This window comes from Enterococcus sp. JM9B (genome assembly GCF_009933265.1).
In the GTDB taxonomy this organism is placed as follows: Bacteria; Bacillota; Bacilli; order Lactobacillales; family Enterococcaceae; genus Enterococcus_C; species Enterococcus_C songbeiensis.
The window spans coordinates 57,672-115,342 of record NZ_MAEK01000003.1 but is presented as its reverse complement, the minus strand read 5'-3'; the positions used below and the strand labels follow the sequence as shown (position 1 = coordinate 115,342).

The 57,671-nt window shown below is 40.4% G+C and carries 51 protein-coding genes, 1 tRNA gene and 2 riboswitches (2 of these 54 cut by a window edge); of the genes, 43 read left to right on the top strand and 9 right to left on the bottom strand.

Annotation, left to right across the window (positions count from 1 at the left end; all coding sequences use genetic code 11):
- The 3 genes from BAU16_RS00905 to BAU16_RS00895 form a co-directional block, all read right to left on the bottom strand.
- A protein-coding gene (locus tag BAU16_RS00905) for a hypothetical protein (protein ID WP_161526199.1) crosses the window boundary here: on the bottom strand, window positions 1-109 show its 5' portion. The gene continues 176 nt to the left of window position 1, outside the view; the window shows 109 of its 285 coding nt (coding positions 1-109); it begins with the start codon at window positions 107-109; its stop codon lies off the left edge, out of view.
- 16 nt (window positions 110-125) lie between these two features.
- Complete coding sequence (locus BAU16_RS00900; RefSeq protein ID WP_161526198.1) at window positions 126-659, bottom strand: methyltransferase family protein; 534 nt, start codon at window positions 657-659, stop codon at window positions 126-128.
- Between the two features lie 386 nt (window positions 660-1,045).
- A tRNA-Leu gene (locus BAU16_RS00895) sits at window positions 1,046-1,128 on the bottom strand.
- Between the two features lie 105 nt (window positions 1,129-1,233).
- On the opposite strand from BAU16_RS00895, the gene BAU16_RS13505 reads away from it, so the two are divergent.
- Complete coding sequence (locus BAU16_RS13505; RefSeq protein WP_171000801.1) at window positions 1,234-1,404, top strand: hypothetical protein; 171 nt, start codon at window positions 1,234-1,236, stop codon at window positions 1,402-1,404.
- Window positions 1,405-1,505: 101 nt separating this feature from the next.
- The gene (locus BAU16_RS00890) at window positions 1,506-2,723 is read left to right on the top strand and encodes a pyridoxal phosphate-dependent aminotransferase (RefSeq protein ID WP_137605273.1); all 1,218 of its coding nucleotides are present in this window, start codon (window positions 1,506-1,508) and stop codon (window positions 2,721-2,723) included.
- Window positions 2,724-2,920: 197 nt separating this feature from the next.
- Here the strand turns inward: BAU16_RS00890 and BAU16_RS00885 are convergent, their stop codons facing one another.
- Window positions 2,921-3,106, bottom strand: a complete 186-nt coding sequence (locus tag BAU16_RS00885; RefSeq protein WP_048605058.1) for a hypothetical protein — start codon at window positions 3,104-3,106, stop codon at window positions 2,921-2,923.
- 134 nt (window positions 3,107-3,240) lie between these two features.
- Between BAU16_RS00885 and BAU16_RS00880 the strand changes: the two genes are divergently transcribed.
- The 4 genes from BAU16_RS00880 (at window position 3,241) to BAU16_RS00865 (ending at window position 9,570) form a co-directional block, all read left to right on the top strand.
- Entirely contained in the window at window positions 3,241-4,071 is an 831-nt protein-coding gene (locus tag BAU16_RS00880; protein WP_161526197.1) for a helix-turn-helix domain-containing protein, read from the top strand.
- Window positions 4,072-4,147: 76 nt separating this feature from the next.
- Window positions 4,148-5,296: an N-acetylglucosamine-6-phosphate deacetylase gene (nagA, locus tag BAU16_RS00875; RefSeq protein WP_137605274.1), complete on the top strand. Its 1,149-nt coding sequence runs from the start codon at window positions 4,148-4,150 to the stop codon at window positions 5,294-5,296.
- Window positions 5,297-5,450: 154 nt separating this feature from the next.
- Window positions 5,451-6,152 (top strand): ABC transporter ATP-binding protein, encoded by a 702-nt coding sequence (locus BAU16_RS00870; protein ID WP_048605061.1) that lies wholly within the window; start codon window positions 5,451-5,453, stop codon window positions 6,150-6,152.
- Between the two features lie 7 nt (window positions 6,153-6,159).
- Entirely contained in the window at window positions 6,160-9,570 is a 3,411-nt protein-coding gene (locus BAU16_RS00865) for an FtsX-like permease family protein (RefSeq protein ID WP_161526196.1), read from the top strand.
- Window positions 9,571-9,640: 70 nt separating this feature from the next.
- Here BAU16_RS00865 and BAU16_RS00860 read toward each other — a convergent pair whose 3' ends face one another.
- Window positions 9,641-10,240, bottom strand: coding sequence for an FUSC family protein (locus BAU16_RS00860; protein ID WP_048605063.1), 600 nt, complete (start codon window positions 10,238-10,240; stop codon window positions 9,641-9,643).
- A 112-nt stretch (window positions 10,241-10,352) separates the two neighbouring features.
- Here BAU16_RS00860 and BAU16_RS00855 point away from each other — a divergent pair, with 112 nt between their 5' ends.
- A complete protein-coding gene (locus tag BAU16_RS00855) occupies window positions 10,353-11,306 on the top strand; it encodes an aromatic acid exporter family protein (RefSeq protein WP_161526293.1) in 954 nt (317 codons plus the stop codon).
- A gap of 108 nt (window positions 11,307-11,414) precedes the next feature.
- Here the strand turns inward: BAU16_RS00855 and BAU16_RS00850 are convergent, their stop codons facing one another.
- Window positions 11,415-12,368, bottom strand: a complete 954-nt coding sequence (locus BAU16_RS00850; RefSeq protein WP_161526195.1) for a Gfo/Idh/MocA family protein — start codon at window positions 12,366-12,368, stop codon at window positions 11,415-11,417.
- 145 nt (window positions 12,369-12,513) lie between these two features.
- On the opposite strand from BAU16_RS00850, the gene BAU16_RS00845 reads away from it, so the two are divergent.
- From BAU16_RS00845 to purB, 9 genes are all read left to right on the top strand, one after another.
- Window positions 12,514-13,032, top strand: coding sequence for a hypothetical protein (locus BAU16_RS00845; RefSeq protein ID WP_048605066.1), 519 nt, complete (start codon window positions 12,514-12,516; stop codon window positions 13,030-13,032).
- Window positions 13,033-13,123: 91 nt separating this feature from the next.
- Window positions 13,124-13,831 carry a M15 family metallopeptidase gene (locus BAU16_RS00840; protein ID WP_161526194.1) on the top strand — a complete coding sequence of 236 codons (708 nt, stop codon included), beginning with the start codon at window positions 13,124-13,126 and terminating at the stop codon, window positions 13,829-13,831.
- A 7-nt stretch (window positions 13,832-13,838) separates the two neighbouring features.
- A complete protein-coding gene (locus BAU16_RS00835; RefSeq protein ID WP_048605067.1) occupies window positions 13,839-14,462 on the top strand; it encodes a glycoside hydrolase family 73 protein in 624 nt (207 codons plus the stop codon).
- Between the two features lie 18 nt (window positions 14,463-14,480).
- A complete protein-coding gene (locus tag BAU16_RS00830; protein WP_048605068.1) occupies window positions 14,481-15,164 on the top strand; it encodes a hydrolase in 684 nt (227 codons plus the stop codon).
- A gap of 91 nt (window positions 15,165-15,255) precedes the next feature.
- Window positions 15,256-15,352: riboswitch (purine riboswitch) on the top strand.
- A 65-nt stretch (window positions 15,353-15,417) separates the two neighbouring features.
- The gene (locus BAU16_RS00825; RefSeq protein ID WP_048605069.1) at window positions 15,418-15,999 is read left to right on the top strand and encodes a xanthine phosphoribosyltransferase; all 582 of its coding nucleotides are present in this window, start codon (window positions 15,418-15,420) and stop codon (window positions 15,997-15,999) included.
- Complete coding sequence (locus BAU16_RS00820; protein ID WP_082147282.1) at window positions 16,000-17,310, top strand: nucleobase:cation symporter-2 family protein; 1,311 nt, start codon at window positions 16,000-16,002, stop codon at window positions 17,308-17,310.
- 159 nt (window positions 17,311-17,469) lie between these two features.
- Window positions 17,470-17,958, top strand: a complete 489-nt coding sequence (purE, locus tag BAU16_RS00815; protein WP_137605278.1) for a 5-(carboxyamino)imidazole ribonucleotide mutase — start codon at window positions 17,470-17,472, stop codon at window positions 17,956-17,958.
- Window positions 17,951-19,072, top strand: a complete 1,122-nt coding sequence (purK, locus tag BAU16_RS00810; RefSeq protein ID WP_171000802.1) for a 5-(carboxyamino)imidazole ribonucleotide synthase — start codon at window positions 17,951-17,953, stop codon at window positions 19,070-19,072. Before purE ends, purK begins: the two co-directional genes overlap by 8 nt.
- Window positions 19,073-19,086: 14 nt before the next feature.
- A complete protein-coding gene (gene purB / locus BAU16_RS00805) occupies window positions 19,087-20,382 on the top strand; it encodes an adenylosuccinate lyase (protein ID WP_048605072.1) in 1,296 nt (431 codons plus the stop codon).
- A 100-nt stretch (window positions 20,383-20,482) separates the two neighbouring features.
- Here purB and pbp4 read toward each other — a convergent pair whose 3' ends face one another.
- Together pbp4 and BAU16_RS00795 are read right to left on the bottom strand one after the other, a co-directional pair.
- Window positions 20,483-22,519 carry a penicillin-binding protein PBP4(5) gene (gene pbp4, locus BAU16_RS00800; RefSeq protein ID WP_161526193.1) on the bottom strand — a complete coding sequence of 679 codons (2,037 nt, stop codon included), beginning with the start codon at window positions 22,517-22,519 and terminating at the stop codon, window positions 20,483-20,485.
- Between the two features lie 117 nt (window positions 22,520-22,636).
- A complete protein-coding gene (locus tag BAU16_RS00795) occupies window positions 22,637-23,020 on the bottom strand; it encodes a hypothetical protein (protein WP_048605074.1) in 384 nt (127 codons plus the stop codon).
- 267 nt (window positions 23,021-23,287) lie between these two features.
- Between BAU16_RS00795 and purC the strand changes: the two genes are divergently transcribed.
- The 12 genes from purC (at window position 23,288) to wecB (ending at window position 36,549) form a co-directional block, all read left to right on the top strand.
- Complete coding sequence (purC, locus tag BAU16_RS00790; RefSeq protein WP_048605075.1) at window positions 23,288-24,022, top strand: phosphoribosylaminoimidazolesuccinocarboxamide synthase; 735 nt, start codon at window positions 23,288-23,290, stop codon at window positions 24,020-24,022.
- Window positions 24,013-24,267 carry a phosphoribosylformylglycinamidine synthase subunit PurS gene (gene purS / locus BAU16_RS00785; RefSeq protein ID WP_048605076.1) on the top strand — a complete coding sequence of 85 codons (255 nt, stop codon included), beginning with the start codon at window positions 24,013-24,015 and terminating at the stop codon, window positions 24,265-24,267. Before purC ends, purS begins: the two co-directional genes overlap by 10 nt.
- Window position 24,268: 1 nt before the next feature.
- Window positions 24,269-24,949 carry a phosphoribosylformylglycinamidine synthase subunit PurQ gene (gene purQ, locus BAU16_RS00780; RefSeq protein ID WP_161526192.1) on the top strand — a complete coding sequence of 227 codons (681 nt, stop codon included), beginning with the start codon at window positions 24,269-24,271 and terminating at the stop codon, window positions 24,947-24,949.
- On the top strand, window positions 24,946-27,165 hold the full coding sequence (gene purL / locus BAU16_RS00775) for a phosphoribosylformylglycinamidine synthase subunit PurL (RefSeq protein ID WP_161526191.1): 2,220 nt from the start codon (window positions 24,946-24,948) through the stop codon (window positions 27,163-27,165). The genes purQ and purL overlap by 4 nt, the downstream gene beginning before the upstream one ends.
- On the top strand, window positions 27,150-28,589 hold the full coding sequence (gene purF / locus BAU16_RS00770) for an amidophosphoribosyltransferase (protein ID WP_161526190.1): 1,440 nt from the start codon (window positions 27,150-27,152) through the stop codon (window positions 28,587-28,589). The genes purL and purF overlap by 16 nt, the downstream gene beginning before the upstream one ends.
- A gap of 12 nt (window positions 28,590-28,601) precedes the next feature.
- Window positions 28,602-29,648 carry a phosphoribosylformylglycinamidine cyclo-ligase gene (purM, locus tag BAU16_RS00765; RefSeq protein WP_161526189.1) on the top strand — a complete coding sequence of 349 codons (1,047 nt, stop codon included), beginning with the start codon at window positions 28,602-28,604 and terminating at the stop codon, window positions 29,646-29,648.
- The gene (gene purN, locus BAU16_RS00760) at window positions 29,645-30,238 is read left to right on the top strand and encodes a phosphoribosylglycinamide formyltransferase (RefSeq protein ID WP_161526188.1); all 594 of its coding nucleotides are present in this window, start codon (window positions 29,645-29,647) and stop codon (window positions 30,236-30,238) included. The genes purM and purN overlap by 4 nt, the downstream gene beginning before the upstream one ends.
- On the top strand, window positions 30,219-31,754 hold the full coding sequence (gene purH / locus BAU16_RS00755; protein ID WP_161526187.1) for a bifunctional phosphoribosylaminoimidazolecarboxamide formyltransferase/IMP cyclohydrolase: 1,536 nt from the start codon (window positions 30,219-30,221) through the stop codon (window positions 31,752-31,754). Before purN ends, purH begins: the two co-directional genes overlap by 20 nt.
- Before the next feature lie 22 nt (window positions 31,755-31,776).
- On the top strand, window positions 31,777-33,033 hold the full coding sequence (gene purD, locus BAU16_RS00750) for a phosphoribosylamine--glycine ligase (RefSeq protein ID WP_161526186.1): 1,257 nt from the start codon (window positions 31,777-31,779) through the stop codon (window positions 33,031-33,033).
- Window positions 33,034-33,214: 181 nt separating this feature from the next.
- Window positions 33,215-34,129, top strand: a complete 915-nt coding sequence (locus BAU16_RS00745; protein ID WP_161526185.1) for an aldo/keto reductase — start codon at window positions 33,215-33,217, stop codon at window positions 34,127-34,129.
- Between the two features lie 203 nt (window positions 34,130-34,332).
- On the top strand, window positions 34,333-35,310 hold the full coding sequence (gene guaC / locus BAU16_RS00740) for a GMP reductase (RefSeq protein WP_137605304.1): 978 nt from the start codon (window positions 34,333-34,335) through the stop codon (window positions 35,308-35,310).
- A 141-nt stretch (window positions 35,311-35,451) separates the two neighbouring features.
- Window positions 35,452-36,549 carry a non-hydrolyzing UDP-N-acetylglucosamine 2-epimerase gene (wecB, locus tag BAU16_RS00735; RefSeq protein WP_048605086.1) on the top strand — a complete coding sequence of 366 codons (1,098 nt, stop codon included), beginning with the start codon at window positions 35,452-35,454 and terminating at the stop codon, window positions 36,547-36,549.
- Between the two features lie 51 nt (window positions 36,550-36,600).
- Here wecB and BAU16_RS00730 read toward each other — a convergent pair whose 3' ends face one another.
- Complete coding sequence (locus tag BAU16_RS00730; protein WP_161526184.1) at window positions 36,601-38,082, bottom strand: helix-turn-helix domain-containing protein; 1,482 nt, start codon at window positions 38,080-38,082, stop codon at window positions 36,601-36,603.
- 104 nt (window positions 38,083-38,186) lie between these two features.
- Window positions 38,187-38,362, top strand: a riboswitch (M-box (ykoK) riboswitch).
- 288 nt (window positions 38,363-38,650) lie between these two features.
- Here BAU16_RS00730 and mgtA point away from each other — a divergent pair.
- The 15 genes from mgtA to rsmD form a co-directional block, all read left to right on the top strand.
- Window positions 38,651-41,245, top strand: a complete 2,595-nt coding sequence (mgtA, locus tag BAU16_RS00725; RefSeq protein ID WP_161526183.1) for a magnesium-translocating P-type ATPase — start codon at window positions 38,651-38,653, stop codon at window positions 41,243-41,245.
- 383 nt (window positions 41,246-41,628) lie between these two features.
- Entirely contained in the window at window positions 41,629-42,738 is a 1,110-nt protein-coding gene (gene pdhA / locus BAU16_RS00720) for a pyruvate dehydrogenase (acetyl-transferring) E1 component subunit alpha (protein WP_048605089.1), read from the top strand.
- Window positions 42,739-42,740: 2 nt separating this feature from the next.
- Window positions 42,741-43,718 (top strand): alpha-ketoacid dehydrogenase subunit beta, encoded by a 978-nt coding sequence (locus BAU16_RS00715; protein ID WP_048605090.1) that lies wholly within the window; start codon window positions 42,741-42,743, stop codon window positions 43,716-43,718.
- Window positions 43,719-43,753: 35 nt separating this feature from the next.
- Window positions 43,754-45,361, top strand: coding sequence for a dihydrolipoyllysine-residue acetyltransferase (locus BAU16_RS00710; RefSeq protein WP_161526182.1), 1,608 nt, complete (start codon window positions 43,754-43,756; stop codon window positions 45,359-45,361).
- Between the two features lie 7 nt (window positions 45,362-45,368).
- Window positions 45,369-46,775 carry a dihydrolipoyl dehydrogenase gene (gene lpdA / locus BAU16_RS00705; protein WP_048605092.1) on the top strand — a complete coding sequence of 469 codons (1,407 nt, stop codon included), beginning with the start codon at window positions 45,369-45,371 and terminating at the stop codon, window positions 46,773-46,775.
- Between the two features lie 107 nt (window positions 46,776-46,882).
- A complete protein-coding gene (locus BAU16_RS00700; RefSeq protein ID WP_048605093.1) occupies window positions 46,883-47,158 on the top strand; it encodes a UPF0223 family protein in 276 nt (91 codons plus the stop codon).
- A 7-nt stretch (window positions 47,159-47,165) separates the two neighbouring features.
- On the top strand, window positions 47,166-47,936 hold the full coding sequence (locus BAU16_RS00695; RefSeq protein WP_048605094.1) for an inositol monophosphatase family protein: 771 nt from the start codon (window positions 47,166-47,168) through the stop codon (window positions 47,934-47,936).
- A 134-nt stretch (window positions 47,937-48,070) separates the two neighbouring features.
- Entirely contained in the window at window positions 48,071-49,912 is a 1,842-nt protein-coding gene (gene typA / locus BAU16_RS00690; RefSeq protein WP_048605095.1) for a translational GTPase TypA, read from the top strand.
- A 325-nt stretch (window positions 49,913-50,237) separates the two neighbouring features.
- Window positions 50,238-50,540 carry a YlaN family protein gene (locus tag BAU16_RS00685; RefSeq protein ID WP_048605096.1) on the top strand — a complete coding sequence of 101 codons (303 nt, stop codon included), beginning with the start codon at window positions 50,238-50,240 and terminating at the stop codon, window positions 50,538-50,540.
- A 3-nt stretch (window positions 50,541-50,543) separates the two neighbouring features.
- Window positions 50,544-51,713: an FtsW/RodA/SpoVE family cell cycle protein gene (locus BAU16_RS00680; RefSeq protein WP_137605293.1), complete on the top strand. Its 1,170-nt coding sequence runs from the start codon at window positions 50,544-50,546 to the stop codon at window positions 51,711-51,713.
- A 21-nt stretch (window positions 51,714-51,734) separates the two neighbouring features.
- On the top strand, window positions 51,735-55,157 hold the full coding sequence (locus tag BAU16_RS00675) for a pyruvate carboxylase (RefSeq protein WP_137605294.1): 3,423 nt from the start codon (window positions 51,735-51,737) through the stop codon (window positions 55,155-55,157).
- A gap of 18 nt (window positions 55,158-55,175) precedes the next feature.
- Window positions 55,176-56,294, top strand: a complete 1,119-nt coding sequence (locus BAU16_RS00670; RefSeq protein ID WP_137605295.1) for a CAP-associated domain-containing protein — start codon at window positions 55,176-55,178, stop codon at window positions 56,292-56,294.
- Complete coding sequence (locus tag BAU16_RS00665) at window positions 56,291-56,722, top strand: YlbF family regulator (RefSeq protein ID WP_137605296.1); 432 nt, start codon at window positions 56,291-56,293, stop codon at window positions 56,720-56,722. Before BAU16_RS00670 ends, BAU16_RS00665 begins: the two co-directional genes overlap by 4 nt.
- Window positions 56,712-57,050 (top strand): YlbG family protein, encoded by a 339-nt coding sequence (locus BAU16_RS00660; RefSeq protein ID WP_048605101.1) that lies wholly within the window; start codon window positions 56,712-56,714, stop codon window positions 57,048-57,050. The genes BAU16_RS00665 and BAU16_RS00660 overlap by 11 nt, the downstream gene beginning before the upstream one ends.
- 84 nt (window positions 57,051-57,134) lie before the next feature.
- Window positions 57,135-57,671: the 5' portion of a 16S rRNA (guanine(966)-N(2))-methyltransferase RsmD gene (gene rsmD, locus BAU16_RS00655; RefSeq protein WP_137605297.1), read on the top strand. The gene runs 18 nt beyond the window's last position; 537 of the gene's 555 nt are visible here — the first part of the coding sequence; its start codon is at window positions 57,135-57,137; its stop codon lies off the right edge, out of view.

The window sequence follows — 57,671 nt, the reverse complement described above, 5'->3', positions numbered from 1 at the left end:
TTTTGATCGTGGTAAAGGGAATCACGTTTTTTTTCATAAAATAAATCCCAATGTAATCCTCATTTTTGGAATTTAAAGACAGTGTCGTCAATAATTCACTGGCTCGCATAAGCGCCTCCTGCTAGTTAATTTTTTGCTTTTCCATATAAAAAATAGCGGGGAACCTTCTTTTTGTAGGTGAGGTAATCTAAGCCAAAGGTCTCTTCACACCAACGTTCTTCCGATAAGATAATCCAGTGGGCGGCAAATTGAAAGAGAAGTAACGAAAAAAACAAAACCCACGAACGAGTGAGAAAAACACAGCCAAGAAAATAAATAAAGTACCCAAGATACATTGGATTACGGGAAAGACGAAACAACCCGGTTTTTATTAACTGCTTTTTTTCTGCAAAGGTGATTGTTGCCATGAGTAATAAGAGGCAGCCTAATACATAAGTAGATAATCCAACAAAACTGACCCAGTCATCCAAATGAATGGTTAAAAAGAAGAGGTAAATAAAAATAAAGAGCGTAGCCAGCTGATAAAGAAGATAAAAGATTTCTTCAAGTCCCTTCATCGGAGGAAAGAAAGCCGCTCGCTTTAAGGCATCTTTGTTCAATAAGCCCAAGAGTATAAACCGAATAAATAAAAGTGGTATCAGTAGAAGTCCCGCATTCATCGTCATTCCTCCCAATCTTTCTTTTATCTTATCATAGCTTGCTGCGGAATGCAGATATCCAAGCTGCAAGAGAAAGCCGGTACTCTAGGAAAAGAAACGAGTTTTAATGAAAATCATCTCAAAAAACAATGGTTATTGCTTGCAATAATCGAACAACTTTTATACTATTGAGTAGTCAATAGACATCACTTTTAAAAAGAGTAACAGATAGCGAAGTCTTGGGGAAGAATCTTCTGCTTAAATCTGTTACTCTTACTTTGTTATTTTATCATTTTTTTATTTTGGTGGAAAGCAAAAAGGGATAGATGTGCTGTTATCAAATTAGTTATTTTCTACTGTATGAATGAAAACATAAAGAGAAAGAAATGTTCTACTTTAAAAAAGTATGCGGTCGATGGGATTCGAACCCACACGAGCTACTGCTCACATGCCCCTCAAGCATGCGTGTCTGCCATTCCACCACAACCGCAGGAGTACTAACTAATACTTGCCTGTCTGCCATTCCGCCACGACCGCAAGTTTTGCAACAATAGTATCATATCAAGATTATTTTTTTTGTCAAGAGGTGTTTTTTTTGGATGGAAAAAAATTTGACGGCACGTTTGCCGGGTTAGGAATAGTTGTTGGAATCTTAATTGGTCTGGCAAAAGAAAATTTGATGTTTGGCTTGTTTTTAGGGGTAATTATCGGGATTGCCATGGACTGGCTAGCTAATCTGATAACGATGTATCAAAAGGATGAATAAAAGTAAAACTTTTTTGAAAAGAAGAATCGAAGGATTGTAATTTTGGCTTTCTTCAATTACTGTTATAAGAAATACCATTGCTGAAGGAGATAACCGATAAGATGAAAAATTTTGCAAAATCAAATAAGCTTGAAGGCGTCAGCTATGATGTTCGAGGACCGGTTTTGGAAGAAGCAGAACGAATGCAGGAGGAAGGAATCAGTATTTTAAAGCTGAATACTGGAAATCCGGCTCCTTTTGGGTTTGAGGCACCGAATGAAATCATTCGGGACTTGATTATGAATGTTCGTGATTCAGAAGGCTATTCAGATTCGAAAGGAATTTTTGCTGCTCGCAAAGCAATCGAGCAATATTGTCAGTTAAAGAAATTTCCTAATGTCACTATCAATGATATTTATACTGGAAACGGCGTCAGTGAATTGATTACCCTGTGTATGCAGGGGTTGTGTAACAACGGCGATGAAATTCTTGTACCTGCTCCAGATTACCCATTGTGGACCGCTTCTGTTTCTTTAGCTGGAGGAAAACCGGTTCATTATATTTGTGATGAACAAAGTGAATGGTATCCAGATCTTGCCGATATTCGTTCGAAGGTCACGGATAAAACGAAAGCAATCATTATTATCAATCCTAATAATCCTACAGGAGCATTGTATCCAAAAGAAATTTTGGAAGGCATCGTGGAGATTGCCAGAGAAAATGATTTGATTATTTTTTCTGATGAAATCTATGATCGATTGGTGATGGATGGACGTCAACATATCCCAATTGCTACGTTAGCACCTGATCGTTTTGTCGTTACTTTGAATGGATTATCTAAATCTCATCGTGTAGCCGGTTTTCGAGTTGGCTGGATGGTGTTGAGCGGAAACAAAGCCCACGCAAAAGATTATATTGAAGGTTTGAATATGCTGTCTTCAATGCGCTTATGCTCGAATGTTCTTTCCCAACAAATCATTCAAACGGCTCTAGGTGGGTATCAAAGTGTGGATGACTTGCTGTTGCCCGGGGGACGTATTTATGAGCAAAGGGAATATATTTACAAAGCAATCAATGATATTCCTGGTTTATCCGCAGTGAAACCGAAAGCAGCCTTTTATATTTTCCCGAAAATCGATACCAAAAGGTTTAATATTACGAATGATGAACAATTTGTTCTGGATTTCTTGCATCAGCATAAAATTTTGCTGGTTCATGGCGGCGGCTTCAACTGGGAAGCACCGGATCATTTTCGTCTCGTTTATTTACCAAAAATGGACGACTTAAAATGGACGACGGCTAAAATGCGAGAATTTTTGGCTACCTATCAACAAAAATAAGCAAAACAGCATTTTCCAACTGAGGACTTCTTTCGGCCCCTGTGTTGGAGAATGCTGTTTTTTTATGTTAAATGATAAATTAATGAAATAAAAATCGTATTAGTAGACAAAAATAGGTCCCGTTTGTTATTTTGACAAATAAGAATACGAGAAAAAATAGCTACAAGAAGCAACCAGAAGAAGCAACTATCGTTTTGTTAAGGTAATATCGGGGAAGGTTCACAATCTTTTTTGCTGACAATCAGCCGATTTGCAAATTTTTCTGTGATTTCTTCACAGGAAGGTTCAGCAACATTGATTAAAAAAGAATTTTCATATTCCTTTTCGATCCGGCCTTTAAATAATCGGTGTTTCCATTTAAACGTAACCAGCGCTTCACTCATGTAATCAACTCCTACTATATATTAATCGAAAAAAATCATGATTTCTTGAGAGGGTAGTTAGTGTTCTTTTTGTATTATGTGATAAACTAAACAATAATGATAATGCGAATTAGCATATAAAAAAGGTGAGTTTTATGGCGGAAAAATTTTCATTTGGCGGGGTCATTCGGGAAATTCGCAAAGAGCGGCAGTTATCACAAAAAATGCTTAGTCAGGATATCTGTTCTCAAAGTGTTTTGAGTCGTATCGAAAATAATGAAGAATTACCTAATGTTTTGGTGATGCAACAATTATGTGAACGTTTGAACGTGACTATTGATCAGGTTATGTTGTTTCATCGCTATGATATTCAAAAAAGCCAACAAATTTTAGAACAGATGGAATATCATTTTTTTCATAATGAGTATGAAAAATTAGAAGAGTTGTTGGAGCAGACCCATGTATTGAATCAACTGTATCTCGATACAGACCTGCAATTGTATTACTACTATGAAGGTAGTTGCAAATTTTATCTGCATCAGGATTATAATGGTGCCTTGCTGAGTCTTAAGCAGGGACTTTCATATACTTTTCAAGTGAATAAAATCCATATGTCAGCCAATGAGATCCAGTTGCTTAGTTGTATCGGTCGAGTGTACTCAGCTTTAGGGGATACAGCACAAGCACAAGCCCATCTGGAAAAAAGCATGACTCTTTATGGAGGGTTGCCAGCGCAACGCCGCAATAATCGGTTGACAAAGATTTTCTTCAACTATGGTAGTTTTTTACTGGAACAAAAAGACTATCAGCAGGCGTTAACTTTTGTCAGTCAGGGAATCGAGCTGGCTCATGCGAAAAAAAGTTATTACTATCTGGGAGAACTCTTTCAGTTAAAAGCACAACTTTTAGAAGCCTCTCAGAATAGAGAAGCCGCAGCACAGTATTTTACTCGTTACCGACAAATGGAAGAAATAAATAAAATTTAAAATGGTGTAGACCTTTTCTTGACTTCTTTTGGCAATAGGAGTAGTTTTAAATTAGAAAATTAAAGGAGCGAGTGCAATGAAAACATTTATTTTTGCTGACAAGTTTTTCTTGAAATCTGGTGTAAAAGGACCCGGCTATTTAGAAATCACAGAAGGAAAATTTGGTGATTTTACTTCTGAATTGTCTGACAAGGACGCAAAAGTAATCGATCAAAGCGGAAAATGGATTGCCCCCGGCTTAGTGGATACACATATTCACGGTTTTATGAATCATGACGTGATGGATAACGATGCAGAAGGAATCAAAGCAATGAGTGAAGGCTTGCTTTCTTGTGGTGTAACTTCCTTCTTGCCTACAACTTTGACTTCCAGCAAGGAACGTTTGCGGGATGTAGCAGAAACTGTCGGCAAGGTGCATCAAGAGGTAACCGGAGCTAAAATTCAAGGTATTTATTTTGAAGGACCTTTCTTTACAGAAGAACATAAAGGTGCGCAAAATCCTTCTTATTTTGGCGATCCTGATTTGGCAACTTTCCATGAATGGCAAGAAGCTTCAGGCGGAATCATCAAAAAAATTGCTTTAGCACCTGAACGTAAGGGTGTGGCAGAGTTTGTGGAACAAGTGACCAGCGAAGGTGTGGTGGTTTCTTTAGGACACAGTAATGCAACCTTAGAAGAAGCACAACACGCTGTTGAAGCGGGAGCGAGCGTTTTCGTTCATGCCTACAATGGAATGCGGGGATTGAATCACCGTGAACCAGGTATGGTTGGGGCATTATTGTCATTGGAACATGTTTTTTCTGAATTGATTTGTGATGGTCATCATGTTCATCCTCAAGCGGCAGAAATTTTGATGGAAAAAGCTGGACATGATCATGTAGCATTGATTACCGACTGTATGATGGCCGGAGGAATGCCTGATGGCCATTATATGTTGGGAGAATTTCCGGTGGTAGTAAAAGACGGTACCGCCCGTTTGGAATCTGGAAATCTTGCCGGAAGTATCTTGAGATTGAAGGAAGCTATCAAAAATGTTGTTGACTGGGGAATTGCAACACCAGAACAAGCAGTGATGATGGGCTCATTAGTACCAGCTATCAGTTGTAAAATTGACGATGCCTGTGGATCAATCGCAAAAAATCGTGCTGCAGACTTTATCGTTTTAAATCCAGATATGACGTTAGCCGCAACATATCTTGACGGAGTAGAACGTTACCACGCATAAAAACAAATCAGACCGAACCGACTAGCTTCTGTTTTACGACAGAAATTAGTCGGTTTTTTTTTGAAGAAATCCTTTTCTTTCCTAAAAGATAGCCGCGGTTTTCTTTCTGAATTATGGTACACTAGAAGGGAAATAACTAAAGGAGCAGGATACGATGAGCTATATTGATGTCATTAATGAAGTAAAAAAATATCAAATGGGCGACACAACGATTATGGCAAATGATGGAATCACTTTTCCCGTTGAAAAAGGAGAAATCGCAGTTATCTTAGGTCCGAGTGGGGCGGGGAAATCCACCGTCTTAAATATACTTGGCGGCATGGACACCTGTGACAGTGGTCAAGTGGTGATCGATGGAGTGGATATTGCTGGATTTAACGCAAAACAATTGACGGAATATCGCCGTTACGATGTCGGTTTTGTTTTTCAATTTTATAATTTGGTTCCGAATTTGACTGCGAAAGAAAATGTAGAGTTAGCGTCACAAATTGTGAACGATGCCATGGATGCGGAAGAAGTTTTACTACAGGTCGGTCTAGGTAAACGGATGAATAATTTTCCGGCCCAGCTTTCTGGTGGAGAACAACAACGGGTGACGATTGCCCGGGCTTTAGCAAAAAAACCGAAACTTTTGTTGTGTGACGAACCGACAGGAGCGCTGGATTATGAAACAGGGAAACAAATTTTACAGATTTTGCAGGACACGGCTCGGAATATGGGAACGACGGTCTTAATCATTACCCATAATTCTCAGATTGCACCGATGGCTGACCGAGTGATCCGCATTAATGATGCAAAAGTTCGCAGCATTGAGGTCAATGAACAGCCGACACCGGTAGATGAAATAGAATGGTAGGAAGAGAATGAAGAAATCAGCGTTACTTAAAACAAGTCTCCGAGAAATCAAAAACTCTCCGGCACGCTTTTTTTCAATCTTAGGGATTATTTTTTTAGGCGTTGCTTTTTTTTCCGGCATCGGGGCAACAGGTCCGGATATGATTCAATCTGCAGAAGATTATTATCAGAAACAACGTTTGGCAGATGGGTCAGTCGCATCTACGTTGGGGGTTACTCAAAAAGATCTGGATCTGATTAAAGCTGATCCACAAGTTAAAAAAGCAGTACCGCAATATATGCTGGATTTAAATTTGACAAAAGCAAATCAGGTGGTTCGTTTATTTGGGTTGTCGGATACATTGAATGACTACCTCCTGACGAAGGGGCGTTTGCCAGAAAAATCTGGAGAAATTGCGCTGGACGCAATCACTGATTTACAAGGGGAATACAAAATCGGTGATACCTTTGAAATTGCTAAAGAGGATGATCCGCAAAATCAAGTGAACACCCACAAATTGAAAGTGGTTGGTTTTGTCCGTTCACCAGAATTTATTGAAAATGTGAAGCGGGGAAACACCAATGTTGGAACAGGCTCCGTTGATTATTTTGGTGTAGTCTCAGAAAAAGATCTGGCTTTAGATGTATATTCGCGCATTCTGGTTACTTTCAATAGCACGAAGGATGAGACAGCGTACACGAAAAGTTATGAAGAAAAAGTTGATAAGGCGTTTGAAAAACTGGAAACTATGTTGGATGACCGACCAGAGGAACGATTAGCCGAGGTCAAAGAAACAGCGGCAGTGGAACTGGACAAGGTAAAAAAACAAATCACTGACGGGGAACAGGCGTTAGATGCTGCGGAAGAAAAATTGGTCCAAGCAAAAAAAGAACTGGATCAGGGAAAACAGACATTAGCAGAAAATGAAACCCTATTGGCAAATGAAACCGCCCAAGCTGAACAAACCTTAGACACCAATGAAAAAGAACTTCTAGAAAAAGAAGCAGAATTAAATCAGCAGGCGCAGCAAATTGCCAGCCAGAAAGAACAATTGACCGCCGCAGAAGAAAAATTGGCAGAAGGACAGGCACAAACAGCAGAGGCAGAAAAGCAACAACAAGCATTGCAAAAAACAATCAGTGAAACGACCACTGGGGTGACGCAATACGAAACATTGTTAAACCAACTGCAACAAGCGGTCACGTTAAGCAAAGAAGAACTGGCAGCAACAATCGATGCCCAACAAGCCAATTGGTTATCCGTCTTGCGAAGCATTAAAAGCGACGCTGCAGTGATTGCACAGGCGGCCGCTTTAACACCGGAAACGGATGCGGCACAATTCCAAGAATTTGTTGCAGCAGTCAATAGTGAGAAGCAAAAAATAACCGCTCAACTTTCAACATTGCAAGCAGAAGCAGCCAAAATTGAACAAGCCCTCCAAGAAGCAACAACAGCGGCACAAACGTTGCAACAGCAAAAGCAACAAATTCAGCAGGCGGAAGCGCAGATCCAAGCTGGTCGCAATCAGATTGACGCAGGAAAAACAGCGATTGCTGCTGGTCGTCAGGAGCTGGCAGAGCAGAAAGCTGCTGGAGAAGCGGAACTGGCAGAAGCTGATGATAAATTAACAGAAGCTGAAACACAGTATCAGGATGGATTGGCAGAATTTCAAAAACAAACCAGCGAAAAAATGCCAAAACTTCAAGATGCAAAGTTACAATTAAAGAATGAGACTGCTCGCTTAGATAAGTTAGAACCAGCAGAATATCTTTTCTCTGACAGAGAGGACAATCCGGGGTATACGGAATATAAGCAAAATGCCGATCGAATTTCTTCTCTAGCAACTGTCTTTCCGATTATTTTCTTTTTGATCGCGGCGTTGGTCAGTTTGACAACCATGACCCGAATGATCGAGGAAAAACGATCAGAAATTGGGACTTTCAAAGCATTGGGCTATAAGAACCATGAAATTGCACTGAAATTTCTCTTTTATTCCTTGAGTGCAGGTCTGATTGGTTCCGTTCTTGGTTTAGCCTTAGGTTTTTATTTATTTCCAAGTATCATTATTAGTGCTTATGGACAACTCTATAATATAGAAAAATTTGTTACACCGTGGTATCTGAATTATTCACTGATCGGTATCGGAGTCGGCTTAGTTTGTACAGTAGGCGTTGCACTGTTGACGTTGCGGATCGACTTGTTGAGTGAGCCAGCCAGCTTATTGCGTCCTAAAGCTCCTAAAGCGGGGAAACGGGTATGGTTGGAAGCCATTCGTCCTCTTTGGAGACGGTTGAGTTTTACACAAAAAGTAACGATGCGTAATTTGTTCCGTTATAAACTGCGGATGTTAATGACGATTTTTGGCATTGCCGGCTGTACGTCGATGATTTTGACCGGTTTTGGTTTGAGAGATTCCATCAGCGACATCGTTCCGATTCAGTTTGAAAAAATTTGGCATTATCAAGGAATCGTCACCTTCAATGAAAATGTGACACCGACACAGCGGGAAAAGTATGAAAAAACCGTGGTGACGTTACCTGATTTCGATGATCGGTTGCCGATTTCTTCTGAGGTACTGACGCTTTCTGGAGAAGGTCAAACGCCACAAGATGTAACAGTTTATGTTCCTAAAAATCCTGATTCGGTAACGGATTTTATTTTATTCAACGATCGTAAAACGAATAAAAACCTGTCTTTGACTGACGACGGGGCAATCATTAATGAAAAATTAGCCAATTTATTCAATTTACAGATTGGAGACACCATCGATTTAAAATCAACAGATCATACGTATTCGATGAAGGTAGCGGCGATTGCTGAAAATTATACCGGACATTTCGCTTATGTAACACCAACCTATTATCAAAAAATATTTGAAGAAGCACCAACCTACAATACTGAATTTCTGACCTTCTCAACAACAGTTTCAACAAAGCAGGAGGAAAAAATTGCTGAAACCTTGATGGAAAATGATGGAATTATCAATGTTTCCTTCTTGTCGGATTCTTCCCATGCTTTGGACGATACTACCGAAACATTGAACATTGTTGTATGGGTGCTGATTATTTCTGCCGGGTTGTTGGCATTCATCGTCTTGTATAATTTGAACAATATCAATATCTCGGAACGAATCAGAGAATTATCCACCATCAAGGTACTAGGTTTTTATGACAAAGAAGTGACCATGTACATTTATCGCGAAAATATTATTTTGACGATTTTAGGAATCTTGGCGGGATTATTCTTAGGAAAAATCGAACACGATTATGTTTTGAAGACAGTGGAACTGGATATGTTGATGTTTCCACCAACGATTCATTCTATCAGCTATCTTTATTCGAGTTTAATTACGATTTTCTTTACGGTTGTGGTAGGGATCGTTATCTACTTTAAACTCAAGAAGGTTGATATGATTGAGGCATTGAAATCAAATGAATGAGGACTAAAAAATTGGAAACAAACAAAGCCCCGAAAAAACGACCAACCGTTTTTTCGGGGCTTTATGTTAATTAGTGTTTATGATTTTTTGAACGTTCGATTTCTTTTTGAGTTTCTACCAGCATGATTTGCAATTTTTCTTCCTTACGTTTTAAAACCGCCAAATCTTCTGTGATTGCCTGTGCGGTTTCTGTTTCAGGGGGACGGATAACGAAATTAAGCGTAATGGCGATGAAGGTACCAATAAAGGTATCAATCACCCGCTGAATCGCAAACAGGGAGGATTCTCCTTGGGGAACACTCAACGAGATCAACAGCATGGTCGCAATGGCAGAAATAATGCCGGAATTGTTTTTGATGCCGTCAGATACAATAATCACCACTGCCACAAAGAGGGGTAATACAAAAAGTTCTACAAGAAAATCATTGTGGAAATATTGCTTGATAAAAAAGAAAATAATCGCCATTATGCCGCCAATTGTATTGCCAAGAACGCGAGAACGTCCGAAAGAAACGGTGGTGGTTAAGTCTTGGCGTAAAGAGAAAACAGCAGAGAGCGCGGCAATCAAAGGTTGTCCTCGATCAAGAAAACGAAAAAGCAGAATACAGATCATGACGGATAGGGCGGTTTTCATGGTGCGCATACCAATTCTGAATCGTCCGAAGTACATAAAATTCTCCTTTTCCTTTATCATATCGAACTATCAAAATGATTGCCAGTTATAACTGTTTTCGTTACTATAGAAACAGTCGGAAAATCATCACGAATCAGGAGGGCTCGTTATAAAAATTGGATTAAGAACTATAAAAACAGCGGCAGCCGCTGCACTTGCAATGATTGTTGCTAACAGCCTTCACCTGCTTTACGCACCGGCAGCGGGGATCATCGCTGTTTTAAGTGTGGGCAATAGCAAACGGACATCCTTGATGACAGGACTCAATCGTCTCTTGTCTTTGCTGTTGGCAACAGCCATCGCCTTTATTTGTTTTCATGTAATTGGTTTCAATCCAGTTGCTTTTGGCATTTATTTGCTGCTGTTTATCAGTCTGTCAGTAAAATTTGGACTGGAAGACGGAATCGTCGTCAATTCTGTTTTGGTAACGCATTATCTCATTGAAGTCTCCTTTGCGCCACAGCTTTTATTGAATGAATTTTTGCTGATGACAATTGGTGTGGGCTTTGCCTTGCTGTTTAATTTAGCAATGCCGGACCTTCAAAAAAAATTAAAAGAAGATCAACTGGTCATCGAAGAACTGTTCCGCAAGCTTTTGCGACAAATGGCTCTCCAATTAAATCAACAGGGAGAAACGAATTTGATTGAAAAGTGCCAAGGGCTGTTGGGCTTCATTTATGAGGCGCAAAAACGAGCAAAAATTGATCAGGAGAATCAATGGATCGATCCAGATGCGTATTTCAAAGAGTATTTTGCAATGCGGCGTACACAGTTGCGGGTATTAGGGGATATGATTGATTTATTGGATAAGATTTTTGTGGAGGAAGAATTTGTGGAAGATATCCGCCATTTATTGGAGCTGACAGCAAATGAATTTGCCGAAGCCAATGACGGTAAACAAATTTTGGCGGAAATCATGCAGGTCTATGAAAATTATCGAAAAAAACCATTGCCTCAAAGCAGAGAAGAATTTGAAAATCGGGCGAGGCTGTTTCAATTTTTGCAATCCTTCACTAGTTTCATCGAAATAAAAGCTGAATTTGCTAAACAAGATGAAGGTTAAATTTCATTGAATAAAATCCGAACGCTACGTAAAAAAGGTCTCCTCGCAGAGTTTTGAGGAGTACTCTTTTTGTAGCGTTCGGATTTTTTTATTTAGATGGAAAAGGTGCTATTTGCTCCGCCATATTGTTTGCATCTGATCTAGAACTTGGATCACGTCTTGTGTCAAATGCAACGAATGGTTCGGTTGTCCTTCAATGGTTTGGATCATTGTATCGACTTCATAATTTAATGCGTTTTGTGAATTGCCGGATTCAATAAATTCTTTTGTACCATCTACATAAAAAATTTCTGCTTGGTCAGCACGAGGATAATCAGCAACCGTAATATAGCCGTTCTCAAAGGCTGCAACGCCGATTTTAGGCATTTTTGCTTGAAAGGTCAGTGTGACAGCCGCCATTTCATTGTGTTCGTTTCGTAAAATGGTGACAGATTGTTCGTCAACGCCGGTTTTAAATGGCAGCATGTCACTCGCAACTACGGTTGGAGGTGCGGTCATAAATTGGCGGACAAAGGAGACAGCATAGGTCCCAATATCTAGCAATGCGCCACCCGCCAATTGAGGATTGAAAAAGCGATTTGTCGGATCTGGTTCTTTGTAACTGCCAAAAGGAGCTTGGATCATTTTTAGTTTTCCAAGTTTTCCGGTTTGGATAATACGATTCAGTTCTTTGAAAAGAGGCATATTAAAAATTGTCATTGCTTCTTGTAAAATTACCTGATTATCTTTTGCAGTTTGAACCGCTTCTTCCAATTCTGCTTGATTTAACGTGATCGCCTTTTCGCAGAGAACGTGCTTGCCGGCTTTCAGTGCTTGCAGGATATGGGCATGGTGAAATTGATTTGGTACAGCAACATAAACACAGTCGATTGCCGGATCAGCCAGCATGGCTTCATACGAATCATAGGCCTGCTGAATAGTGTATTCTTTCGCAAACTCTTTTGCTTTTGACAAAGAACGAGAAGCAACGCCATATAAAACACTTTGTTCCTGTGAAAAACCTGATGCAAATTGATGGGCGATTTCACCTAGTCCGATGATTCCCCAGTTGTATTTTTTCATTTCGTTTCCCTCCTTTTTTAAGATAAGTATAGCAGAAGTCGTGACAGACATAGATGGATTTGTTTAAAAAAAGAGAAATATCCGAGTTTTTCAGGTGATTTTCTTCGGTAAATTCAGTAGAATTGACTTTGAGGAGGCGTTTTTTATGCATGAAGTTTATATCCAAATATTAATGAATACTATCCATGAACAATATGCGACGGAAAGAAATTTCTTTGAGGGCATTCTAGGGAGCGAAGAAGAGCAATGGGTAGCTTGGAAGGCGGGAAAAGCCAGCCTTAGCGCAGAACAAAATCAGAAAATAAAGAATCTTTTCAGTGATTACGAATGGATGCTGCTACAAAAGATTTTACGGCAAACCATTATTTTTCCTGAAAAAAGAAACAGCGCCATTAGTGAATACAAAAAAATGAAAACAAAAATCGCTCAAAAGTGGTTGCAGTCAGAGTTGGCTTCTGCGGAGATGATTCCCCATAGTGAAGAAAACAAAAACCAGCACTATCTTGATTTAAAGGTGACCCTCACGTATGATGAGTGGGGTTTTGATGACATATTGAATTTCCGTCTGCCTGCAGTTATTCAACAGCAGATTGAAAACGAGAAAGTCGCATTATTGGACTGGGTCAATCAAAATCTTGAAGACACCTACATGAGTGAGGAGTAACAGAAACAAAAGTGAGAGGATTTTTATTATTAAAAAAGTAGGAATAACTATACTATTCATTGCGGGAATCGTGGGAGCGACCGCTCTTTTCATGAGTCATGATGCCCCAGCGCCGAAAGCGAAGGTATCGCAAACGACTTCAGAAACAACTCCCGCAAAACAGACAACAGAAAGTTCAGCGGAGGCCTTGCCAGACGTTTCACCTACAGATTGGCAATTGGTTTTAGTCAGTCCAGAGCATAAAATCAGCAAAGAAGTTTCTGCCAATCAATTAGTAACTGTCGATGGCGGACAACAGATTGATCGGCGCATCCAGCAACCCTATGAAGAACTGGTAGCGGCGGCAAAAAAAGCCGGTATTCAGTTAAAACTGATTTCAGCTTTTCGCTCTGTCAGTGATCAGACTTCGGTTTTCAATACCCGAGTAGCACAATTGATGAGTCGAGAAAATTTATCTGAAGAGGCAGCGAAAAAAAGAGCAATGCAGACAATGACGGAGCCGGGATACAGTGAGCATCACACTGGTTTGGCCATCGATGTAGTAGATCAAGAGTGGTTGGCAAGTAATCCCAGCATGATTTTGGACGAAAGTTACAGTGAACACACCGGTGCGAAATGGTTACAGGAAAATGCAAGGAGATTTGGATTTATCGTGCGTTATCCTGATGGTAAGGAAACAATCACCAAAATTACTTATGAACCATGGCATTTGCGGTATGTGGGAGAAGAAAGTGCGGAATATATTGAGGCACACCATATAACTTTCGAAGAATTTATTCAAGAATTAATGGAAAAGTAGGGGGAAAATGGCAGTAAGAAAATACAAATCAAGAAAGAAACAGAAAGTACGCTTACCTGCTATTTTAGCGGGTTTTCTGCTCATTGGACTGGCATTTGTTTTTTCAGTGAAGAGCTTAAGTAGTCCGTTGCAACCATTGCAGCAGTTGATAGATCAGCCGGAAGAAATGGACCGCCAAACTTTTATCGACACGCTGGCCCCACATGCGCAAGAACTGCAAAAAGGGTATGGCATTTTACCGAGTATTATTTTGGGACAGGCGGGCTTGGAATCGAATTTTGGTGAAAGCACTTTGGCAAGCAAGTACAAAAATTTATTTGGTATCAAGGCATTTGGAGATCAAAAAAAGGTCAAATTGGAAACGAAAGAATTTGTTAATGAGCAGTGGATTACCATTAAAGGGGAATTCAAGGTCTATTCTTCTTGGGAGGAATCCATGGATGATCATACGATGCTTTTTGTTAATGGCGTGGATTGGGATCCTAAAAAATATGAGCCAGTTTTAGCGGCGAAAGATTACAAAGAAGCGGCGCAAGCCTTGCAGGAAGCAGGATATGCGACAGATCCAACATATGCTGATAAAATCATAAGTGTCATTGAAGAATATCAGTTGAACACGTACGACCAGTAGGAGAAAGGGAGTGGCACTATGACTGAGCAATTTGTTCCAAATATTACCACCGAACTGCGCAAGGACATCGTCAGAGTTCCTGATGTGATTCGCAAAGCCAGCGGAATTCATTTTTTTGGTAAGAAAATTCGTTCGATTATTTTTACAACAGATATTGCGATTATCCGCAATACGAATGCCGATGCTGTAATTGCGGTGTATCCCTTCACTCCTCATCCGGCAATCACGAAGAGCATTATCGAAGCGGCTGATATACCGGTTTTTTCTGGTGTTGGTGGTGGACTAACTCAGGGGCAGCGTTCTCAATATATGAGTATGTTTGCTGAAGCCCAAGGATCGATTGGTGTCGTTTTGAATGCACCTACACCAGTGGAAACAGTAGAACAAGTTTGTCAAATTGTAGATATTCCGGTGATTAGTACAGTCACGTCAAAATATACGCCCATTGATGAAAAAATTGCGGTAGGAATTAAGGTCATCAATATTAGTGCTGGAAAAGAAACTGCCGAAACAGTCCGACATTTTCGGAAACATTATCCAGAATTACCAATCATTGCCACTGGTGGTCCTACGGCAGAAAGTATTTTAGAGACGATTCAAGCGGGGGCGAATGCAATCACTTATACACCACCGTCAAATGGCGAACTATTCAGCCGAAAAATGGAACATTATCGAGATTTGGAAAAAAACGACAACGAATAAGAGAAAACTTTTTTAAAGATTAGGATTTTTTTATCTAGAAAAGGTTTTCATCCCTTGCGTTTTTAATTGTAGACAGGCATACTTTAGCCTATATTTAGATAAAAATTTAACTTATATATCGTCGTAATTGGTCGACAGTCTCTACCCGATACCGGAAATATCGGACTATAAGTAAAAAAAGTGCATTTAGCACCTTTTTTGCTTACCCGCAAAAAAGGTGTTTTTCTGTATTTAAAAAGAAGGAGCGAAAAAAATGAGAGAACTTATAGAACGAATTGAAAAAGATGGCCGGGTATTGGGAGAAGGCGTATTGAAAGTGGACAGCTTCGTGACCCATCAGGTTGATCCCGAACTAATGGAAAAAATCGGACACCGTTTTGCTGAAGTTTTTAGTGAAGCTGGGATTACAAAAGTTGTAACCATCGAGGCTTCTGGGATTGCTCCTGCGCTTTATGCAGCACAAGCGTTGAAGGTACCGATGGTTTTCGCTCGCAAATCTAAAAGCTTAACGATGGATGAAGAGCTGTTGACTTCTTCTGTGTACTCTTTTACCAAACAAGTGACCAGCACGATTTCGATTTCAAGAAAATTTTTATCAGATAAGGACAATGTTTTGATTATTGACGACTTTCTTGCAAATGGTCAGGCGGCAAAGGGATTGATTGAATTATGCCAACAAGCCGGTGCAAAAGTTGAAGGAATTGGTATTGTCATTGAAAAATCCTTCCAAGATGGACGCAAACTTTTAGAGGAAATGGGTTTAACTGTTGTTTCTCTAGCAAGAATTGCTTCATTATCAGAAGGAAAGGTGGAATTTATCAAGGAGGATGCTTAATTGAAACAAACACAAACAAAAGCAGCAGTATTGGGATTACAGCATTTATTGGCGATGTATGCCGGAGCAGTTGCCGTACCATTGTTGATCGGCACAGGATTGGGATTTAATGAATCACAAATGACCTATCTGATTTCCATTGATATTTTTATGTGTGGTATAGCTACTTTGCTGCAATTGACGGTGACGAAGTTTTTCGGTATTGGTTTGCCCGTCGTGTTGGGCTGTGCGATTCAAGCTGTTGCACCATTGATTTTGATTGGTACCAAAGCAGGTGTTGGAGCGATTTACGGCTCGATTATCGCTTCAGGAATTTTTGTTGTTTTGATTGCTGGATTTTTTTCAAAAATAAAGAAGCTCTTCCCACCATTAGTTACAGGAACCGTGATTACCGTTATTGGATTGACATTGATTCCGGTTGCCATCACTAAAATGGGGGGCGGGGATGCAACTGCAGAAACGTTTGGTTCTCGCAATAATTTGTTATTGGCTTTTGTGACGATCGTATTGATTATTGGTATCCAGATTTTTGCTAAAGGGTTTCTTCGTTCGATTTCTGTCTTGATTGGTCTGGTTGGTGGAACATTGCTTGCGTACATAATGGGTCTGGTTGACTTTTCAGCCATCGGACATGCACCGATTTTTCATATTCCGCAACCTTTCTATTTTGGCAAACCGACATTTGATATCTGGTCGATTTTACTAATGATTATTATTTCAATCGTGAGCATGGTGGAGTCGACAGGTGTTTACTTTGCGCTTGGAGATATCACTGGCAAAAGCATCAAAGAGGATGATTTAAAACGAGGATACCGCGCTGAAGGGTTGGCAGTGATTCTCGGTGGAATTTTTAATACATTTCCTTATACCGGTTTTTCACAAAATGTCGGTTTGGTTCAACTTTCGGGAATCAAAACGAAAAAGCCAATTTATTTCTCGGCGTTTTTCTTGATTGTTTTAGGACTGTTTCCAAAAATCGGTGCTCTTGCTCAAATTATCCCTGAAGCAGTTTTAGGCGGCGGCATGCTGGTGATGTTTGGTATGGTAGCCGTTCAGGGAATGCGTATGCTGTCGAAGGTTGATTTTGCCAATGATAAAAATTTACTGATCATTGCAGTGTCCTTAGGCTTTGGTTTGGGTTTCAACATGATGCCGCAATTATTCAGTGAGCTGCCAGAAACGGTTCAAATGTTTACTGGTAACGGCATTGTCATGAGTAGTTTGACAGCAATTCTTCTGAACTTGCTTTTCAATGGTCTAAAAACAGAGGAACCTGTTGAAGAATCATTGAAAGAAATCGAAGGTGTATAAGTTTTTAATGCAGAACGGGAAAGTTTTCGTTCTGTTTTTTATTTTATTAATAATCCGAACGATTATCAATATTATTTAGATATTATTCGATTTTATTTTGACAGACAGTAGATACCCCGATACAATAAATGAGAAGTCTAAAGAAGGAGAAGGGACAATATGCAATCTTTAGTATCTGTTATTATGGGAAGTACCTCCGATTGGGAAACAATGCAACATGCCTGTGAACAACTGGAACTTTTAGAGATTCCATTTGAAAAAAAAGTTGTTTCCGCCCATCGCACACCAGATGAAATGTTTCGTTTTTCAGAAGAAGCCCGCCAACGAGGCATCAAAGTAATTATTGCTGGTGCAGGAGGGGCAGCTCATCTGCCGGGGATGGTCGCAGCAAAAACAACGCTGCCTGTAATTGGCGTTCCAGTCCAATCACGAACATTAAATGGTTTGGATTCTTTATTATCCATTGTTCAAATGCCTGCCGGTGTTCCCGTTGCGACCACTGCCATCGGAAAAGCTGGTGCAATCAACGCTGGACTACTTGCGGCGCAAATGCTTTCCATGTATGATTTAGAAGTAGCTGAAAAGCTGGCAACATTGCGCAAAGAAATGCGTGAATCTGTAATGGAAAGTAGTGATCAACTTGGTTAAGCCGCTTATGCCTGGTGCCACGATTGGAATCGTTGGCGGAGGACAATTAGGGCGCATGATGACCCTAAGCGCAAAAAAAATGGGATTTCGGGTGGGGGTTTTAGATCCCACAGAAGATTGTCCAACAGCACAAGTCGCTGATTGGCATATCGTTGCTTCCTATGAGGATGTATTTGCGTTGGAGGAATTAGCAAGACGCTGTGATGTCATCACCTATGAATTTGAAAATGTCAGTGTGGATGCGTTAAATGCCATTTTGCCATTAGCCTATGTCCCCCAAGGAACGGATCTTTTAGCAATCACTCAAGACCGATTATTGGAAAAATCTTTTTTGGAGTCAAATAATATTGTTATTGCCCCTTATGCAACGATTATCAGCCCCACAGATATCCAAGATGCAATCGACAGTATTGGCTATCCCTGTGTGCTAAAAACAACTCGGGGAGGATATGATGGCAAAGGGCAATACGTTCTTTACAGTACAGCCGATTTGGCCCCATCAATGAATTTATTAAGAGAAGGAACCTGTGAATTAGAAGCGTGGATTCCATTTGAAAAAGAACTGTCGGTTATGATTGCAGGTAATGGCAATGGACAATTCACCACATTTCCGGTAGTAGAAAATATCCATCGAAACAATATTCTACATGAAACCATTGCTCCGGCGCGTATTCAGCCGGAAGTTGCAGAAGAAGCCCAACGAATCGCCAAAGTTGTAGCGCAAGCATTGGATCTTCGTGGTGTATTGGCAATTGAAATGTTTTTGACGAAGTCTGGCGGCTTGTATGTAAATGAACTTGCTCCTCGTCCTCATAATTCGGGACATTATTCTATTGAGGCGTGCAACCTCAGCCAATTTGATGCCCATATCCGTGGAATTTGCGGTTGGCCATTGGGAGAAGCACGTTTGTTGACGGATGCGGTGATGATCAATGTGTTAGGAGAAGAATTAACGGATACCTATGATTTGATTGCAATGAAACCAGATTGGCAATTTCATTATTACGGAAAAAATGAAGCAAAGACTGGTCGAAAAATGGGACATATAACGATTCCCACGACAGATATTTATCAAACGCTAGAAGAAATTTATCAAACCAATATTTGGGATTAAAAAGGAGCAGGTTGATGTTAGAACGATATACAAGACCCGAAATGGGGAAAATTTGGACGGAAGAGAATCGTTTTCAAGCATGGTTGGAAGTAGAAATTTTAGCCGATGAAGCTTGGGCGGAATTAGGAGAAATTCCTAAAGAGGACGTCAAAAAGATTCGCGAAAAAGCTTCTTTCGACCCGCAGCGAATCGCAGAAATTGAACAGGAGACTCGCCATGATGTGGTCGCATTTACTCGCGCTGTCTCAGAGTCTTTGGGTGAAGAACGAAAATGGGTTCACTACGGATTGACTAGTACCGATGTTGTGGATACAGCTTATGGCTATTTAATTAAACAAGCCAATGATCTATTGAGAGCAGATCTGCAACGGTTTACTGCGATTATTGCTGAAAAAGCGAAAGAACATAAATATACTGTGATGATGGGTCGGACTCATGGTGTACATGCAGAGCCAACAACATTTGGGTTGAAATTAGCAACTTGGTACTCAGAAATGAAACGCAATATCGAACGTTTTGAACATGCGGCTAAGGGAGTCGAAGCCGGGAAAATTTCCGGTGCAGTCGGAACTTTCGCTAATATTCCGCCATTTATCGAAAATTATGTGTGTGAACATTTGGGTATTCGACCACAGGAAGTTTCAACCCAAATTTTACCACGGGATCTTCATGCGGAATATTTTGCTGCAATGTCTTTGATTGCTACGAGTATTGAGCGTTTTGCGACCGAAATCCGTGGACTGCAAAAATCAGAAACTCGGGAAGTGGAAGAATTTTTTGCAAAAGGTCAAAAGGGTTCCTCCGCGATGCCTCACAAACGAAATCCAATCGGCTCAGAAAACATGAGCGGGCTTGCACGGGTCATTCGCGGGCATATGCTGACGGCTTATGAAGATGTCCCATTATGGCATGAACGGGATATTTCCCATTCTTCTGCTGAGCGGATTATTTTACCGGATACTACGATTTTACTGGATTATATGCTGCAACGCTTTGGAAATATCGTAAAAAATCTGACGGTTTTTCCAGAAAATATGAAACGAAATATGGATGCAACTTTTGGATTGATTTATAGCCAGCGAGTAATGCTTAAATTGATTGACAATGGCATGACTCGAGAAGAAGCCTATGATTTGGTACAACCTAAAACGGCCTATGCGTGGGATCATCAAACGGCTTTTCGTCCACTTTTAGAAGAAGATGAAGCTGTCACTTCAATTCTAAGCAAAGAAGATTTAGACGACGCCTTCGATTATCACTACCATTTGAGAAATGTTGCTACCATTTTTGAACGAGTAGGTTTGGATTAGCAGACCATGATTTAAAAATAAACCTAAAACAGCCCGAACAATTGAGAATATTCCAGTCACGTTTTCGTGAGGAGGACTTCTTGATTGTTCGGGCTGTTTTTTACTCTTGATTAGCCAGTTGTGTTAAAACATCGGCTGCAAGAGCCGTTGCAGATTCATTTTCTTGTCGGTCTTCAAGCATAGAAACCATCAAGTAATTGCTGTTTTCTGCATCAAAGGCTAGTAAGAAACTATTTTCCTGTCCTTTTTCGTCTTGTTTTTCTTTGATTTCTGCTGTTCCAGTTTTAGCAGCAAGAGGGAAACCAAGGGAAGAAAGACTGTGGGCTGTCCCATTTGGATCATTTACTACCGCCTGTAAATCGGTGACGATTGTAGTGACGGCATCCTTAGAAAGAGATTCCTTCGTTTTTGATTCTGCATTCAGTAGAAGACGAGGATAAACCAAAGTTCCCTGATTTGCAAAAACGGAATACATCGCAGCTTGCTGGATAGGTGTGATCAATAGTTGCCCTTGGCCATATCCTGTATCTGCTAAAAGAATTTCTGAATCAAACGATTTTTCATTAGAAATTTGCGGCGTTTCCATGGCAATCGGCAGATCCAATTCTTCGCCGAAAATAAATTTATCTAAACCAGCTCGAAATTTTGTTTCACCCATTGCTAGCGTTTGCTGTGCCATATAAATATTGTCAGAATACACTAATGCGGTTTCTAAATCAACTTGTGGAACATCAGAGACTCTCGTTACCTGATAGTCTCCCCACGAATGATTTTTTTGCCATTTTAACCCATCGATTGCAACTGTTTTTTGCGGATCAATCGTGCCGTTTTCTAAGCCGATTCCGGCAGTAATCGTTTTGAAAGTAGACCCCGGTGCATACCTGGTAGCAAAACGAGATAAAAAGGGTTTTGCTGTATTTTTTTCATAGGCATCGTATTCTGATTGCGAAATACCGTGCGTCATTTTGTTTGGATCAAAGCTTGGAGAACTGACCGTAGCCAGTAAATCACCTGTTTTGGGTTGTGTGATGACTGTCGAACCGGCTTTATTGTCTAGTGCTTGGAATGCTGTTTTTTGGAGATCGGCATCGATGGTGAGCTGAATGGTTTCCCCATCTTTTTTAGTTTGTTCCAATAGAATGTCTTTTTCTGTACCGTCCTCTTTGGTAATTGCAATTTTTCCACCATTTTGGCCCCGTAGCTCTTGGTCGTAAGCCGCTTCCAGTCCTGAGCGGCCAATTTCTCCAGAACTGCTTAACTCTGGATTTTTTTCAATGTCTTCTGCTGTGACCGTGCCTAAATATCCAATCAATTGGGCAGCCGCTTCGCCTAGTGGGTAATTTCTCCCGGTGGTTTCTTGAATACTGGCACCGGTTGGTAAATCATCTGTTGCACCATCGATAATTTTAAGAGGGACGAAGTAATCTGGTTGGACCCAGGCTTGTTCGATCGCCTGAGTAATTGTGTCATTTTCAAGAGAAAACTTATCTGCGATAGCTTGAATGTTTTTTTCTTTCTCGGTTCCTTCACCTAACTGATTGGGAACAACACCTAATTGCTTTAACGTGGCATTGACAGCTAGGGGTTGGTTGTTTCGATCGACGATTTCGCCGCGCGTGGCATCAGTAACCGAGACGTTGATTTTATCTTTTCCAGACATTCCCGGAAAAATCAAACTCGGACTCCATTCCAGTTTTGGTTCTTTTTCACTGATATCGATTATCCCTTGATAATTCAAGTCTTTTAACTCACCTAAAGAGGTAGTCATAGTTAAGGAATAGGAAAATGTATAGGTATCAGCGCTTTTTTCGTTGACTTTGATTTTTTTTGCGACGAGATTGTCGGCACCAATTCCGGGATAAATCGCTTGGTATTTCTCAACGATTTCTTTTGTAGAAAAGTCATTTCGTTTAGTGGCATCTTTTGTCAAAAGGGAAGGCAAAGTATCAAAATCTTGTTTTTTGAGAGCGGTTAGGTACTTATTTACTAGTTTTTTACTGGCTGTCATTGTTTGATTTTTAGTAAATGCCTGATAAGCAATAAAGCCACCGCCACCAAGCACAAGGAGAAGAGGGACTATCAACAGGGGCAGCAGGTTTTTCTTTCTTTTTTGTTCAGAACGTGTCTTTTTTTCCATAATTGACCTCCAAGTTGGTATGGTATCTATGATAAGGGAAAAGTTCGTAAAGTTGATAAGAAATAAAAAAGAAATCCATAAGAAAATGGATTTCAGCAACGTTATTTTATAAGTAGATTATGCAAGAGCGACCCGCTGATGTGTGTACTGAGAAACTCGCTCTTCCCGCAATGCCTCTAAAAGTAATTCAATGAAAGAAAAATTTTGTTCTTCCAAATTATAAAAAACTTGGAAGCGATAGTGATTTTTGAAAATATGTTGCTCGTGAATTTGATGAATAACGAGTTCATCATTTTTTTGATTTTTGAATTGAATTGTACGTTTGCGGCATTCGCAATGTCGCTGAGAAGCCCGCTTTAATTTACGAAAGGTATAAAACGATGTGTCTTTATTCAGATGGTAGACTTCATCGACCGCGAGCAAATCATTGAATAATTGAAGTTTATCTTCTACTGACAATGTGGCCAAAAAATACTCAACGTTACTTCGTTGACAATCCATGAAACATCCTCCTCAAAAACTTACCCTGAAATTACACTCTCACTATAGCATTTCAATCCTTATTTGTAAACGTTTTATCAAAAAAATAAATAATAACGAAGAAATCTAACAAGTAAATTACGCAAAAGACGAACGATTTTAATAAAATAATAATTAATATTCACAGTAATATTGACCACCTTTTGCTAAGTTGTTAAAATAATCACGAGTCAAACACGAACGATTAACTGCATCGTGTGCGAAAATATAAACAAAAGAGGCGTAGGAATGGAAAAAGCGAGTTTAGTTTATGAAGGAAAGGCGAAAAAGCTTTTCTACACGGATCAACCAGATGTTTTATGGGTAGAATACTTAGATCAGGCAACTGCATTGAATGGGGCAAAAAAAGACATCGTCGTGGGAAAAGGAACCTTGAACAATCAGATTACGGGTTTGGTTTTTCAATGGCTGAAGGAGGAAGGAATTCCTTCGCATTTTGTTGGCAATTTATCTAAAACCGAACAATTAGTGAAAAAAGTCGAGATTATTCCACTTGAAATTGTCGTTCGTAATTATGCTGCAGGAAGTTTCACCAAACGATTTGCCATTTCAGAAGGAACTCCTTTAGACTTTCCAATTGTTGAGTTTTATTACAAGAATGATGGGTTGGATGATCCGTTTATCAATGACGAGCATGTTCGGTTACTGAAATTGGCAACCGGAAAAGAAATCAATGATATTAAACATTTGGCACAGAAATTAAATCATGCATTGCAAAAATTATTTTCTGAAATCAATATTCAATTGATTGATTTTAAAATTGAAGTCGGTCGAACAGCAAACGGAAAGATTTTATTGGCAGATGAAATCACCCCGGATACCTGTCGTCTTTGGGATTTACAAACACAAAATCATTTAGATAAAGATATCTATCGTCGAGAATTAGGGGATTTGGTTCCAGTTTATCAAGAAGTATTAAATCGTTTAGAAAAATTCAGTGAAGGAGTGTCACCATGTATTTAGTGAAAGTCTATGTTACTTACAAAGATTCCGTTTTGGATCCTCAAGGAGAAGCCGTAAAAGGAGCCGTTCATCGTTTGGGGTACGAAGAAATTACCGAAATACGAATGGGAAAATATTTTGAAATCAAAGTCGCTTCGTCCAATCGACCTGTGGAAATCGCTATTGAAGAAATCTGCGATAAATTATTAGCGAATGTCACGATGGAAAGCTATCGGTTTGAAATCATCACATTGGAGGAAAAGTAAAATGAGATTTGCAGTCATTGTTTTTCCCGGTTCAAATTGCGACAAGGATCTTCTTTGGGCGGTACAAGACATCATGGGACAAGAAGCTGCTTATGTTCGTCATGATGCCGAATCACTGGTTGGCTTTGATGGTGTGCTGCTACCGGGAGGATTTTCTTATGGTGATTATTTACGCTGTGGCGCCATTGCCCGGTTTGCACCGATTATGCAGGAAGTTATTCGTTTTGCTGAAGAAGGAAAACCGGTCTTTGGTACTTGCAATGGGTTTCAATTGTTGACAGAAGCTGGACTTTTACCAGGAGCTTTACGAAAAAATGATTCCTTACATTTTATTTGCAAGACCGTTTCTTTAGAAGTGAATCCCAATACACCATTTACTTCAGAATATGAAGAGAAAACAGAGATTCATTTGCCAGTAGCCCATGGGGAAGGCAATTACTATTGTGATGCGGAAACCTTGCAACAATTACAAGACAACAATCAAATCGTCTTTACTTACAAAAATGAAAACATCAACGGCAGCGTAGCGAATATTGCCGGAATTTGTAATGAGGCGGGAAATGTTTTGGGCATGATGCCTCACCCTGAACGAGCCGTGGAGGACCTTTTAGGTTCTGAGGATGGCAAAAATTTCTTTGCTTCAATTATTAAAAACTTTGGAAAGGTGCCGATGAATCAATGATAACTATGACTGAACCAACACCTGAATGGATCAAAGAAGAAAAGACCTATCTCAACTGGGGATTGTCGGAAGAAGAATACCAGTTGATTGAGAAAATTTTGGGTCGTTTACCAAATTACACAGAAACTGGTTTATTTTCTGTCATGTGGAGTGAGCATTGTTCCTACAAAAATTCAAAACCAGTTTTGAGAAAATTTCCCACGGATGGTCCACAAGTATTGCAAGGTCCTGGAGAAGGTGCAGGCATCGTTGATATCGGTGATGGTCAGGCAGTTGTTTTTAAAGCGGAAAGTCATAATCATCCATCTGCTGTTGAACCATACGAAGGAGCGGCAACAGGTGTTGGCGGGATTATTCGGGATATTTTCAGCATGGGCGCCCGACCAATTGCTATTTTGGATTCTCTGCGGTTTGGGGAATTGACCAACTCACGAACAAAGTATTTATTGGAAGAAATCGTTGCCGGAATCAGCGGGTATGGCAATTGTATTGGTATTCCGACAGTTGGCGGCGAAATCAGTTTTGATTCTTGTTATGAAGGCAATCCGCTGGTCAATGCCATGTGTGTTGGATTGATTGAGCACAAAGATATTCAAAAGGGTCAGGCAAAAGGTGTTGGAAATACTATTATGTACGTCGGGGCAAAAACTGGTCGTGATGGGATTCATGGTGCGACATTTGCTTCGGAAGAATTTGTTGAAGGGGAAGAACAGCAACGTTCTGCCGTTCAAGTCGGTGACCCCTTCATGGAAAAACTATTGCTGGAAGCCTGTTTGGAATTGATTTTAGATCATGCGGATATTTTAGTGGGAATTCAAGACATGGGAGCAGCAGGATTGGTTTCATCTAGTTCTGAAATGGCATCGAAAGCCGGTTCCGGGTTAAAACTATTTTTAGATGATGTTCCTCAACGGGAAAGCGAAATGACACCATATGAAATGATGCTCTCTGAATCGCAAGAACGTATGTTGATTTGTGTCAAACAAGGACATGAAGAAGAAGTCGTTGCCTTATTTCGCAAGTACGATTTAGAGGCGGTATCGATTGGTGAAGTAACTGATGACGGTATGTATCGTCTTTATCATAAAGGGCATCTAGTCGCTGATCTTCCGGTTGATGCCTTAGCAGAGGATGCACCGGTTTATCAGAAGGAACGAAAAGAACCTGCCCGTATCAGCGCTTTTCAAAAAATTCCCGATTTTTATCCAGTAATTTCTGATGGAGCTGCTACTTATTTAGAATTGCTTCGTCAACCAACCATCGCATCAAAAAAATCAATTTATGAAATGTATGATAGTCAAGTTTTGACTAATACCGTTGTGGCACCGGGAAGTGATGGTGCAGTATTACGAATTCGTGGAACAAATAAAGCGCTGGCGATGACCACCGACTGCAATGGTCGGTATCTCTATTTGAATCCTGAAATCGGCGGACAGATGGCTGTAGCGGAAGCTGCTAGAAATATTGTTGCCAGCGGTGGAAAACCATTAGCAATCACTGACTGCCTAAATTACGGGTCCCCAGATAAACCAGAAGGCTTTTGGGAGTTGTGGACTTCGGCCGATGGTATTGCAAAAGCCTGTGAAGTTTTAGAAACTCCAGTGATTTCGGGAAATGTTTCTTTATACAATGAAACAAATGGCCGCAGTATTTACCCAACTCCTGTAATCGGAATGGTCGGACTGATTGAAAATGTAGCCGACATTACAACGCAGGAATTTAAGGAAGTCGGAGATTTGATTTACGTTCTTGGCGATACACAAGCTGATTTTAATGGGTCAGAAATTCAAAAATTGCAAATCGGGAAAATTGAGGGGAAATTGATGGCCTTTGATTTAGCCGTTGAAAAGAAAAATCAAGAAATTCTTTTAGCTGCTATTCAGGCAGGATTGATTGCAAGTGCCCACGATTGTTCAGAGGGGGGTCTAGCTGTTGCACTTGCAGAAGCTGCTTTTCCAAATGAATTTGGGATTGATGTAACCTTGACTTTCCCTAAAGAATGGTTATTTTCTGAAACTCAATCTCGCTTCGTTCTTTCAGTAAAACCAGAAAGACAACAAGCCTTTGAAAAAATGGTCGGTTCATTCGCAACAGCAATCGGTGTCGTGACAGATGATGCCATCTTGAAGGTTCAATTAAGGGACGACAAAATTCAGTTACCAACGAAAATGGCAAAAGAAGCCTGGGAGGAAGCCATTCCATGTCTTATGAAGTAAAAAGCTTAAATGAGGAGTGCGGAATCTTTGGTGTGTGGGGGCATGCCGATGCAGCTCGGGTGACATATTTTGGTTTGCACAGTTTACAACATCGTGGGCAAGAAGGCGCAGGAATTGTTGCGAATAAAAACGGCAAGCTGAAAGGGCATCGAGACTTAGGTCTGCTATCCGAAGTTTTCAGAGATGACCGACAACTGGCTTGTCTGGAGGGAGAAGGAGCCATCGGACATGTGCGCTATGCTACTGTGGGAAATGGGAGTGTAGACAACATCCAGCCTTTTCTTTTCAAATTTTATGATTGCCAAATTGGTTTAGCCCACAATGGTAATCTGACGAATGCACGGAGTTTGCGGACTGATTTAGAAGCAAACGGTGCGATTTTCCATTCTAATTCAGATACAGAATTATTGATGCATTTACTTCGACGCAGCAAGCAAACCACTTTTTTAGAACAATTGAAAGAAGCTCTAAACCAAGTGAAGGGCGGTTTTGCTTATCTTTTAATAAAAGAAGACTGTCTGATCGCAGCGTTAGATCCTAATGGCTTTCGTCCTTTAGCAATTGGTCAAATGAAAAATGGAGCGTACGTGGTTGCTTCTGAAACCTGTGCATTAGAAGTGATTGGTGCGTCCTTTGTACGGGATGTCCAACCAGGAGAAATCGTGACGATTAATGATCAAGGTATTCACATCACCACTTATACAACAGAAACGCAACCAGCAATCTGTGCGATGGAGTATATCTATTTTGCTCGTCCGGATTCAAATATCGCGGGTGTCAATGTTCATACTGCTAGAAAAAACATGGGTAGACGTTTAGCAAAAGAAGCCCCGGTGGAAGCTGACATGGTGATTGGTGTTCCCAATTCCTCTTTATCGGCAGCAAGCGGCTATGCAGAAGCGTCGGGAATTCCCTATGAGCTTGGTTTGGTAAAAAATCAATACATTGCCCGAACGTTTATTCAACCTACACAGGAATTGCGAGAACAAGGAGTGCGCATGAAACTTTCTGCTGTACGGGGAGTCGTTGAGGGAAAAAGGGTAATCATGGTAGATGATTCCATTGTCAGAGGAACCACAAGTCGTCGAATCGTGCAACTGCTAAAAGAGGCTGGAGCAAAAGAAGTTCACGTGCGAATTGCTTCTCCGCCATTGAAATATCCTTGTTTTTACGGAATCGACATTCAAACCCGCAAAGAATTGATTGCGGCCAATTATTCCATTACTGAGATTCAGCAATGTATTGGGGCAGATTCATTGAGCTTTTTAAGTGAACAGGGCTTGATTGACGCCATCGGCTTGAACTTTGATGCTCCTTATACCGGCTTGTGTATGGCCTATTTTAACGGGGATTACCCAACGCCGTTGTACGATTATGAAGAAAAATATCTTGCATCGCTGAAAGAACAGACATCATTTTTTTAAAGGAGAGATTACGTGACAAACGCATACGCGAAAGCTGGGGTAGATGTGGAAGCCGGCTATGAAGTGGTTGAACGAATCAAAAAACATGTAGAAAAAACAAAAAGACTCGGTGTGATGGGAAGTCTGGGTGGCTTTGGCGGTTGTTTTGATCTTTCCGCACTTTCTGTGAAAGAACCGGTATTGGTTTCTGGAACGGATGGCGTCGGAACGAAATTGCTGGTTGCCATTCAAGAAGGTAAACATGATACGATTGGCATTGATTGTGTTGCCATGTGTGTGAATGATATCGTGGCACAAGGAGCAGAACCATTGTATTTTCTAGACTATATTGCTACCGGAAAAAATCAGCCCGCTCGATTGGAACAAGTGGTAGCGGGGGTTGCTGAGGGCTGTCTACAGGCTGGCGCAGCTTTGATTGGCGGTGAAACAGCAGAAATGCCTGGAATGTATGGTGAGGGAGAATACGATTTGGCTGGTTTTGCTGTTGGTATCGCTGAAAAAAGTCAGTTGATTACTGGGGAAACCATCCAAGCCGGTGATTATTTAGTTGGACTACCCTCATCGGGAATCCATTCCAACGGCTATTCACTGGTTCGGAAAATCTTTTTTGACAACCATCATTTTTCAGGAAGCCAGCAGTTACCAGAATTAGGAAATGAATCACTGGGGACTGTTTTATTGACGCCAACAAAAATTTATGTGAAGGCGTTATTGCCATTAATTAAAGAACAACTGGTGGCCGGTGTCGCCCATATTACTGGGGGCGGTTTTGTTGAAAATATTCCTCGAATGCTGCCGGAAAATTTATCAGCTGAAATGGAAAAAGGAACTTGGCCGGTATTACCGATTTTTCATGCCCTAAAAAAATACGGTGAATTGTCAGAAGCGGAAATGTATGAAATTTTTAATATGGGTATCGGAATGGTTTTAGCTGTTACGCCAGAAAACCTTGCGAAAGTTCAAGCGTCCTTGCTGAAATCAGGGGAAGAAAGTTTTGTCATCGGAAAAGTTGTTCCTAAGAAAAAGGACGCAGTAGTGGTGAAAGGATCAACAGAATGAGGATCGCTGTGTTGGCATCAGGAAATGGCAGTAACTTTGAGGCAATTGTGAAAAGTTATCAACGACGAGAGATTCCCGGAGAACTTGTTTTGCTTTTTTCAGATAAAAAAGAGTCCTACGCAATGAAACGGGCAGAAATGCATGGAATTCCAGCATTCACTTTTTCGCCAAAAGATTTTCCTTCAAAAGACTGCTATGAAGAAGCCCTTTTTGATTTATTTGCGGACCACCGGATTGATTACTTGATTTTGGCCGGTTATTTACGAATTATCGGTAAAAAATTATTACAGGCTTTTCCTAACCGGATTATTAATATTCATCCTTCTTTGTTGCCGGCATTTCCGGGACTTCACGGAATCGAAGACGCTTTTTCATACGGAGTGAAAATGACCGGAGTCACCGTTCATTTTGTGGATGACGGCGTTGATACTGGACCAATTGTTGCACAAAAAGGTGTATCGATCTTACCGGAGGATACTCTCGAAACTTTGACAGAAAAAATTCATCGGGTGGAACATCAGTTGTATCCCAAAACGATTGCAGAACTATTCAAACAGGAGGAAGCAAGAAATGAAACGAGCATTGATTAGCGTATCGGATAAAACAGGCATTCTTGAATTGGCAAAAGGGTTATTGGCAGCCGGATTTGAAATCATCTCCACCGGAGGGACGCAAAAAGTTTTAGCTGACGCAAATATCGAGACGATTACGATTGAGTCAGTCACCGGTTTCCCGGAGATGATGGACGGACGGGTAAAAACACTCCATCCGGCAATTCATGGCGGATTGTTGGCGCGGCGAGATTTACCAGCGCATCTTGCGGCAATGGAAGCCCATCAGATTTCGCCAATTGATTTAGTTGTAGTCAATCTTTATCCCTTTAAAGAAACGATTCAGCAGCCAGATGTCACCGTTGCTGAGGCAATTGAACAAATTGATATCGGTGGTCCCAGCATGTTGCGTTCAGCAGCAAAAAACCATGCTTCAGTTACCGTACTCGTTGATCCAGCCGATTATTCCGTTGTATTACAGGAGTTAGCTGAGGAGGGCGTAACCCTTGCTACGAGACAACGGCTTGCTGCAAAAGTTTTTCGCCACACGGCTGCCTATGATGCATTGATTGCAGAGTTTTTGACAGAGAAGTTTGAAAAAGAAACTCCCGAAAAAGTAACTGTCACTTATGAGTTGAAACAGCCGTTGCGTTATGGGGAAAATAGTCACCAAAGAGCAACGTTTTATCAATCAGCATTGCCGGTTGCCTATTCCATTGCTAGCGGAACACAGTTGCATGGGAAAGAATTATCTTACAATAATATCAAGGATGCTGATGCTGCTTTGCGGATTGCCAGAGAATTTTCTGAACCGACAGTTGTTGCTTTGAAGCACATGAATCCTTGTGGCATTGGTAGAGGAGCAACGATTGAGGAAGCCTATGATTTTGCCTATGAAGCTGATCCGATTTCGATTTTTGGTGGAGTAGTGGTGTTGAATCGGGAAGTTGATTTATCAATCGCTGAAAAAATGCATCGTTTATTTTTAGAAATCATTCTGGCACCCTCGTTTACGCCGGAAGCTTTTGAGGTGTTAGCTAGCAAGAAAAATTTGCGATTAATGACGGTCGATTTTGATTCAACAGCAACGAAAGAAACAGAAATGGTTTCGGTTTTAGGTGGTGTGTTGATTCAAGAACAAGATATTCTTCAAGAGGATGAAAGCCAGTGGCAAGTGGTCACGAAACGGCAGCCAACCGAAGCAGAAAAACAAGCGTTGCAATTTGCATGGAAAGCAGTCAAGCATGTGAAATCAAATGCGATTCTTCTTGCAAACCAATACCAAACTGTGGGAATCGGTGCCGGTCAAATGAATCGAGTGGGTTCGATGAAAATTGCAATCCAGCAGGCAGAAGAAAACAATAAGTTAACCGATGCTGTAGTGGCAAGTGATGCATTTTTTCCAATGAGTGACAGTGTGGAATTTGCAGCCCAGCATGGAATCCGGGCAATCATTCAACCTGGTGGCAGCATCAAGGATCAAGAATCCATTGACATGGCAAATAAATACAATATTGCCATGATTTTTACCGGTGTACGTCATTTTAGACATTAACCTAAGTTTCTAGGAGGAAGCCATGAAAATATTAGTAATCGGCAGCGGTGGGAGAGAACATGCCATTGCGAGAAAATTATTGGCAGAAAAACAGGTCACTGCGGTTTATTGTGCTAAAGGAAATCCGGGAATGACCAAAGATGGGATTTGTTTAGTGAATATTCCAGAAGACGACCATGAGGCATTGATCGATTTTGTTAAAAAAGAAAATATTGCTTGGACTTTCGTAGGACCAGAAATTCCTTTATTGAATGGCATTGTTGATGATTTCCAACGGGCAGGTTGTAAAATTTTTGGCCCCACTAAAGCAGCAGCCGAGATTGAAGGATCGAAGGATTTTGCGAAAAAATTGATGCAAGACAATGGCATTCCAACGGCGGCGTATCAAACCTTTATAGAACTTGCTCCTGCTGTGGAATATGTGAAAGAGCAAGGGGTACCGATTGTTATCAAAGCAGACGGATTAGCGGCAGGAAAAGGGGTAGTAGTGGCAGAAACATTGCCCCAAGCGATCCATGCGTTAGAGGATATGCTGGCACGTCATAAATTTGGCAAAAGTGGAGCAAAGGTCGTAATCGAAGAATTTCTTGATGGTGAGGAATTTTCATTAATGGCATTTGTCAAAGGCAGCGAAGTTTATCCAATGGTCATCGCACAAGACCATAAGCGGGCGTACGATGGTGATCATGGCCCCAACACTGGTGGAATGGGGGCGTATTCTCCAGTTCCGCAAATTTCGGATGCGTTGGTAGCCGAAGCAGTAGAAAAAGTTTTGAAACCGGCTGCCATAGGGATGATTGAAAAAAACATTCCCTTTCAAGGAATTTTGTATGCGGGTTTGATTGCTACAGAAAAAGGCCCCAAAGTGATTGAATTTAATGCCCGGTTTGGTGACCCGGAAACACAAGTCGTTTTACCACGACTATCTTCAAGCTTGTTTCAAATCATTGATAATTTGCTGAATGATAAAGTACCGACAATTATGTGGTCACCACAGACTTCCCTTGGGGTTGTTGTCGCCGCAGAAGGCTATCCAGAAAAATACCAACAGGGAATGCCGATTCCATCCATTCTTTCATCGAAAGTTCGTGTGTCTTATGCCGGGGTTGCAGAATCAGAAAACGGAACCTTACAGGCAAATGGAGGCCGGGTTTTCTTGGTAGAAGCGACCGGCAGTACTTTGGATGAAGCAAAAAGGAAAGTGTATCAGACGCTAGATGAATTACCTCTGTCCAAAATGTTTTATCGCCACGATATTGGAGAAAAAGCAGGAAGCTAATCTTCAAAATTTATCATAGAAAATGAAGCCTTTTCATGAATGGTTGTGGTACAATTTGACATGAAAGCAACATATGCCGATTCTTTGGCGGGTCTCATTCGTGGATGGGAATACGGCATGAAAATAGGTTAAAGTTTTGACAGAAATTTTAACTCATAATGTGAATAAGGAGGAATTTTTTATGAAACAGGTAAAGTTTGGTTCAGAAGATTTAGCAGTTTCCAGCGTGATTCTGGGTTGTATGCGGATCAACAATGCAAAAGATCCGGTAAAAGTGATTGAAACAGCAGTTGAAAATGGGATTACTTTCTTTGACCATGCAGATATTTATGGGCAAGGAAGTTGTGAGTCGATTTTTGCGGATGCTTTAGCAAAAACCAATTACAAACGCGAAGATTTATTTATTCAAACAAAATGCGGCATTGTTCCAGGTGTGATGTATGATTTCTCGAAAAAACACATCATTGAAGCAGTGGAAGGCAGTCTGACTCGATTGAGAGTTGATTATGTGGATGCGTTATTGCTTCACCGTCCAGATACGTTGTTTGAACCTGAGGAAGTAGCAGCAGCATTCGATCAACTAGCAGCAGATGGCAAGGTGAAATATTTTGGTGTCAGCAATCAAAATCCCGGACAAATTGATTTGTTGAAAAAATATGTTCGGCAACCATTGCTTGCAAACCAATTACAATTTGGAATTAAGCATTCAGAAATGATTGATCGTGGATTGCACGTCAATATGACGGATGCTGGCAGTTTTGATCACGATGGCGGTATTTTAGAATATTCCCGCTTGCATGATATGACGATCCAAGCCTGGTCTCCTTATCAATACGGTTTCTTTGATGGCGTTTTTATTGATAACGAAAAATTCCCAGAATTGAATCAAAAATTACAGGAAATGGCAGAAAAATACAAAACGACACCAACTGGAATTGCCTCTGCTTGGATTTTACGCCATCCAGCCAATATGCAAGTGATTGCCGGAACGATGACGCCGCATCGAATCGAAGAAATCGCCAAAGCTTCTGAAATCGAAATGACCAGAGAAGATTGGTACAGTGTGTATTTGGCAGCAGGCAATATTTTGCCATAAAAACAGATTGCTATTTCAGTCTATTTAAATAGAATAAACGAAAATCGTTCGTGATTTACGAACGATTTTTCTTTTTTATAAAAAACATTTCGATAAATCATTGATTTCCCCGATTAATTGCGCTAAATTACATAGGGCGCTAAGAGACGCCGATGATTAAATTGTTTTTTGGATACAGAAAGGATGTTCTATTTATGTTTGACATGAAAGTATTTGATTATGAAGATATCCAATTGATTCCTAATAAGTGTATCGTCAATAGTCGATCCGAATGTGATACACAAGTAACACTCGGTGGTCACACCTTTAAAATGCCGGTGGTTCCTGCTAATATGCAGACAATCATCGATGATAAAATTGCAGAATTTTTAGCAGAAAACGGCTATTTCTATATCATGCACCGTTTTGATGAAGCGGCACGGATTCCTTTTATTAAAAAAATGAAGCAACGGGGATTAATTTCTTCAATTAGTGTGGGGGTAAAAGCGTCAGAATATACCTTCGTGGAAGAATTGGCAAAAGAAAATCTGATTCCTGATTATATTACTATTGATATCGCTCATGGGCATGCCAATTCTGTCATCGATATGATTCAACACATCAAAAGACAAGTACCTACAACTTTTGTAATTGCCGGCAATGTTGGGACTCCGGAAGCTGTTCGCGAATTAGAAAATGCGGGAGCTGATGCTACCAAAGTCGGTATTGGACCAGGAAAAGTATGTATCACAAAAATCAAAACCGGTTTTGGTACCGGTGGTTGGCAGTTGGCTGCCGTTCGTTGGTGTGCAAAAGCGGCCCGTAAACCAATCATTGCGGATGGGGGAATTCGTACCCATGGCGATATCGCAAAATCAATTCGGTTTGGCGCAACGATGGTGATGATTGGCTCGTTATTTGCTGGACACGAAGAATCTCCGGGAGAAACAAAAGTCGAAAATGGTATCGTCTATAAAGAATATTTTGGCAGTGCCTCTGAATTTCAAAAGGGCGAAAAGAAAAATGTCGAAGGAAAAAAAATCTGGATTCAACACAAAGGATCATTGAAAGATACCTTGGTGGAAATGCAGCAGGATCTCCAATCATCAATTTCTTATGCTGGTGGCAAGGATTTAGAAGCAATTCGCAAAGTAGACTACGTGATTGTTAAGAATTCAATTTTTAACGGAGATACAATCTAAAAGCTACGACTATCAACAAAGTAACAATGCTATAACCTGTAAATAAAAATCGTGCCGCGAATGTTTCCGGCACGATTTTTGTTTTGAGGAGAGTGGACTTGCTGGGCTTTTTTGGTACAATGGGGAAAAGGAAGTGAAACAATGACGATTAAAGTAATGTCCATCTTTGGGACACGTCCGGAAGCAATCAAGATGGCACCGCTGATTAAAACATTGGAGCAAGACCCGCGTTTTACCTCTATTGTAACAGTGACGGGACAGCATCGAGAAATGTTGGATCAGGTTTTGCAGGTGTTTCAAATTCATCCGGATCATGATTTGAATATTATGAGCGCCAATCAGACATTGACGGGAATCACAACAAAAGTCTTATTGGCACTGGAGCCGATATTGCTTGCGGAACGCCCTGATATTATTTTGGTACATGGAGACACGACAACGACGTTTGCTGCGGCAACTGCGGCTTTTTATCAACAAATAAAAATCGGTCATGTGGAAGCTGGTTTGAGAACTTGGAACAAATGGTCACCCTATCCTGAGGAAATGAATCGCCAATTGACAGATGTTTTGGCAGATCTTTATTTTGCCCCTACGAAAGAAAGTGCCGAAAATTTACGGCGGGAACATCGAGAAGAAACGGCCATCGTGGTTACCGGAAATACAGCAATCGATGCAATGAAATATACGGTCTCAGCAGATTATCATCATCAAAACCTTTCAACAAAGGAAAAACTGCTTTTAGTAACGATGCACCGGCGGGAAAATCTTGGTGAGCCGATGGTGCATGTTTTTCGAGCGTTGGCAAAAATCGCAAGGGAATTTCCGGAAGTCTCGATTGTTTTTCCAATGCATAAAAATCCCCGCGTGCGGGAAACTGCCCGAAAAATTTTGGGAAATGCTGAAAATGTTCGGTTGATTGAACCTTTAGATGTCGTAGATTTTCATAATTTTGCAGCAAAGAGCTATCTGATTTTAACTGATTCCGGTGGGGTACAAGAAGAAGCGCCATCCTTGGGCGTACCAGTTCTTGTATTACGAGAAACGACCGAACGTCCAGAAGGAATTGCGGCGGGAACATTGAAATTAGTAGGAACTGACGAGACCATTGTCTATCAGGAAACGAAGAAATTATTGGAAGATTCCGCTGCCCATCAGCAAATGGCGCAGGCGAATAACCCGTACGGTGACGGATTTGCAAGTGAACGAATTGCCGCTGCCATCGCAGAATATTTTAAATAAGAAAAAATCCAAACGCTGGAATTTGGCGATCGTTTGGATTTTTTTTCATCTTCAGCTGGGTTCTCGAGTTCGGATTAGGTGATTGATGGTACGTTGAATTTTCTGAAAGTCTTCCAATGACGGGGCAGCTTTAATGGTTATCACGGGTAATTCTGGAAAAGTATGGAGCAACTCAAAGGTAGTGAGAAGCAAATCAAATTGCTGTAACTGTTGCTGAATCAAATGGTGATGATCAAAAATATTTTCAATAGTTGAAAAAATTAAATTTCCGTCTAAAAGTTGATGTGCTTTTTCTTTTAGAAATTGTCCATGAAAAGGTGCGATGTCTGACATGACGAGGATACGTAACGGCGGCATCAATTTTTCCAATAAATCCGGCAGAGCCGTCAGTAAGATAAAGAGTTGATGGTATCGTTGATCAGACGTAATTCGTACGCGATATTTCAATCGGAAATGATCGATGAATTGGTGAAGTTGCTGCAATTCATTTGGATAATTTTGCTGGTAGTCCTCGATAAAATGGTGCCGATCATTCCTCAAAATTGTCACGATATCGCCATTTTTTGTATAAATCAAATTCTCATCACAGAGAAGCTGTAAGATCTGCTGTCTTTTTTGTGATGGAAGGGAAAGAGAAAAGTGTTGTTCTAATTCTTGTAAATAGTATTCTGCAAAACCATAGACTTTTGCTACCCAAGGATTATTTTTTTTTGCAGCGGTAAAATGGTTGGTTGATAAGAAATAGCTGTCGGTAAAATAGGGCCAAAGAATTTCTTCAATAAAATAAGGGATATTTTTACCAAGTGCTTCCTGTTGGATTTCTGTCAGAAGTTGTGGTTCTGATAGAATGAAGGATTTATCTGCAGAACAAGCAACCATCGAATGCCCCTTCTGCAAACGGAGGATAGCTACGGAAGCAGCAATGACCAGTTGTTCATGGAGCAGATATTGTTCATCCAGTCGGTTTTCTTTCAGAAAAGAAACGATCCATTGACTCAGACGCTGATCCAGATCTGTCTCTGGAAAAAAAGTGACATTATTTTTACGATGCTCTTTGAAATATTTAGTAAACAAGTAACGGATGAAGGGTTCATTTCCACACAAGCGTAAAGGATTTCTTTCGATTCGCACTTCTTTTTCTGCTAAAATTTCTGCTAATTTTTTTAAAAGGCGATTACAGGAAGTGGTACTGATAAATAATCGTTCAGCGGCTTCCGTCTGTACTTTGCAATTTTCTTGCAACAAAAGATGCAACAACTGCATTTCGGTGGTTTGACCAATCAAACGACTATAAAGCGAATCCAGACCAAATCCTGGAAGATGTCTTAAACGATAGCCGCTTTGCACTCGCTCAATCTTCAATTCCGGAATCTGTTGATTGATCTGCTGGATGTCTTCCCGCAAGATGGGAAGAGAACTTTTTGTCACCTGCAGCAAGTCCATGTTGGTTGCGTCTTTTTTGTTAAAGTAAAGATATTCAAGCAAAAGCAAACGTCTCTTATCTTCTTTTTTCAATAAATTGCGTAAATTCAAACCATCACCTCGTTATTATTGTAACGAATTAAAATAGTCAAAATCAAGATAAAATAAACAACTTATTGACTATTTTATAATCCTGATTTATAGTTGAAGTGTAATTAAATAATTGTTAGGTGAGGCTCCTATATAGAAACAAGCTGCTGCCGCGAAAGGATCGAGAGATTCTTAGTTTGGTTTGAACAGGGATAGATCGTGAAGGTCATCCATAATGCAGCTGATAGTCATAATGACGATCTACGCTATATAGTGCTAAAGCTCTACGATGATCAAAAACGTTCGTATTACGCGTGTTCATTGTTGAGCGCGCGTTTTTTTGTGTTTTGTTGAATTCGTACAGTGATACAGATTTTCTTTGCGTTTTTGAAGGGAAAATTGGTCGTCGAATTTGTGAAAAATCATATATTTTCGATGAAAAGATAAAAGAAATTCTAGTGCTTGACCAGTGACAAAATGAAAGGATGATGGTTATGGATCACCCCAGTTCCCAGATAAGAATATCAGTCATGAAAATCAGTGCTAGGAGTTCTGTTTCTTAAACTCCTAGCAAACAGGAGGAAAGAAAATGTTAAACAAAAAAAACGACTCAAAAGAATTGGAATTAAAAAGACTTGCTCTACTTTCAGAAAGAGAGCTATTCATGAATTTGCGAACTTCACTGAATGGACTTTCAGAAGAGGATGCTCAAAAACGATTGGCTGAATTTGGTCCCAATCGGATTGATGCAGAAAAACCAACTCCAGCATGGTTATTATTCTTTGGTGGTTTTAAAGATCCCTTTGTTTTAGTTTTAGCGTTATTGATGATTGTTTCTGCTGCTACCGGTGATTTTGAAGCGGCGATTGTTATGGGAATTATGATTTTAGCCAGCGTATTAATCACTTTTATTCAAGAATATCGCTCCCAAAAAGCTAGTTTGGCCCTCAAGGAAATGATCGAAAATACTTGTGGCGTCACACGAGAAGGAATCAAACGGGAAATACCGATGGATGAAGTCGTACCGGGAGATATTGTTACTTTGGCGACCGGTGATATGATTCCAGCAGATGCGATTTTAGTCTGGACGAAAGACCTTTTTGTGAATCAATCTTCATTGACAGGAGAATCTATGCCGGTAGAAAAATTTGTCGAGGCAGGCATTGACAAAGAACAAAATGTTTCAGCTTTAGACATGCAAGACCTGGTTTTTATGGGAACGGATGTCTTAAGTGGGCAAGGAATAGCCATTATTTTAAAGACCGGTCAGATGACCTTTTTCGGTGATATTGCCAAAAATGCTACCAAAAAAAGAGGAAAAACTGCTTTTGAAACAGGACTGACTCAGGTCAGTAAACTGTTATTGCGAATGGTGGCTGTATTATTTCCCGTCGTTTTTTTGATCAATGGTTTTACGAAAGGTGATTGGAGCTCGGCTTTCTTTTTTGCAATTGCGGTGGCTGTAGGATTGACGCCAGAAATGTTGCCGATGATTGTTACCAGCAATTTAGCAAAGGGCGCCTTGGCGCTTTCAAAGAAAAAAGTAATCGTCAAAGAATTACCAGCGATTCAAAATCTTGGTAGCATGGACGTTTTATGTACAGACAAAACCGGAACAATCACCGAAGATCGGGTGGTCTTAGTGGAACATCTCAATCCGTTAGGTCAAGAAAATCAACAAGTATTGGATATGGCTTTCTTGAATTCCAATTACCAAACCGGTTGGAAAAATTTGATGGATATCGCGGTAATCAACTATTATCAAGAGACGGATCGTACATTGCCCTTTAATGAAGTAATTAAAATTGATGAGATTCCCTTTGATTTTTCTCGGCGACGAATGACCGCCGTGGTCAAAGCAGATGGGCATCAAATCATGGTAACAAAGGGTGCTGTTGAAGAGATGGAGCAAATTTGTCAATATGCAGAACTTGACGGCAAAACAATTCCTCTGACGGATGATCTGCGAAAACAAATGCGGGAAGTCAATATTCAAATGAATAAAAAAGGTATGCGGGTTCTGACAGTGGCAATCAAACGGGACGCTCATACAGCTGCAACCTATTCCATTGAAGATGAGCAAGACATGATTTTAATCGGTTTTGTTGGCTTCCTTGATCCAGCCAAGGCATCAGCAAAATCAGCAATTCAATCTCTGCATGCACACGGTGTCAACGTCAAGGTGCTGACTGGCGACAATCCTATCGTTGCCAAAAAAGTTTGCGAAGATGTTGGGATCGAAGTCAACAGGATTTTACTAGGCTCTGATATAGAAGAAATCAGCGAAAAAGAATTAGCTGAATTGGTGGAAAATACTAATCTTTTTGCTAAATTGAATCCTATGCAAAAATCACGAATCATTGCCAGTCTGCAAGAAAAAGGACATACCGTAGGCTTTATGGGGGATGGAATCAATGATGCTCCTGCACTACGAAAAGCAGATGTGGGAATATCTGTAGATACAGCGGCAGATATCACGAAGGATGCCAGTTCGATTATTCTTTTGGAAAAAAGTTTAAACGTTTTGGAAACAGGAGTCATTGAAGGTCGAAAAGTTTTTAATAATATGATGAAATACATCAAAAATACAATCAGTTCCAATTTTGGAAATGTATTCTCAATTTTAGTTGCCAGTGCTTTTCTCCCTTTTCTCCCAATGCTATCGATTCAGTTATTGGTGCAAAATCTGATTTACGATATGGCACAACTGACGATTCCTTGGGACAACGTGGATAAAGAAGAACTGCAAAAGCCTGTTCGCTGGGAGATTGGCAACCTGTTTCAATTTACCCTTTTTATTGGTCCGGTCAGCAGTATCTTTGATATTTTAACGTATGTTGTGATGTGGTTTATTTTTAGCGGTAACACGCTTGCTGAACAAAGCCTTTTCCAAACTGGGTGGTTTATGGTCGGTCTAGTCAGTCAAACACTGGTGGTGCATATGCTGCGGACTAGAAAAGTTCCATTTTTTCAAAGTATGGCCTCGTTACCAGTGTTGGCAGCAAGTATGATAGCTATTGCCTTAGGAACTCTTGTCGTCTTATCTCCCCTTCGAGATGTTTTTGGTTTCGTTTTGCTTCCTGCAAGTTACTGGATTTGGTTTGTTGGAATTATTCTCAGTTACCTGCTGGTGGTCCAAATTGCTAAAAAAATCTATATCAAAAAAACAAATAATTGGATTTAATCATTTTTTTAAAATCTTTCGTCTTTTGGCGAAGGATTTTTTTGTGAAAGAAATCATTTTGAAAACTTCCCGAATATTTTTCACTAGAATCTGCGTAAAAAATACAAACTGTATGATATAACTTGAAAAACTGTATTAATATTTCTGTTCATGATTTCTCATACAGCAACAAAAGTGAAAACGGTTGTGTAATTGTGATGTGTTTCACTAAAACTTTGATGAAACTTGGGCTTTTTGAAAATTATTTAATTAAAACGATTGCATTTTACTTGTCTTTCTAGCAGAGAAATGATAGTTTAGTAATGTAAGTGATAAAAAAAGTGATACAGTTAATGTGGCTGTTTCACCCGACTAGAATTTCTAAGAGAGGAAAGTGTGACAAGATGGCAAAGAATCAAAAACAAATTGATTTCGAAAGTTTGTTAGAAAAAATCAATGCAGATTTTCCAACATTCCAAGCTTTGGACAAAGACGGCAATGTGGTGGATGAGGCATTAGTACCTGATTTATCTGATGAAAAACTAGTAGAATTAATGACTCAAATGGTTTGGTCACGTGTACTGGACCAACGCTCAACAGCACTCAACAGACAAGGACGGTTAGGTTTTTATGCTCCGACAGCCGGGCAAGAAGCCAGCCAATTAGCGAGTCATTTCGCATTTGAAAAAGAAGATCGACTATTCCCAGGGTATCGTGATGTTCCTCAACTTGTACAACATGGACTTCCATTAAAAGAAGCTTTCTTGTGGTCAAGAGGGCACGCTGCCGGAAACCTATACCCAGAAGATCTCCACGCAATGCCGCCACAAATTATCATCGGCGCACAATATGTGCAAGCAGCCGGCGTTGCTTTAGGATTGAAAAAACGTGGCAGTAAAAATGTTACATTTGTCTATACTGGTGATGGCGGTTCTTCCCAAGGTGATTTCTATGAAGCAATCAACTTCGCTGGCGCTTATCATGCAAATGCAGTATTCTTCATCCAAAACAACGGGTTTGCTATTTCAACCCCTCGTGAAAAACAAACTGCAGCAAAAACTTTGGCACAAAAAGCAGTAGCCGCTGGTATCCCAGGTATCCAAGTTGATGGGATGGACGCATTAGCTGTTTATACTGTATCAAAAGCCGCTCGTGAATGGGCAGCTAACGGAAATGGACCTGTTTTAATTGAAACATTGACTTACCGTTATGGTCCGCATACATTGTCAGGGGATGACCCAACCCGTTACCGTTCGAAAGAATTAGATGGCGAATGGCAACAAAAAGATCCATTGATCCGGATGCGTAAATATTTGACAGACAAAGGATTATGGTCTGAAGAAAAAGAAGAACAAGTAATTGAACAAACAAAAGAAGAAATCAAAGCAGCGATTGCAGAAGCCGATCGCGTACCAAAACAAAAAGTTTCAGATTTCTTGAAGAGTATGTTTGAAGTACAACCACAAAATATCAAAGAACAAATTGCAATCTATGAAGCGAAGGAGTCGAAATAGTCATGGCGCAAAAAACAATGATTCAAGCAATTACTGATGCCTTAGCTCTTGAAATAGAGAAAGACGAAAATGTTTTAGTATTTGGTGAAGACGTTGGGAAAAACGGCGGTGTTTTCCGGGCGACGGAAGGTCTGCAAGCTAAATTCGGCGAAGAACGCGTATTTGATACACCGTTGGCTGAATCTGGTATCGGCGGATTAGCCTTTGGTTTAGCATTAGAAGGCTATCGTCCAGTACCTGAAATCCAATTCTTTGGGTTTGTTTTTGAAGTAATGGATGAAATCGTAGGACAAATGGCTCGTACCCGCTATCGTATGGGTGCAACACGCAACTTGCCAATCACAATCCGTTCACCATTTGGTGGTGGCGTGCATACCCCTGAGTTGCACTCAGATAACTTAGAAGGCTTGATTGCTCAATCACCAGGTATTCGGGTGGTTATTCCATCAAATCCTTACGATGCAAAAGGACTATTGATTGCATCCATTCGCAGCAATGATCCTGTTGTCTTTTTGGAACACATGAAACTATATCGTTCCTTCCGGGAAGAAGTGCCAGATGAAGCTTATGAAGTACCTTTGGATAAAGCAGCAGTAACTCGTGAAGGCTCCGATGTTTCAATCATTACTTATGGCGCAATGGTTCGTGAAGCAATCAAAGCTGCCGACAATTTAGCAAAAGAAAATATCAATGTGGAGATTATCGATTTGCGTACAGTTGCACCTTTAGACGTTGAAACGATTATCAAATCCGTTGAAAAAACCGGTCGTGTGGTTGTTGTTCAAGAAGCACAAAAACAAGCCGGCGTTGGTGCCCAAGTAGTATCAGAAATTTCTGAACGGGCAGTATTGTCACTTCAAGCACCGATTGGTCGGGTTTCTGCACCAGATACGGTCTTCCCATTTGGTCAAGCTGAAAATATCTGGTTACCAAATGCGTCAGATATTGAAGCAAAAGTGAAAGAAATCGTGAATTTTTAATCAACGCTAATTAACTCAGAAGGGAAGAAAGTAAAATGGCTTTTCAATTTAAATTACCAGACATTGGTGAAGGAATTGCAGAAGGTGAAATCGTAAAATGGTTTGTAAAACCAGGCGATACCATCAATGAAGATGACACATTATTAGAAGTACAAAATGATAAATCAGTAGAAGAAATCCCTTCTCCTGTCACAGGTACAGTAAAAAATATCGTCGTTCCAGAAGGTACCGTTGCAAATGTAGGGGATGTTCTTGTTGAAATCGATGCACCTGGTCATGAAGACAATGAAGGAGATGCCGGTGTAGCTGCACAAGAACAAACACCTGCACAACCAGCAGCAGTGCCAACAGAAAGTACTTCCGGTGGCGTCTATCAATTTAAATTGCCTGATATCGGTGAAGGAATCGCAGAAGGCGAAATCGTAAAATGGTTCGTTAAAGCCGGTGATACCATCAACGAAGATGACACATTATTAGAAGTACAAAATGATAAATCAGTAGAAGAAATTCCTTCTCCTGTTACAGGCACAGTGAAAAATATTGTTGTTCCAGAAGGCACCGTTGCAAACGTAGGCGATGTCCTTGTTGAAATCGATGCACCGGGACACAATAATGCTCCTGCTGCGGCCGCACCAGCAAGCGAAGAAAAAGTAGCAGCTCCAGCAGCAACTAATGCTACCGTGGTTGAAGCAGCGGATCCAAACAAACGTGTATTGGCAATGCCTTCTGTTCGTCAATATGCCCGTGAAAAAGATGTTGATATTTCTCAAGTAACAGCATCAGGAAAAGGCGGACGTGTAACTAAAGAAGATGTTGATCAATTCTTGTCCGGCGGTGGAAAAGCTCCAGCAGCCGCACCAGCACAAAGCGTTTCAGCTTCTGCACAACCAGCGGCAGCTCCTGCGGCAAAACCAAAGGCATTTACTTCAAATCTAAGTGATTTGGAAACACGCGAAGCATTGACGCCGACTCGGAAAGCTATCGCAAAAGCAATGGTTACAAGCAAGCACACAGCACCTCATGTTACATTGCATGATGATGTGGAAGTTTCTGCATTATGGGATCATCGTAAGAAATTCAAGGAAGTTGCTGCAGAAAATGGCACAAAATTAACTTTCTTACCTTATGTTGTAAAAGCTTTGACAGCGACAGTCAAAAAATTCCCTGTATTGAATGCATCTATTGATGACGCATCCCAAGAAGTTGTTTACAAACATTATTTCAACATTGGAATTGCAACGGATACAGATCATGGCTTGTATGTACCAAATGTTAAGAACGTGGATCAAAAAGGAATGTTCGCGATTGCTGATGAAATCAATGATAAAGCAAAATTAGCTCATGATGGTAAATTAGCAGCAGATGATATGCGCAACGGAACAGTTACAATCAGTAATATTGGTTCTGTCGGCGGCGGCTGGTTCACTCCAGTTATCAACTACCCTGAAGTTGCGATCCTTGGCGTGGGAACTATTTCTCAACAACCAATCGTCAATGCAGAAGGAGAAATCGTTGTCGGTCGTGTAATGAAATTATCATTGAGTTTCGATCACCGAATCGTTGACGGCGCAACAGCTCAAAAAGCAATGAACAACATTAAACGTCTATTGGCTAACCCAGAATTAATGTTGATGGAAGGATGATAAACAAATGGTAGTTGGAGATTTTGCTATTGAATTAGATACAGTTGTAATCGGTGCGGGACCTGGCGGCTATGTAGCTGCCATCCGTGCTGCTGAAATGGGACAAAAAGTGGCAATCATTGAACGGGAATATATTGGCGGCGTTTGTTTAAACGTTGGTTGTATTCCTTCAAAAGCATTGATTTCTGCTGGTCATCATTACCAAGAATCTTTGGATTCATCATTGTTTGGCGTAACTAGCGAAAACGTTACGTTGGATTTTGCTAAAACACAAGAATGGAAACAAAATGGCGTTGTTAACAAATTAACCAGCGGTGTTGGCTTCCTATTGAAGAAACATAAAGTAGAAATTCTTGAAGGCGAAGCATTTTTTGTTGATGAACATACGTTGCGAGTAATGCATCCAGATTCAGCACAAACGTATTCTTTCAACAATGCAATTGTCGCAACAGGTTCTCGTCCAATCGAAATTCCTGGCTTTAAATTTGGCGGTCGTGTGTTAGATTCTACCGGCGGTCTGGCATTAAAAGAAGTTCCTAAGAAATTTGTTATCATCGGTGGCGGTGTAATCGGTGCAGAATTAGGCGGCGCATATGCCAATCTTGGTTCAGAAGTAACAATTCTTGAAGGTACAGCTCAAATTTTGCCAACCTATGAAAAAGATATGGTTAAAATCGTTGAAGAAGAATTCAAGAAAAAGGGCATGAAAGTCATTACTAAAGCAATGGCGAAGGAAGCAATCGACAATGGTGACAGTGTGACCGTTAACTATGAAGTAGATGGCAAACAAGAATCTGTCACTGCTGATTATGTCATGGTTACTGTTGGGCGTCGTCCAAATACAAATGATCTTGGTTTGGAACAAGCAGGCGTTGAAATTGGTGAACGTGGTCTGATCCCAGTAGACAAACAAGGTCGGACGAATGTTTCGAATATCTTTGCAATCGGTGATATTGTTCCCGGTGCTGCCTTGGCTCACAAAGCCAGCTATGAAGCAAAAATTGCTGCAGAAGCAATTTCAGGTAAAAAAGTTGCTGTAGATTACAAAGCAATGCCAGCTGTTGCTTTTACTGATCCTGAATTAGCTTCTGTTGGGATGACGATTGCAGAAGCAAAAGAGGCCGGGTTGAATGCGAAAGCCTTCAAATTCCCATTCTCTGGTAATGGTCGTGCATTATCTCTAGGAAAAACTGAAGGATTCATTCGTTTGGTAACGACGGTTGATGACAATGTCTTAATCGGTGCACAGCTTGCTGGTGTCGGTGCAAGTGACATGGTCTCTGAATTAGCGTTAGCAATTGAATCTGGCATGAATGCCGAAGATATCGCATTGACGATCCATCCACACCCATCTTTAGGTGAAATCGTGATGGATGCTTCAGAACTTGCTTTAGGTATGCCAATCCATATCTAACCTAAATTTTAATAAAGGATTAGGAGCAGGTGAAAACCTGCTCTTTTTCTATATTTTTCGTCAGACTTTATGCTACACTAAGAATTGAATGTTTGAGGTGAGAAAAGATGCGGGAATATCAATATCCCCTTGATCTTGATTGGTCAACAGAAGAAATGGTGATCGTGATGGATATGTGGGAAAAACTGGAGCGCGCCAATGAAAAAGGGCTCAAAGCAGAAGTTTTTCTCCAAAGCTATCAAAAATTTAAGACCGTCGTCAAAAGTCTGGGAGAAGAACGGAAATTGGGACGCGAGTTTGAGAAGCTTTCGGGCTACTCGCTTTATCATACTCTCCAAGAGGCGAAAAAAGAACCCAATGGACAATTAAGAATGAAAGGTTGAATTTGTGATGGATGAAATGATTGACCAGATTAAAAGCTGGATTTACCAAGCTGGAGAAACGATCAAAGAAAATTTGAATGAGACAGTTTTGCAGGTGGAGACCAAGTCAAGTCGTAAAGATCTCGTGACAAATCTTGATAAAGCAACACAAGACTTTTTGACAGCCAAAATTTTAGCCTTTGATCCGGAGGCGAAAATTTTAGGAGAAGAAAATGGTCGCGATAAATTAACGGATTTGCAAGGCCGCGTATTTATTATTGATCCGATTGATGGAACCATGAACTTTGTCTTGGAACAAGAAAATTTTTGTATCATGGTAGCAGTCTATGAACAGGGCATCGGACGTTTTGGTTTTGTTTATAATGTCATGAAGGATGAATTTCTTTGGGGCGGTAAGGAAATCGGCGTTTTTTGTAATGACCGTAAAATCACACCACCAAAAAATTTAGCATTAAATGAAGGAATGGTTGGGATGAATACCAACTTGTATAAGCAAAATGCATTTAATTGTCAAAAAATCGGCGACATTGCTATGGGAGTGAGGATGTCTGGTTGTGCCGGTAAAGAATTGATCGGTATCGCTTTAGGCCGTCGCAATGGCTATATTTCTAATTTAGCACCTTGGGATTATGCACCGGGAGATGTCCTGCTGGAAGCATTAGGAATGAAATTTTCTGCCATTGATGGGGAACCTCTAAAGCTGGATGGTCGAGAACTTTTTCTGGCGGGAACTCCGGCAGCATATGAAGAAATGCGGGCAATTATTCAAGAGGCATAGTTTCACAAGCAAAAATAGCATGATGACAACCGTTTTTTCAAAAAAATGAAAACTTTTCACTATATTTCAGAAAGATATTCTGTTATAATTAGCCGTCGAGTGCTATTGAGGAGAACAAAGAAGGAGAAATTACATTGAAATTAAGAACAGATATTCGCAACGTTGCCATTATTGCCCACGTTGACCACGGGAAAACAACGCTAGTAGATGAATTGCTAAAACAATCAGATACCTTAGATAGTCATACCCAATTACAAGAACGGGCAATGGACTCCAATGCGATTGAAAAAGAACGTGGAATTACGATTTTAGCAAAAAATACAGCGGTTGAATATAAAGGAACAAAAATCAACATCATGGATACACCTGGACATGCGGACTTCGGTGGTGAAGTTGAACGGATCATGAAAATGGTTGATGGGGTAGTTCTTGTCGTTGATGCGTATGAAGGAACGATGCCACAAACTCGTTTTGTGTTGAAAAAAGCATTGGAACAACATTTAATACCAATCGTGGTTGTAAATAAAATTGATAAACCTTCTGCACGTCCTGAACATGTAGTTGACGAAGTGTTAGAACTATTTATCGAATTAGGTGCAGATGATGAACAATTAGAGTTTCCAGTGATTTATGCATCAGCAATTAATGGAACATCAAGTCTTTCTGATGATCCTGAAGCGCAAGAACACACAATGGAGCCTGTTTTTGATACAATCATCGAACACATTCCGGCACCGGTAGACAATAGTGAAGAACCTTTGCAATTCCAAGTTTCATTATTGGATTACAATGACTACGTTGGACGTATCGGTATTGGTCGTGTATTCCGTGGAACAATCCGTGTTGGGGACCAAGTAGCTTTGATGAAATTGGATGGCGAAGTGAAAAAATTCCGAGTAACAAAATTGTTTGGTTTCTTTGGCTTGAAACGCTTAGAAATTCAAGAAGCAAAAGCTGGGGATTTGATTGCCGTTTCAGGTATGGAAGATATTTTTGTTGGTGAAACAGTGACACCAGTCGATCATCAAGAAGCATTACCAATTCTGCATATTGATGAACCAACCCTACAAATGACCTTCTTAGTAAACAATTCACCTTTTGCTGGTCGTGAAGGTAAATTCGTAACAGCTCGTAAAATTGAAGAACGTTTGATGGCTCAGCTGCAAACAGATGTTTCTTTGCGAGTAGAAGCAATTGCTCCGGATGCATGGATTGTTTCTGGTCGTGGTGAATTGCATTTGTCGATCTTGATCGAAAATATGCGTCGTGAAGGTTATGAACTGCAAGTTTCTCGCCCAGAAGTTATTGAACGAGAAGTTGACGGTGTGAAATGTGAACCTTTTGAACGAGTACAAATCGATACACCGGAAGAATACATGGGATCAGTTATTGAATCTCTTGGGATGCGTAAAGCTGAAATGCAAGATATGATCCATACAGGAAATGGACAAGTACGGTTGATTTTCTTGGCACCAGCTCGTGGATTGATTGGTTATACGACAGAATTTCTTTCAATGACTCGTGGTTATGGAATCATGCACCACACCTTTGATCAGTACCTTCCAATGTTGCAAGGACAAATTGGCGGACGTCGCCAAGGTGCCTTGGTATCTATTGATACAGGAAAAGCAACAATGTATTCCATCATGAGTACGGAAGAACGGGGAACCGTTTTTGTTGAACCAGGTACGGAAGTTTATGAAGGAATGATCGTTGGCGAAAATTCTCGGGATAATGACTTAACTGTCAATATTACAAAAGCGAAGCAAATGACCAACGTTCGTTCAGCAAATAAGGACCAAACTTCTGTAATCAAGAAACCACGGATTTTGACATTAGAAGAATCATTGGAATTCTTGAATGACGATGAATACTGTGAAGTGACTCCTGAAAGTATTCGTTTACGGAAACAAATCCTAAACAAAAACGAACGGGAAAAAGCGTCGAAAAAGAAAAAAATGGTAAGTGATTTATAGAATGGTTAGAAACGTCGAGATGAGAAATCATTTCGACGTTTTTTTGTGGAAAACTTCATAGGTTTTTGAATGAGAAACCGTGATTCTAATGGAAAAAACTTTTAAAAGATTTTAATAAGGCAGAAATATTCTGTTTGAATGTTTCATATTCTATTGATGTTTCACGGCGGAGGGTGATTAAAAAGTTGAAAATCGATAAATTAGAAAAATCGTTCGGCTTTTTCGTGAATTTACAGAAAAATCTAGTAAAGCTTTCTTTCCAGCTATCCAAAATATTTTGTAGATATGCTATAATGATGAAACAAAAGAGGGGGTTCGGTGCAAAATGGAATCTATTTCTCCAGAGTTTGCTCTAGATGTTTTAAAACAAGATGCCGACCGTATCAAACGGTTAATTCGTGATCAAAAAAATAGTTTGTGTATTTCTCAATGCAAAGCCTTTGAAGAAGTTGTCGACACGCAGATGTATGGTCTTTCTCGTCAAGTTGCTTACGCAATTCGTTTAGGGATTGTTTCTAAAGAAGCGGGGCATCAATTATTAAGTGATGTTGAACGGGATTTAAATATTTTATACAGCGAAGTGTATGAAAAACAAGCAAAAAACAGTGAATCCGGCAAGGAGGTTTAACACTTGCCAAAGCAAATAAAAAAACGTCATCTTTTAGATTATGGAATTTTGATTCCATATCTTATTTTATGTATTTTAGGCTTGGTGATGGTGTATAGTTCGACTTCATATGTATTACTGGAGACCAATCAAAATACCATGTCTTCGGTAATCAACCAAGCGGTATTCTGGGTTTTGAGTCTTGCGGTAATCATGGTGATCTATAAAATGAAAACCGATGTCTTTCGCACAAAAGGGTTTGCCTGGATGGCGATGATTACAATCATCGCTTTACTATTATTAGTACTCGTTATCGGAGAAGAAAGTAATGGAGCAAAAGGTTGGTTACAAGTAGGCGGCTTTTCGATTCAGCCGGCTGAATATATGAAAATCGTTTCTATTTGGTATCTTTCGTTGAAATTATCCAATCGACAATCGGCAATCCAAGGGAAAACATTTTTTGAGACGGTACGCAGACCCTTGTTTCCTATCGCTATTGCATTGATTATTATTGCGTTGATGCCCGATTTTGGGAATGCTACGATTATTGCATTGATCGTTCTTACGGTTCTTTTTGCCAGCGGGATCAATTATATTTATACATGGATTTTAGGAATCGCAGGAATTCTTGGTAGTATAGGAATTATTGAGGTTATCAACCTTACCCATGGCAAGTTTTTACCCGCCCATGTGTATAGTCGATTTGCAACTTTTCAAAATCCTTTTGCTGATGAATTCAATAAAGGTCATCAAATGGTCAACGGTTACTACGCTATTTATAATGGCGGATTGTTTGGTCGCGGGTTAGGAAACAGTATCCAGAAAAAAGGTTTCTTGAAATTTGCCCATACGGATTATATTTTTTCCATTGTTATTGAAGAATTAGGGTTAATTGTCGCGCTTTTGGTGTTGGCATTATTGTTTTATATGATTGCCCGGATCATTCTTGTAGGAATTCGTTCCTCTGATCCTTTTAATTCTATGATGTGTATCGGTATTGGTGCACTGTTTATGATTCAGACTTTCGTTAATTTGGGAGGAATCTCTGGTTTGATTCCTTTAACCGGTATCACTTTTCCTTTTCTGAGCCAAGGCGGTTCAAGTTTATTAATGCTTTCCATCTGTATCGGATTTGTTTTGAACATTAGTGCAGAAGAAAAACGAAAAAAATATGGTTTAGATTTGGCAAACTAAAAATGCTTGAGGAGTGGTTTAATGAAAAAGATTCTTGTTGCGAACAGAGGCGAAATCGCCATTCGAGTGTTTCGAGCTTGCTCGGAACTGCATATTCAAACAGTAGGTATCTATGCGGCAGAAGATGAGTATTCTGTCCATCGTTTTAAAGCAGATGAGGCTTATCTAGTAGGTAAAGGAAAAAAACCGATTGATGCTTATCTGGATATTGAAGATATTTTGCGTATCGCAAAAGAGTCTGGAGCAGAGGCGATTCATCCCGGATACGGTTTTCTTTCAGAAAATCTGGAATTTGCCCAACGCTGTGAACAAGAAGGCATTATTTTTATTGGACCATCCACCCATCATTTAGATATTTTCGGCGATAAAATCAAAGCCAAAGAAGCGGCCGTTGCGGCAGGTATCCAATCAATTCCCGGTTCAGAGGGGCCGGTTACTTCCATTGAAGAAGTATTGGCCTTTGGAAATACTCATGGGTATCCAATCATGATTAAAGCGGCACTAGGCGGCGGTGGTCGTGGCATGCGGGTTGCACGGGATGATAAAGAAGCTCGTGATGGCTATGATCGAGCAAAAAGCGAAGCAAAAGCTGCATTTGGCAGTGATGAAGTTTATGTTGAAAAGTATGTTCAAGATCCGAAACATATTGAAGTCCAGATTTTAGGAGACACCCATGGCAATGTGGTTCATTTATTTGAGCGGGACTGCTCTGTTCAGCGACGACACCAAAAAGTCGTAGAAGTTGCACCATGTGTTTCCTTAAATGCAGACCAACGGGAAAAAATCTGTCAAGCGGCAGTAAAATTAATGAAGCATGTCGGTTATATCAATGCAGGCACTGTTGAATTTCTTGTGGAAGGGGATCAATTTTATTTTATTGAAGTCAATCCTCGGGTTCAGGTGGAGCATACGATTACAGAGTTGATCACTGATGTTGATATTGTTACGTCACAGATTTTAATTGCTCAAGGAAAAGATCTTCACAAAGAGATCGGAATTCCTGAACAAAAAGATTTACGATTCACAGGTGCGGCAATCCAATGTCGGATTACGACAGAAGACCCATTGAATCAGTTTATGCCAGATACGGGAAAAATCGATACTTATCGTTCACCCGGCGGCTTTGGTGTTCGTTTGGATGTAGGAAATGCTTATGCGGGAGCGGTAGTTACCCCTTATTTTGACTCGTTATTGGTTAAGGTGTGTACTCATGGGGCAACCTTTGAGCAGGCGATTCAAAAAATGCAAAGATGTTTACGGGAATTTCGGATTCGGGGAGTCAAAACCAATATTCCCTTTATGCAAAATGTGATCAATCATTCTGTTTTTCAAACAGGAAATGCCAAAACTACCTTTATTGACAGCACACCCCAGTTATTTGAATTTCCAAGACTTCGGGACCGCGGCAATAAAACCATGAAATATATTGGTGAAATTACGATTAATGGTTTCCCGGGAATCGAGAAAACCACGAAACATTTCTTTGCGGAACCTCGGTTGCCGAAGAAAATCGTGACAGGATTCCATGAAACGGCAAAAACAATTCTAGATCGTGACGGAGCAGAAGCAGTTTCAAACTGGGTAACGGCGAAAAAAGAATTACTTTTAACCGATACAACTTTCAGGGATGCCCACCAAAGTTTATTGGCAACGCGAGTACGGACGCATGATTTTGAAAAAATTGCTGCGGCGACAGAGCAGGCTTTGCCACAACTTTTTTCTGCAGAGATGTGGGGCGGAGCCACCTTTGATGTTGCGTATCGCTTTTTAAATGAAGACCCTTGGAAACGATTGAAGAAAATTCGTCAATTGATGCCGAATACTCTGTTACAGATGCTCTTTCGTGGATCAAACGCGGTAGGGTATTCCAACTATCCAGATAACGTTCTTGTTGAATTTATCAAAGAAGCTGCACAGCAAGGCATCGATGTCTTTCGGATTTTTGACAGCTTGAATTGGATTCCTCAAATGGAAAAAAGTATTCAAGCAGTTCGTGACACTGGCAAAATTGCGGAAGCAACAATTTGTTATACTGGGGACATCAACGATCCTAGCCGAGCAAAGTATTCGGTTCAATATTATAAAGATATGGCAAAAGAACTGGAAAATCTTGGGGCTCATATAATTGCCATCAAAGATATGGCGGGATTATTGAAACCTAAAGCTGCATATCGCTTAATCAGTGAGCTGAAAGCAACGGTGGATATTCCTATCCATCTTCATACCCATGATACTAGTGGAAATGGGATTATCACCTATTCAGCCGCTACACAAGCCGGCGTGGATATCGTCGATGTTGCCATGAGTGCCATGAGTGGATCAACGAGCCAGCCAAGTATGAGCAGTTTGTATTATGCGCTGGATCAAAATGTTCGTCAGCCAAAAATTGATGTGGCAAATACACAAGAGATCAATCATTACTGGGAAGATGTGCGGATGTTTTATAAACCCTTTGAAAATGGGTTGAATGCACCACAAACAGAAGTTTATCTCCATGAAATGCCCGGTGGACAGTATTCGAATTTGCAACAACAGGCAAAAGCGGTCGGCTTAGGCGAAAAATGGGATGAAATCAAAAAAATGTATCAAAAAGTCAATCTGATGTTTGGTGATATCATTAAAGTTACTCCATCTTCAAAAGTTGTTGGAGATATGGCATTGTTCATGGTACAAAACCAGTTATCAGAAGATGATATTTACGAGCGGACAGATTTGAATTTCCCAGAATCCGTGGTGACTTTCTTCCAAGGTGAGCTGGGGCAACCAGTTGGAGGCTTCCCTAAAAAACTACAAAAAGCGATATTAAAAGGCCGCCCTGCATTTCAAGAACGTCCGGGAGCTTTGGCAGCACCAGTGAATTTTGAAAAGGTAAAAGCCGAATTAACAGAAAAAATCAATTATGAACCTAACCAGCGAGAAGTGCTCAGCTATTTGATGTATCCTCAAGTTTTTCTTGATTATCAAAAAGCAAACGAGCAATTTGCCGATGTGACAGTTTTAGATACACCGACCTTTTTCCAAGGAATGCGCTTAGGGGAAACAATCAATGTCGAAATAGAAAAGGGAAAAATCCTGATTATTCGACTGGACGAAATCGGTGAACCAGATATCGAAGGAAATCGAGTATTGTTTTTCAATTTAAATGGGCAACGGCGCGAAATCGTAATCAAAGATAATTCCATCATCAGCTCGGTTCAAACCAAGCGAAAAGCAGAACCAACGAATAAAGAGCAGATTGGCGCTACTATGCCGGGCTCTGTTTTAAGTGTTCTAGTGAAAAAAGGGGACCGTGTGGAACGAGGAGATACCCTGATGGTCACTGAGGCAATGAAGATGGAGACAGCGATTGAAGCACGTTTTGATGGTGTGGTAGAACATATTTATGTGACAGAAGGCGAAGCAATCACCACCGATGATTTGCTGATTGAAGTTAAAGAAAAATAACGAGAAGGAGGTTTTGGCGTGAAGCGAGGGGGATTATTTATCGGGTTGTTTCTGCTGGCTTTATCGGTTGTTTATCTGCAGCCTGTTTTCTTTCCCCAAAGTCCGTCAAAACCTCGACAATCGGTGACGACTTCAGTGGACGGGATTCCGACCACTATGAATTATGAACCCATTAAAGCACAGGGATATGCAACGTCGATTGGCATGACGGTGAAAGCCTTCAACCAACAATTTGGTACACCTATCAAATCCTATTCTTCGGGGTATGGGGAAACAGTCAGTCTCTATCCGACGCTGGAGGAAGAATATCTTGAAGTAAACAGCAAAAACGGAAAAATCACGATGGTCAAAACCACCGGTACAGCGGCAAAAAATCTAGAACCTTTTGCTATGGGGATGACCATGAGTGAGCTTTCTCAATTAACAATGATTTACCCTAATTTTTTATTGGAGTATCAAAAAGAATCGATTTCTTTGGAACTGATGGAAGAGGATATGAATTATCGCCCATTAATTGCTTTTGATAACGGCAGTTTCGCAGTTTTATTTTTTGATCAGGCAAATAGCAAATTATTTGCAGCCGCTTTTGTCGATGAAGAAACGTTGTTAAAGCTTGCTCCTTATCAAGTCGTTGATGGAAATCTGCCGAGTTTCGTGGAAGAAGCAGATGATTGGGCACCAATCGATCACGCAAAATCAGAAAATTCCTTCGTGCTGTTGAATCTTTTACGAGGAATGGATCAACTGCCGGAGTATCAGTCAGATTTTGACTTGCAACAGTCTTCAGAAAAACTTTTAAAAGACTTTTTAGAAACGCCACAGGAATTTCTTAATGAGGAACGATTGGCAATTTTTGAGGATGTAAAAGAAAAAAGAAATCTCCAACCCTTCTTTTTGAGTTCAGAGGAGTGGGGCAAAATACTGCAAGAACATAAAATCGAAAAAGCGCAAGGGGTTATGGAATTTCCCGTGTATGATCCAACCTTTCAGTTATTGACCTATTATAGTGATCCATATTTACATACCAAATTTTTCCGTGATGATTCTGAAGGAATAGCCGTTGCCATTTCAAAAGAAAATATGGTAGTCTTATTACAGGAACGAGAAACCAAGGTAGAGGAAAGTGAAGAACAATGATTTATGATGATCACTTTTTCAAAATAGAAGATCAGCTGACAGCAGTACTGGATATGGTGAAATCTTCTGCGGTTTTTGCGACTTATCGGCAGAAACGAGAAAACCTTTATAATGACTCTGCTGCTATGCAGTTAAAATCAGTCTTTGAGGCAAAAAAAAATCAGTTTGAGCAAATTGCTTCTTATGGAAATTTTGCACCTGATTATCGGGAAAAACAGAGATCGGTACGTAAAGCAAAACGAGCACTGGATTTAAATGAAACGGTGGCAGATTTTCGTTTGGCAGAAACTGATTTGCAAGAACTGTTAGATGAAATCGGTTTGACGATTGCGCAAACGATTTCTGATGAAATAAAAGTTGATGCCGGAAATCCGTTTTTTGAAACGGGCGGACACTCCGGTTGTGGAGGAAGTTGTCATGCAAGTTGATACAACAGCAAACTTTGAATTGATCAAACGACGAGGATTGGTGGTTTGGGTTTACAGTTTGCGACAATTAAAAAATTTAAAAAGACTGGGATTTGTGCATTATGTCTCCCGTAAAATGAAATATGTCGTGATTTATCTCAATGAAGAAAACTTTGGAGAAATGAAAGAAAAAATCGAACGATTACACTTTGTCCGTTCAGTTGAGCCTTCCTATCGTCCAGATATTGAAATGAATTTTGCTGACAAAATTGGAACAAGGGCTGCTTACCAAGCAGAGGATTATGACGAAGAAATCAATACAAAAATCCGCTTGGCTGAAAATGTTTGATAGAAAACGGGTTGGGGTCCATTGGTTTGGAAGCCAACCTTTTTTGTGTATAATTGAAGAAAAGTTTTTACTGGAGGAAAGCAGATGCGTGTAATTTCAGGAGAATTTCGCGGTCGCCGGCTGAAAAGTTTGGAAGGAGCCAATACGCGGCCAACGACTGATAAAATCAAAGAATCGATTTTCAATATGATTGGTCCATATTTTGATGGGGGAAACTGTTTGGATTTGTTTGCAGGAAGCGGCGGTTTGGCAATTGAAGCCATTTCTCGTGGGATGGAACAGGCAGTCTGTGTGGATCGCAGCTTTTCTGCGATGAAGGTCATCAAAGAAAATATTGCTTTGACGAAACAGGAAGAAAAATTTTATACCTTAAAAATGGAGGCAAAAGCAGCTATCAATGAGCTGCAAAAACAAGGACAGACGTTTGATTTGGTCTTTCTTGATCCGCCGTATGCCAAACAAGAAATCATCAAAGACATTGAAGGACTACTGGCAGGTGGGCTATTGAAAAAAAATGCCAGAATCGTTTGCGAAACAGCAAAAGAGGTTTCTTTACCAGAGCAAATCGGCCGCTTATCCGCCGTTCGCCGCCAAACCTATGGCATCACTGAAATCACGATT

Excerpts from the sequence above, each read along its gene's own strand:
- BAU16_RS00745 (WP_161526185.1), top strand. The coding sequence starts at position 33,215 with ATGAAACAGGTAAAGTTTGGTTCAGAAGATTTAGCAGTTTCCAGCGTG.
- purC (WP_048605075.1), top strand. The coding sequence starts at position 23,288 with ATGGAAAAAGCGAGTTTAGTTTATGAAGGAAAGGCGAAAAAGCTTTTC.
- BAU16_RS00870 (WP_048605061.1), top strand. The coding sequence starts at position 5,451 with ATGAGCTATATTGATGTCATTAATGAAGTAAAAAAATATCAAATGGGC.
- pbp4 (WP_161526193.1), bottom strand. The coding sequence starts at position 22,519 with ATGGAAAAAAAGACACGTTCTGAACAAAAAAGAAAGAAAAACCTGCTG.
- BAU16_RS00825 (WP_048605069.1), top strand. The coding sequence starts at position 15,418 with ATGAGAGAACTTATAGAACGAATTGAAAAAGATGGCCGGGTATTGGGA.
- BAU16_RS00865 (WP_161526196.1), top strand. The coding sequence starts at position 6,160 with ATGAAGAAATCAGCGTTACTTAAAACAAGTCTCCGAGAAATCAAAAAC.
- purN (WP_161526188.1), top strand. The coding sequence starts at position 29,645 with ATGAGGATCGCTGTGTTGGCATCAGGAAATGGCAGTAACTTTGAGGCA.
- BAU16_RS00695 (WP_048605094.1), top strand. The coding sequence starts at position 47,166 with ATGGATGAAATGATTGACCAGATTAAAAGCTGGATTTACCAAGCTGGA.
- BAU16_RS00900 (WP_161526198.1), bottom strand. The coding sequence starts at position 659 with ATGAATGCGGGACTTCTACTGATACCACTTTTATTTATTCGGTTTATA.
- purB (WP_048605072.1), top strand. The coding sequence starts at position 19,087 with ATGTTAGAACGATATACAAGACCCGAAATGGGGAAAATTTGGACGGAA.
- BAU16_RS00700 (WP_048605093.1), top strand. The coding sequence starts at position 46,883 with ATGCGGGAATATCAATATCCCCTTGATCTTGATTGGTCAACAGAAGAA.
- lpdA (WP_048605092.1), top strand. The coding sequence starts at position 45,369 with ATGGTAGTTGGAGATTTTGCTATTGAATTAGATACAGTTGTAATCGGT.
- BAU16_RS00675 (WP_137605294.1), top strand. The coding sequence starts at position 51,735 with ATGAAAAAGATTCTTGTTGCGAACAGAGGCGAAATCGCCATTCGAGTG.
- purL (WP_161526191.1), top strand. The coding sequence starts at position 24,946 with ATGATAACTATGACTGAACCAACACCTGAATGGATCAAAGAAGAAAAG.
- BAU16_RS00660 (WP_048605101.1), top strand. The coding sequence starts at position 56,712 with ATGCAAGTTGATACAACAGCAAACTTTGAATTGATCAAACGACGAGGA.
- nagA (WP_137605274.1), top strand. The coding sequence starts at position 4,148 with ATGAAAACATTTATTTTTGCTGACAAGTTTTTCTTGAAATCTGGTGTA.
- BAU16_RS00830 (WP_048605068.1), top strand. The coding sequence starts at position 14,481 with ATGACTGAGCAATTTGTTCCAAATATTACCACCGAACTGCGCAAGGAC.
- purH (WP_161526187.1), top strand. The coding sequence starts at position 30,219 with ATGAAACGAGCATTGATTAGCGTATCGGATAAAACAGGCATTCTTGAA.
- purS (WP_048605076.1), top strand. The coding sequence starts at position 24,013 with ATGTATTTAGTGAAAGTCTATGTTACTTACAAAGATTCCGTTTTGGAT.
- purE (WP_137605278.1), top strand. The coding sequence starts at position 17,470 with ATGCAATCTTTAGTATCTGTTATTATGGGAAGTACCTCCGATTGGGAA.
- BAU16_RS00685 (WP_048605096.1), top strand. The coding sequence starts at position 50,238 with ATGGAATCTATTTCTCCAGAGTTTGCTCTAGATGTTTTAAAACAAGAT.
- BAU16_RS00880 (WP_161526197.1), top strand. The coding sequence starts at position 3,241 with ATGGCGGAAAAATTTTCATTTGGCGGGGTCATTCGGGAAATTCGCAAA.
- BAU16_RS00885 (WP_048605058.1), bottom strand. The coding sequence starts at position 3,106 with ATGAGTGAAGCGCTGGTTACGTTTAAATGGAAACACCGATTATTTAAA.
- BAU16_RS00890 (WP_137605273.1), top strand. The coding sequence starts at position 1,506 with ATGAAAAATTTTGCAAAATCAAATAAGCTTGAAGGCGTCAGCTATGAT.
- BAU16_RS00835 (WP_048605067.1), top strand. The coding sequence starts at position 13,839 with ATGGCAGTAAGAAAATACAAATCAAGAAAGAAACAGAAAGTACGCTTA.
- BAU16_RS00860 (WP_048605063.1), bottom strand. The coding sequence starts at position 10,240 with ATGTACTTCGGACGATTCAGAATTGGTATGCGCACCATGAAAACCGCC.
- BAU16_RS00665 (WP_137605296.1), top strand. The coding sequence starts at position 56,291 with ATGATTTATGATGATCACTTTTTCAAAATAGAAGATCAGCTGACAGCA.
- BAU16_RS00710 (WP_161526182.1), top strand. The coding sequence starts at position 43,754 with ATGGCTTTTCAATTTAAATTACCAGACATTGGTGAAGGAATTGCAGAA.
- BAU16_RS00845 (WP_048605066.1), top strand. The coding sequence starts at position 12,514 with ATGCATGAAGTTTATATCCAAATATTAATGAATACTATCCATGAACAA.
- pdhA (WP_048605089.1), top strand. The coding sequence starts at position 41,629 with ATGGCAAAGAATCAAAAACAAATTGATTTCGAAAGTTTGTTAGAAAAA.
- purD (WP_161526186.1), top strand. The coding sequence starts at position 31,777 with ATGAAAATATTAGTAATCGGCAGCGGTGGGAGAGAACATGCCATTGCG.
- mgtA (WP_161526183.1), top strand. The coding sequence starts at position 38,651 with ATGTTAAACAAAAAAAACGACTCAAAAGAATTGGAATTAAAAAGACTT.
- BAU16_RS00850 (WP_161526195.1), bottom strand. The coding sequence starts at position 12,368 with ATGAAAAAATACAACTGGGGAATCATCGGACTAGGTGAAATCGCCCAT.
- BAU16_RS00840 (WP_161526194.1), top strand. The coding sequence starts at position 13,124 with ATGAGTCATGATGCCCCAGCGCCGAAAGCGAAGGTATCGCAAACGACT.
- wecB (WP_048605086.1), top strand. The coding sequence starts at position 35,452 with ATGACGATTAAAGTAATGTCCATCTTTGGGACACGTCCGGAAGCAATC.
- guaC (WP_137605304.1), top strand. The coding sequence starts at position 34,333 with ATGAAAGTATTTGATTATGAAGATATCCAATTGATTCCTAATAAGTGT.
- BAU16_RS00795 (WP_048605074.1), bottom strand. The coding sequence starts at position 23,020 with ATGGATTGTCAACGAAGTAACGTTGAGTATTTTTTGGCCACATTGTCA.
- purF (WP_161526190.1), top strand. The coding sequence starts at position 27,150 with ATGTCTTATGAAGTAAAAAGCTTAAATGAGGAGTGCGGAATCTTTGGT.
- BAU16_RS00715 (WP_048605090.1), top strand. The coding sequence starts at position 42,741 with ATGGCGCAAAAAACAATGATTCAAGCAATTACTGATGCCTTAGCTCTT.
- purQ (WP_161526192.1), top strand. The coding sequence starts at position 24,269 with ATGAGATTTGCAGTCATTGTTTTTCCCGGTTCAAATTGCGACAAGGAT.